The organism is Caecibacteroides pullorum (genome assembly GCF_019239235.1).
Lineage (GTDB): Bacteria > Bacteroidota > Bacteroidia > Bacteroidales > Bacteroidaceae > Bacteroides > Bacteroides pullorum.
On sequence record NZ_JAAZTS010000001.1, the window covers coordinates 57,672 to 115,342 of the forward strand.

Genomic DNA, 57,671 nt, shown 5'->3' on the forward strand with positions numbered 1-57,671 from the left:
CCGATGGAGGTTTCTGGCACAAGAAGGTCTATCCGAACCAAGTGTGGCTCGACGGCGTGTATATGGGGGCTCCCTTCTATGCCGAATATGCCTATCGCAACAATGAAGTGGATGCTTATCAGGACGTGGTCAATCAGTTCTTGATGGCCGCCCGCCATACGTACGACCCTCAGACGGATCTGTTCAAACATGCCTGCGACGTCAGCCGCAAGGAGCGTTGGGCCGACCCTGTGACAGGTCGTTCGTTGCATAGTTGGGGGCGCGCCATGGGATGGTATGCCATGGCTTTTGTCGATGCGCTCGACTTTATTCCTGTCCACGAGGCGGGGCGTGACTCGATGCTTGTGGTGCTCAATCAGTTGGCTTCGCAAATCAAGCGCCTGCAGGATGAAGAAACTGGTTTGTGGTATCAGGTGCTGGACAAGAGTGGCGAGCCGGGCAATTATTTGGAGTCTTCCTGTTCGGCCATGTTTGTCTATTCGCTCTTCAAGGCGGTGCGCAAAGGCTATGTAGACAAGTCATATCTGAAAGTGGCGCTGAAAGGCTATCAAGGCATCTTGGATCATTTCATCGAAGTGGACGAGAGGGGGCTGGTCAGCATCACCAAAGCCTGTGCTGTGGCTGGTTTGGGCGGAAAGAACTACCGTTCGGGCGACTACGACTATTATATCCATGAACAGGTGCGCGACAACGATCCGAAGGCGGTAGGCCCTTTCATCCTTGCCAGCCTTGAATGGGAACATTTGCAGGACGTAAAAGAAATTGTTAACCAAGAATAAAAGAGAGGAAACCAGATGAAAAACTATTTGTATGTCGTGTGGACGATATTGATTCTTGCAGTTGCTTCCATGCAGGTTCAGGCTGCCGGGCAGTGGAAAGATACGCTGGTAGTAGCGCGCGACGGCACGGGTGACTATCGCACCCTGACCGAAGCGATGGAGGGCATCCGCGCCTTTATGGACTACAAGGTAACGGTGCTCATCAAGAACGGCGTGTATAAGGAGAAAGTGATTGTCCCCTCGTGGTTGCAAAATGTGGACTTCGTCGGCGAGAGTGCGGAAGGCACTGTCATCACCTACGACGACCACGCCAACATCAACAAGATGGGCACTTTCCGCACCTATACGCTGAAGGTGGAGGGGAATAACATCACTTTCCGCAACCTGACCATCGAGAACAATGCTGCGCAACTTGGTCAGGCCGTGGCGCTCCATACGGAGGGCGACCGCCTGGTGTTTGTCAATTGTCGCTTTTTAGGCAATCAGGACACGGTCTATACAGGGGTGGCAGGCACGCGCCTCTACTTCCTGAACTGCTATATCGAGGGGACGACTGATTTCATCTTCGGCCCTTCGACGGCTTTGTTCGAAGCTTGTGTTATCCATAGCAAGCGCAACTCTTACATAACGGCTGCTTCTACGCCTGCCAATGTGGTGGTAGGATATGTTTTCCGAGATTGCAAACTGACGGCTTCCGAAGGGGTGGACAAAGTTTATCTGGGTCGTCCCTGGCGTCCCTATGCGGCAACGGTCTTTATCGGATGCGACATGGGGAAGCATATCTGCCCTGCCGGTTGGGACAACTGGCGCAACGCCGAGAACGAAAAGACTGCCCGCTATGCTGAATACGGCAACAAGGGCGAAGGGGCGGAGTTGGCAGGTCGTGCGAAGTGGGCAAGGGCATTGACGTCCGAAGAAGCGGCCCGCTATGCCGACTGGGCGTACATCTTCGGCCTTTGTAGCGATTGGCAACCTGCTGATGCGCCTGTGAAGCCTTGATTTTTCTCCAACTGGGAATTGTTTTTTCTCTAATTAGGGAATAATTTTTTGCTAACTGATTAAAATAATAACATGATGAAAACGAAACTGACCATACTGCTGGGCTTGCTTCTGATGTTTTCGGCCTTTACGTCGGAAAAGCAAGTCATTACCATTTTTACCATCGGCGACTCCACGATGGCTAATAAGCCGCTGGAGGGCGGAAACCCTGAGCGTGGATGGGGGCAGATGCTCTCCCGCTACTTCTCGGAAGAGATTGTGATAGACAACCATGCCGTCAACGGACGCAGCTCGAAGAGCTTTATCGACGAAGGCCGTTGGGACAAGGTGTTGGTGAAACTGAAAAAAGGCGACTACGTGTTCATCCAGTTCGGACACAACGACGAGAAACCCGACGAAAAACGCCATACCGACCCTGGTACGACTTTCGATGCCAACCTGAAACGTTTCGTCGAGGAAGCCCGTGCCAAGGGCGCTATCCCTGTTCTGTTCAACTCCATCGTCCGCCGCAATTTTGGCGAAGCCAATGCCGATGCTGTGGCGAAGGCTGTTGTTCAAGATGATATTCGTGAGGGTATTGATCCCAATGTACCTCAAGCAGAAGTGAAAACAGGTGCCCGACTGATTGATACCCACGGGGCTTATTTGGACTCTCCACGCAACGTGGCTCGTGAGCTGGAGGTGCCTTTTGTAGACCTCAATCGTGTTACTCATGACCTGGTGGAGCAGATGGGGCCCGAAGCTTCCAAACAACTCTTCGTGTGGGTGGCTCCCAACACAGTGCCCGCCCTGCCCAAGGGACGCGAGGACAATACGCACCTGAACGTTCGCGGAGCCGCGACCGTCGCCTGGCTGGCCGTGCAGGAGGTAATCAAGGTAGTGCCCGCGTTGAAACCCTATGTCAGACATTACGACTTCGTGGTGGCCAAAGACGGTTCGGGCGATTTCTTCTCCGTACAGGAGGCCATCAATGCTGTCCCCGACTTTCGCAAGAATGTCCGCACCACCATTCTTGTCAAGCGAGGCGTTTATAAAGAAAAGATTGTGATACCCGCCAGCAAGATAAACCTCTCGCTGACAGGCGAAGACGGCGCCGTCCTTTCCTACGACGACTATGCCGACAAATTGAACCGCTTCGGAGAGAAGACAGGCACGTCGGGCTCCGCTTCCTGCTATATCTATGCTCCCGACTTCTATGCCGAGAACCTTACCTTCGAGAATACCTCAGGTCCTGTAGGGCAGGCCGTCGCCTGCTTCGTCAGTGCCGACCGCGCCTATTTCAAGAACTGTCGCTTCCTGGGTTGGCAAGACACGCTCTACACTTATGGGAAGGGTTGCCGCCAATATTACGAGGATTGCTACATCGAAGGGACGGTAGACTTCATCTTCGGATGGTCTACGGCCGTGTTCAACCGTTGCCACATCCATAGCAAGACGAAAGGCTACGTCACGGCTCCCTCTACCGACCAGGGACAGAAGTATGGCTACGTCTTCTACGATTGCCGCCTGACGGCCGACGAGGGCGTGACCGATGTCTACCTGTCGCGTCCCTGGCGTCCCTATGCACAAGCCGTGTTTGTACGTTGCGACTTGGGCGGCCACATTCTGCCTGCAGGATGGAACAACTGGGGGAAGGTGGAGAACGAAAAGACAGCTTTTTATGCCGAATATCAGAGTCGTGGAGCGGGAGCCAATCCCCAAGCACGCGCTCCCTTCTCGCATCAGTTGCACAGCTTGGAAGGATATGCCATGGAGGACGTTTTGGCAGGTACGGACGGTTGGAATCCGATGAAGAACGGAAACGCCCTGCTGGACATCAAACGCTGACGGCATAAGTCGTTTCGCTTCAGTCGAAAAGAAACTATGTTTTAGCAGGCGGAAAGCACTGCTTTGTGGGTAGGAAAAGGCACTTTTACGATTGTAAGGGTGCCTTTTCCTATGATGAGCCGTTTGCTTGCGAGGCTTAGGGCTTCAGCCAGCGGTCGAAAAACTCCAGCGTTTCTTTCTGCATCTCCTTGTTGAAGAAGTGCTTTTCGTCCCATAGCTTTGTCACGAGGTGGTCGGATGCTCCTTGGCTTTTCCACACGGCTTCCATTTCCTGATAAGCGTCTTTCACGCCCTCTATGGGGAAAAGCTTGTCGTGCGTGCCGTTGAAGAAAAGAGTCGGCTTGGGGCAGGCGATGCTGGCTACGTGTGGATAGTCGAGGTAGCGGCGCAGGGCGGGTATTAGCATGGCGTAGGCCGATCCGCCCTTGTTTTGGTTGTTGGTCAGGGTCATGAGATGTTCGGTGGTGTTCATCCAGCAGATGGAGGCCGATGCTCGGACGACATCGGTCAGGGCAGCCAGCATCCACGAACGGTAGGCCCCCATTGAGAAGCCCAAGCTGCCTACGCGCTCCTTGTCTACAAAGGGCAGGGAGGCCAGGAACTCGGCGCTTCGCATGTCGTCCACGTTGATGAAGGCACCCCACGAAGCACCCATCTGCAGGAAGTTGGACGCCAAAGCCTGCTGGGCATCGTAGCTTGTCCCTTCCTTTCGTCCGCGCTCGCCCCAAAAGAGGGCGTCTACGGCCAGTACCACATAGCCGTGTCGGGCCAGGTAGTCGCCTACGTACTGCCCGTCATAGCATTGGCTGGCCCATTGGTCGGCATCCTCCATGACCTCGGGCGCGACGTGGAAGGGACGTACCATCTTTTCCTTTCCGATGGAGAAATGGGCGCCATGGTCGTGTAGCAGGACGATGGCGGGGAAAGGTCCTTCGCCTTCAGGAACAAGCAGGTAGGCAGGGACGCGGCTCCATTCGGAGAGGTTGAAGCGTATCTTGCGGGCTTCGTAGCCATCGCGTTGTTCGCGGTCGGTCACTTCCATGGCATACGCCTTGGGGGCGGGTTGGAGGTTCTGCATGCATTCGGCCAGCACGTGGCGTGCCTGTGCTTTCCATTTCGCAAAGTCTTTTTCTTCCGCCTTTCCCCATGCCAGGGGGTAGGTGAGCTGTTGTTTCATCTGTTGGTAGAAGACGGGCATGTTGCCGGTCACTTCGTAGGCTGCGCTGTCCGTCTGTGCGGAAGCGATTGAAAGGCTCAGGAGGGAGGCGAACAACAGGGGAAGAAGTTTGTGTTTCATATTTGTGAGAGTTTTTTCGTGTGACAAAAATAAAGTTTTTTTCATGAAATCCTTATATTTGCATCCATATATTCGCGGATACTATGAAGCAAAGGTTATTATATCTGATACTGGCCGTTTTGTCGGCCCCCTTCTTGAAAGCACAGCCGGAGGGCTCTTTTACGCATTATTCGTCGGATGATGGTTTGTCCGAAAACACAGTCATGGACATGTTGCAGGACAGTCGTGGCAACATGTGGTTCTCCACTTGGAATGGCATCAACAAGTTCGACGGCTATACTTTCAAAACGTACAAAGCGCGTCAGGACAATCAGATCGCTTTGACCAGCAATCGGATGGACCACATGGAGCAGGACCGTTATGGCTTTATTTGGGTTCAGACCTATGACGATCGGGCTTTCCGCTTCGATCCTCGTACGGAGGTTTTCGAATCTGTACCGGCCGAAGGTGAGCCTGGCAGTCAGATGGCCGTTTCGTCCATCAAGGTGTTGGCCGACGGTACGGTTTGGTTGTTGAGCGGACGTGAAGGCGCGCTTCGTGTGACAACCGACTCTGTGAACTATCGGCTGACTACCACTTGGTATTCACCGACGTCGGAAGGGTTGCAGCTCTCTCATGTGTTTGATGTTTGTCGTGCAGACAGTTGCGAATGGGTTCTTTCGGATAATGGCTTGGGATGTTTCAGCCCAGGTTCGTCGATACCGACCGTTTATTTTGAAAATGGTGGTAGCAGGCAAAAACAGGGCTTCTATGCCATGGAAGATTGTGGCGACTATCTTCTTTTTGGTTCGGACAATGGTACCGTCTGGGTCTATCAGAAGCATACAAAGACGTTCAAGCCTGTCCAGCTCGATGCTGTTTCACGCATCAGTGGCATTAAATGTCTGAAGAAACTTTCGCAAGTCGTTGTTTCGACTCTTTCCGACGGCTTTTTTGTTTATACCCTGTCTACAGGCGAAGTGAGCCATTATTCGGCGGACAGTTTACCTCCTGAGAAGATAAAGGCAATTTATAGGGATTCGTCCGATGAAATCTGGTTTGAACAGGACGTTGTGGGCGAAGTGGCCCATTTCAATCCTTATACCCGTAAGCTGAAGTGTGAGAAAGTGTATGCCGAACCTACCAATACCGACCGCTCACGTCCGGCTTTCCATATCCATGAAGACATCTTCGGCATGTTGTGGGTGCATCCTTATGGAGGAGGTTTTTCTTATTTCGATCGTAAAAACAACTGCCTGCGTCCGTTTTACAACAGCATGACGGGCGAGAACTGGCGTTTTTCCAACAAGATACATTCTGCCTTCTCCGACCGTCAGGGCAATTTGTGGATGTGTACCCATTCCAAGGGGTTGGAAAAGGTGACGTTTCGTACGGAGCGTTTTCATCTGCTGTTTCTGGTCAATCATTCCTACGAATCTTTGAGTAACGAAGTGCGCGCGCTTTGTGAGGATAAGGACGGCAACATGTGGGTCGGGCTGAAGGACGGCATGCTGCGTGTGTATGACAGAAATAGGAATGAGATAGGCTATCTGACAGAAACTGGCACGGTAGCTAAGAGTGGAAAACCTCTGTTTGGTAATACCTATTACGTCATGCAGGACAGTAAAGACAATCTTTGGATAGCGACGAAGGGAGCAGGAGTGGTGAAAGCTGAACCCATGCCAGGAAAGCTTCGTTACAGACTGACGCGCTATCGTTACAGTGCCGACGATGTCTACAGCCTGTCGGACGACAACGTTTATTGCATCTATGAAGATCGTCAAGGGCGTATCTGGATGGCAACATTTGCCAATGGTGTCAGCTATCTGACTCGCGATGCCGAAGGGAAGGAAATCTTCATCAGCCATCGCAACAATCTGAAAAATTTCCCCATCAAGTACTGTAGCAAAGTACGTTGCATTACGGGTGACTCGAAAGGACATCTTTGGATAGGTACTACCGTAGGCTTGCTAATGGTAAACGATGGTTTTGAGCGTCCTGAAGATGCCCGGTTTTATCATTATCTGCGTGCGCCTGAGAAGGCTAATGCGTTGAGCAATAATGATATCCATTGGATTAAACCTACACGGAAGGGAGAACTGTATGTAGCTACTTTCGGAGGAGGGCTAAATCAATTGGTCGATTTGAACGATGGCGGTCAGGCTCGTTTTAAGGCATATACTGTACGTGACGGACTTCCTTCGGACATTCTGCTTTCCATTCAGGAGGATAAGAAGGGACAGTTGTGGATCAGCACGGAGAACGGTCTGAGTAAATTTACTCCCGATCTGGAGCGTTTTGAAAACTTTCAGAACAAGTATAGCAACTCCAGTATTCGTTTCAGTGAGGCTGCTTCGGCGTATGCATCCGATGGAGATATGCTGTTTGGAACCAATCATGGCATTTTTTATTTCAACCCCGATTCCATCCAGAAGAGTATTTACGTGCCTCCCATTGTCCTGTCACAATTGCTATTGGCCAATGAACGGGTTTCTCCAGGGGAACATTCGTTGTTGAAACGTACGCTCGATGCTGTGGACGAATTGCAGTTATCTCATAGAGAGAATATCTTTACGATCCAATATGCAGCCTTGGACTTTACAGCCCCTTCAGATATCCAATATGCTTACATGCTGGATGGTTTCGAGAAAACGTGGAATTACGTGGGAAAACAACGGACGGCTACTTATACCAACTTGCCCAAAGGGCACTATGTGTTTAAGGTTCGTTCGACCAACGCAGATGGTGTGTGGTCCGACAATATACGTACGTTGGATATCGAGGTACTTCCTTCTTTTTGGGAGACTCCCTTTGCCTATTTCCTGTACGTGTTTTTCCTCCTGTTGATTATGGTGACGGCGGTATATATTCTGTTTACCATCTACCGACTGAAACACAAGGTGGTGATGGAACAACAGCTGACTAATATGAAGCTGCGTTTCTTCACTGATATTTCGCACGAGTTGCGCACTCCCTTGACGTTGATATCCGGACCGCTGGAATATGTATTGGAAAATACCGCTTTGCCTGCTGATGCCAGAGAACAATTGATGGTAGTCGAGCGGAACTCCAATCGTATGTTGCGTCTGATAAATCAAATATTAGACTTCCGTAAGATTCAGAATAAGAAGATGAAGATGCGCGTCCAACATGTAGAAGTTGTAGGTTATACTCGTAAGATCATGGAAAATTTCGAGGCGCTGGCCGAGGAACACCACATCGATTTCTTGTTCGAAACAGAAAAGGAAGCGATTTATCTGTGGGTGGATATCGATAAGTATGAAAAGATTGTCTATAATCTTTTGTCGAATGCCTTTAAATATACTCCTGAGGGAAAAATGATTACGGTGTTTGTGCGTGAGAATGAACAGACAGTGTCTGTTGGCGTTCAGGATCAAGGTATAGGAATTGCAGAAAACAAAAAGAAATCTTTGTTTGTCCGTTTTGAAAATCTGGTGGATACCAATCTGTTTAACCAATCCAGTTCGGGTATTGGCTTGTCCTTGGTACGCGAGCTGGTGGAGATGCACAAAGCAAGCATTTCTGTAGATAGTAAGCTGGGCGAAGGCAGTTGTTTCCGTGTTGATTTCCTGAAAGGAAGGGAGCATTATGACGAAACGGTAGAGATTTTGCAGAGTGATCTGAACGTATCTGGAGTAGATTCTCCATCGGTTACAATGTCAGAATCCCACGCTTCGCATGAAGATGTACATCCTGAAGAGGGAGATCTGTCGTCGGTAAAGAGTCTGATGCTGCTGGTTGAAGACAATGCGGAATTGCGTTTGTTCCTTCGCAGCATTTTTGCATCCGATTATCGGGTTGTGGAAGCTGCGAATGGGGTAGAGGGCTTTGACAAGGCTTTGAATCTGGTGCCGGATATTATCATTAGCGATGTCATGATGCCCGAGAAAGACGGTCTTGAGATGATGAAGGAATTGCGTAGTGAAATGACTACCAGCCATATTCCAATGATCCTGCTTACAGCCAAGACGGCTATAGAAAGTAAATTGGAGGGCTTGGAGTATGGTGCCGATGATTATATTACGAAACCTTTCAGTGCCACTTATCTGAAAGCTCGTGTGAAGAATATCCTGCTTCGCAGGCAGAAACTTCAGGAACTGTATCGCGAACAGTTGATGAATGCCGGAAGCATGATGTCGGTGGAAGAAGTGCACGAAGAGGAGAAGGTTCCTGATATGTCGCCCAACGATCGTAAGTTTATGGATAAGCTGATGGAGCTGATGGAGAAGAACATGGATAACGGTGACTTGATCGTCGACGACTTGGTACAGCACATGGCAGTGAGCCGTTCGGTTTTCTTCAAGAAACTGAAAACGCTTACAGGTCTGGCTCCTGTAGAATTTATCAAGGAAGTGCGTATTAATCGTGCTGTTCAGCTCATAGAAACAGGTGAGTTTTCCATGACTCAGATTGCGTACATGGTTGGCATCAATGATCCCCGTTACTTCAGCAAGTGTTTCAAGCAGAAGATGGGGATGACTCCGACGGAATATAAGGAAGCAAGAAGAAAAAAACAGAATTGATTTCTTGAACCGCACTTTTGCGGGGAGCATGTGCTCAATGGTTCGGTTTTTGTTTTTATTGTGATATAAGAAAAAATTACTATTTGATTCAAGAGCGCATCAAGATGGTAAATGCTTCGATTTAAGAATTTTGTCATTCTGTGAATAATGTAATTTTCTATCTTATTTCTGATAATATGCTGTATATCAATGATAAGACAGGGCTCTTTGGTGAGATTTTTTAAGCTCAACGCTCACGACCGCCACTATGGACCCCTTGTCGAGAGAGAAAAATTTTATAAAAAGTTAAAATGTAAAATATAATAACTGTATTGGGGCTTGTAAATGTTCCACAGATATACAAGGAAAGGTGAGATTATCATATCTCGGCTGTATTCACGCTACGTTGTTTTGTATGAAAATAATAGGATAAAACGCAGAATAAAGCGAATTTGAGCATTCTCACTGACGGTCAGAGGGTTTGGCTTCGGGTGGCACGGAATGACATAAGGGCGGAAAAACGGATTTGGGCGGATTACAGCAATAGATGCAAGGTATTTTCTCTTTTGGTCGGCATGGGCGTCGTGTGCAGCCTCTCCGTCTGGGGAAACATCGAACTCTGGAAGTCCAAACGCCAATATGCGGACGATGCTTTGAAGTTCCGTGTTATCCGTTCATGGGGAGGATGCAACGCAAAGACCATCCTTTGGCTAAACGATGTGTTCGACATCCGGCGTGACGAGGAAACCATTGAATGGCTGCGCCAAGAGGCTGACGGCTATGACAGGGACTTGAAAGCTGTATCCGACAGCCTGATGCAAGATAAAATCAGGCAACAAGGGGAATAATTTGTAATTCTATTTGCATTTACAATTTACGACAGAGGGATATTAAATGTATCCCTTTGCCGTAAATATACAAAGACCGTCACCTTTTATCATTTATTCGGGTTAAAATTCTTATCGTAGTTAATAAGATATTTGGCCATTGCCGGGTCATTGAAGTCCACTTTCAATTTGCCTGTGTCCATCTTGCGTATGGTTTCCATATCTTCTTCTGATAACTTGAAATCATCAATGGCGAGATTGCTTGCCATACGTTCCTTATGAATAGATTTCGGTATGGCTACAATGCCTTCGTTGAGCAAAAACTTCAAGGCTACTTGCGCATTGGTCTTACCATATTTGTCTCCGATGGCTTTCAAGGTCTCGTTGGTAAAAATGCCGTCAGTTCCTTGTGCAAGCGGTCCCCATGCCATTAACTGCGTACCGTAATCCTTAATGAGTTCACGCATTTTTCGCTGTTGGGAGAAAACGTGAGTTTCCAATTGCAGCACGGCTGGTTTCACCTCCATGTTTTCCACCAAATCCACAAAACGGGCATCGTAGAAATTACTCAAACCGATGGCACGAGCTTTGCCCTCTTTGTAGGCCTTTTCCAGTGCACGGTAAGTCCCGTAATAGTCTCCGAAAGGTTGGTGGATAAGCAAGAGGTCAACGTAATCTGTCTTCAATTTGTGGAGCGATTCGTCTATGCTTCGGGCTGCGTTTGCTTCGCCTGCATTGGAAATCCATACCTTGGTTGTAAGGAACAGCTCGTTCCGGGGTACGCCACATTTGCTGATAGCTGCGCCCACACCTTCCTCGTTGTAATAAGCCTGTGCCGTGTCTATCAGGCGATAACCTACGCTGATGGCATCCAACACACAACGTTCGCACTCTTCCGGGCTGACGAGGAATACACCGTAGCCCAACATCGGCATCTCAACGCCGTTGTTCAGTTTAATCGTTTTCATATCAGTCATGTATTTTATAAGTTCCGAATCCTCTTACGGTAGGTAAGTCCATGTCGTCATAAATGGGGCTTTTGCCCGTGTCCAGTCCGGAGATGGCTTTCATATCCTCATCCGTAAGCGTGAAATCAAAGATATTCAAGTTTTCTATCATCCGTTCCTTGCGAACACTTTTCGGGATGATGATGATGCCGCGCTGGTTCAGCCAACGCAGGATGACATTGCCCACTGTCTTGTCGTGATGCTTCGCAATGGTTTGCAGCACGGGGTTGTGGAAGATGTCGTTTTTCCCTTCGGCAAACGGTGCCCATGCCTCGTGTACGATACCTTCCTGGCGCAGGAAAGCATTGGCTTCTTTCTGCTGAAAGAACGGATGGGTCTCTAATTGGTTGACGGCAGGTTTCACCTCGTTGTGCAGGAAGAGGTCTTGTACCCGCTCGCTCCAAAAACTGGTGATGCCGATGGCACGGATGCGCCCCTCCTTGTACAATCTTTCGCAAGCCCGCCAAGCCGCATAGTAATTGCCGTAAGGCTTGTGCAGCAGGTAGAGGTCCAAGTAATCCAGCCCCAAAAGTTTCATCGACTTGTCGAAAGCACGCAGGGTGTCATCGTACTCATAGTCCTGCACCCACAGTTTGGTGGTGATGAACAAGTCCTCGCGTTTCAATCCACTGCGGCGGATGGCATTGCCCACTTGCTCCTCGTTGAAATAAGAGGCAGCCGTGTCTATCATCCGGTAGCCGACTTCCAACGCATCGCTAACCACTTTTTCAGTCTCGTTTACCGGAATCTGGAATACGCCGAAGCCGATGGCCGGCATCGTCACTCCGTTGTTCAATTTTACTTCTTTCATTTCTATTCGTATTTTAATATTCTTTTTCCTGTTTTTAATGACGATACAAAATTAAGATAATCAATTGACAATGCAGTTATACAAAAAGACGGGTTATTTATACCTTTTTTCGGTTATTTACCTTTAGCGATGTTTTGAGCCGCCTGCTTTTAGTGTATACAGATAGCGCATAGACGGGAAAGCCGAAATTCCCAAGGCCAGTATGATACAAACGAGAGCCACGGCCATGCCTATATGACAACGCATTCCTGCATCTACGACACCATTGCTTGCCGCTGTCATCAACGAAAGTCCCAATGCACCTCCTATCTGATGAGAGGCATTGACCAATCCGGATGCCGCACCGGAATCACGCTTGTCAACATCTTCTATCCCCAAATTGGTCAGCGGACTCATAGCCAACCCTTGCCCGATACCAATAAACAGCATAGGAAAAGCTATCCCGTATAGATATGATTTTCCAACAGTCAAGGACAAGAGCAAAAAGAAGCCTAAAAGAACAAGAGACAAACCGACATACAAGATTTTCTTATTGCCATATTTATGCACTAATTTGGGGACTTCCACCGCACCTAAAAATGTGGTGATAGTCATTGGCAGGAACGCCAGTCCGGTCAATAAGGGGGTAAAGTGGAATGCATCCTGCATGAATTCGGATATGAAGAAATTATACCCCATCAAGGCGGCGATGAGCAACGCCCTTGCCACGTATGCGTTCCTTCTTGTACGGCTGTGGAACAAGGACAAAGGCATGATGGGCATAGGGGCTTTTTGTTCGGCATGTACCAACAGGGTAAGAAGTACAATGCCCGACACGAGCCATAAAGCTACAGCTGATGCTCCGTCTATGGCATAGATTACGCAAAACACGCCAGCCACCGACAGTAGTGTGCCGATTATGTCGAAACGATGCTTTGTCAAGTCGGCATTGAGCAGATATTTCACGGAAAGGAAAAGCATGACGCCGACTATCGGCACATTTATCAGGAATCCGTCCCTCCACGTAAGATACGTTGTAACCGCACCTCCAATAATAAGCCCGAAACACAGACCTATTCCCGATATAGAACCGTACCAAGCTACGGCTTTCGTCCGTTTTTCCCCTTCAAAGTAGTCCATTATCAATGCCAATGCCGCAGGTGCCATGACTGCCGCCCCGACACCTTGTACAAACCGTGCGGCAATCATGATTCCTGCCGAAGGAGCCACCCCTGCACCCAGTGACCCGAAGCCAAACAGCATCAATGAAAGATTGAACATCCGTTTCCGTCCGAGCGTATCACCCAACCGTCCTCCCAGCAGCATGAATCCGCCAAATACTAGCACATAGGCGTTTTGCACCCATGACAAGGATACACTTGACAACTGCAAGTCCTCCGCAATTCTCTTCAACCCGGTGATGACAATAGAGCCATCTATTGCTGTGATAAAGTAACTGGATAAGACAAGAAACAGGGCAATGCTTTTCACTGTCCGTTCATTGCATTTCCTGTTTTCCTTGATACATTCAAACATAAAACAACATTCTGTCTTATTGGTTGGCAAGCTCTATCCGGACGCTGAAGCTGCCATGCAGTTTTTCAATTTCAGACAGCCGACAATCCACTTTCCCTAAATTAACTTGTTCTCCGTATGCCTCAGACTCCTCTTCATGCCCGATGAGGATGGTAAACCAATTCCCGTCCGGCACAAAGTTGATGTCTCCGTTCAGCCAGCCATACCGTTTTTCGTCCTCTTTGTAAGGAAGTGCCGGATGCATGGTGCCACAGAGGTCGAACTCATATCGGCTTACATTCACGTGCAGAGGTAATTTGCTTAACAATGCTTTTGCTGCACTCGTATTTCCTATCGTGGCAGGGATGGCGGTTTCTCCAAAATGGAGAGTTACTTTGGTTCCTGTTTCTATAACCCGTGTGGCAAGGTCTTTGTCGCTTTTCTGCATATTGGCATCATCCGATGCCTTTTTCCTTTCTTGTCTCATGCTTTTTTCAATTTTAATGTTTTCATTTGAACTGGCTTTCAATGATTGGCTCTGCATGGAACTGACCAACAAAAGGATGACAGTCAATGCGGATGCTGCCATTGACAGCCTGATAAGTCTTTTCATTGTTTGTTTTCTTTATTCTGTCCTTTCTTTTCGTCTTCCCAATTTTTCCCGAAGTCCACCTGTTCCGTTTCCACATGACCACGATGTCCATATACCGTGCAGGCATTCAAGGCGGTTTCCAACTTACGGAATTCGTCATCGGTCAGTTCCACATTGGCCGCTCCGAGGTTTTCCAAGATACGTTCTTGGTTCTTCGACCCGGGGATGGGCACCACGTTGGGATATTTGTGGAGCATCCATGCTAAAGAGATTTGCGCATTGGTGGCATGTTTCTTTTCCGAGAACTCAGCCAAGATGTCCAGTATGGGTTGGTTGGCTATGATGTTTTCCTTGCTCAGTTGCGGTACGAATTTGCGCACATCGTCCACTTTCTCGAACTCGGTGTCCGCCTTGATTTTGCCTGAAAGGAATCCGCTGGCTATCGGCGAGAACGGGACAACCGCTATGTCATGCTCCAGACAATAGGGGAAAATGTCTTTCTCGCAATCACGTTCTACCATCGAATAAAGGTTCTGCACGGCGGCGACAGGAGTAATGGCGTGTGCCCTGGCTAAAGTGTCCGCTCCCACTTGCGACATTCCCCATTCACGTATCAAGCCTTCCTGAATGAGCTTCCCCATGACTGCGGCCACTTCCTCGAAAGGTACATCCTGATTGACACGATGGAGGTAATACAAATCCACGTAATCCGTGTCTAAGTTTTTCAAGGATGCTTCCAAGTGACGACGCGTTGCTTCGTAGATACTTGTGCCGTCCGCCAGTTCATCGGGATGAAGGAAGAATTTGGTTGCCAATACAATGTCTTTGCGGAAATCTTTGACCGCCTTGCCCACCAGTTGCTCATTATGTCCTGGATAGAACACCACATCACCATATACTTCTGCTGTATCAAAGAACGTACAGCCAAAATCATACGCCTTGCGGATAGCTTCAATACTATACGCTTCTTCGGGCACTTTCCCATACCCGTGTGAGAATCCCATACACCCCATGCCTATTTCAGACACTTCCAAACTTCCGATTTTTCTTTTCTTCATCATATTACGCTATTTTTAATTTACGATGCAAAGTTACTGGACATTATCTAAAACTCTTATAAACAGATGTCGGCTTGTATTATACTTTTTTCTGTTTTTTAGGACATACTCCTTAATCACTCTTCTGATTATTCATTATTTTTGTACCCAAAAATATGAGAATGTATGATAGCACAAGAGATTCTTTTTGCGGATGATTTCAGCTTTATGGCCTCCAAAGAGATAGACCGTTATGTCACCCATGCGCTTTGTCATGAGGGAGAAGCCTCCTTCCACTTGGCAGGACAACCGTTTAGGATGAGAAAGGGCGATTGTATCGTGATTACTCATGGAGAATTGGTTACAGATATGTCTGTTTCTGATGATTTCCGCGTGACGGTGCTTTACCTTTTAGGCGAATATGCCTTAAAGAACATGCCTAAGAATGATTATGATGTGATAGGAAAACTGACCCTGCTCCGCAATCCCGTGCTTCCGCTCACTGAGCATGAACGGGAGGTATTCATGGAAGATGTCAATCTGATAAAGCGTAGATACACGGGAACAGACCATCATTTCCACGATGAATTGGTAGGTTGTCTCACGATGGCTTTCTGTCTGGATATTTATGATTTCCATGCCCGAATCTACGAAAATCCACAGATTAGCAAACAGGGGGCAGCCATTCTGACACGATTTATCGACATGTTGAAATCCGGTGAATATGTACGGCATCGTGAAGTGTCCTACTACGCATCACAGCTCTTCATCACCCCAAAATACCTGTCTGAAATATGCAAGAAAACCAGCGGATTCAGTGCGAACTTCTGGATAAGCCGATTCACCATTACTGGAATTACCCGTCTGCTTGCCGAGAAAGATTTAACATTGAAAACCATTTCGGATAATTTCAACTTTTCTTCCTTGCCTTATTTTTGCAGATATGTGCAGAACCTGTTGGGAGTCACGCCCTCTGAATACAGAGAAGGTCTGACATCACATGGATAATGTTTGGCGACATAATTTGTTATGCGAATTCCACAACTATATAAATTCCTTGTTTGTCTAAAAAGGAAAGCAGTATGCAGTATAACAACAAATTAACAGATTAACTTTATAAGATTTTGTAGATTACAAAAAAATGATTAGCATTTGCATTATGCTAATCACCCCACTTCAAAGCGATGAAGAATACAGAAGTTAGCACGTTACAAATCCATTACCTATTTTTAAAATAGCATCTCACAATTAACTGATAGATAATGATTTGCATTTAGGAAGAATAGTTGTTGCCAAGTCATTACCTCACTCTTTGAGAAAAGCTTATAAATAGCTTGTTTCTAACAGATTCCTATTTGTGTATCGAATTTTTATTGAAAAATCTTGCATCCGATTCTTGCAGAATAGACAGTGGAAATAGCCTAAAACGGCTTGAGAGATTGTTTGGCTCGACAGGGCGTCCAAGGGATAAACGTGAGCGTTGAGCTTAAAATTATCATACACTTGGAGGTCTCTGTTATAGTTCAGATGAGTTCCGTAACTATCTACTTTAGCGCGCTAAACACCCACTTTAGCGGCGTAACTATGGACTTGAGGAAAAGTACGACGATAGTTGGGCTTTACAGGCTATGCAGGTATGCCCATGACGGGTAACTTGCTATTTTTTGGGTTTTGTTTCGAATTCATGTGGTTTGATATACCCCTACTATTAAAACAAAAGTCCTGATAACTAATTGAAGTTATCAGGACTTTGTGTTATGTAGATATCAGATTATCAATACCAGCGTGGGTCACCAACTTGATAATAGATAAGGTCTTCGTTAGATAATGTGAAATCTCCATTAGCGGCGTCTTTATATCCAGGATCAAGGGTTGTGCCTTTTTCATCAAAGAATTTAGCAGTTCCACCATCGTTGGAGATAAAGTTGGTTGTATTGAAATAGTTGTTGTTGCCAAATGTTGGAATGGCTGTATTTCCACTGTCTGAGAATCCTCTTCCGCATGCATTCATATTGGAAAGGATATTGTTAGTAAATGTGATGCTGTTGTTCTTGAAACGTACATAGAAGAAACGTCTGCTGGCATCGTTACTAACTCCGTCAATTGTACAATGGTCAATTGTAATCACAGGGGCTGCACCAGCAAAGCTGCTTGACGCGTCATCGTAGCGGACAAAATCACGCGTTTTACAGCTGTTCCATACCGTTGTGTTGGAGATGTTGAGAGCTGCAATGTAACCTTTTCGGCAGTCAAACATATCCCCGCCATCGCATTCAATATTTGAAATCAAACAATTATTGATTGTTATTTCTGCAATTTGGGCTGCTACGTTGACATAATAGAAGCCTTTACCGTAGTTTTTGATTTCACAATCATCAACGATTAACTTGTCATAATTTGCTGCGGTCTTGAAATCGAACGCTTGGCTTCCGTCTGTATTACTTCCATCGAGTACAACTTGCTTAATGCTCAGTGATGCGCCATCGTTCAGTGTGATGCATCCATTGATGATAGGACGATCGCTGGGACGTACGGCTTTGATTTCTATACTTGTGCTGATATTGAGTTTACCTACACCTCCTTCTTCGCTTGGAATAGTGTAAGTACCCGGATGGAGAGCAAAAGCATCTCCTGCATTGGCAGCAGCGATCATGGCTACTAAGTCATCTTCGGGTTTAACTTCGATGGCACCTCCCAGATCGATTAGTGTTGTAAATGTCTGGCTACCACGTGTCTTATCTCCGTTCATCAGTTTGGCTGTGTATTGCGTTTCAGCTTTTAAACCTGTGATCGTTGCTGTACCTGCCGCTATTTCTTCAGCAGTAACAGCATGTGCTGGTACATCAGCAGGCGTCAGCACAATTTCTGTAGCAGTCTGTCCTGGAGTCCAATGTAATGTGACAGAGTTGAATGTTAAATCCTCTTCTGTGACGGGTGACAGAATTTGTTCTGTATCAGTTTCGAAGAAAACGCCACTCCATTTGGATGCTTTGCTTTCGTCTTCGCATATGGCCTGAATTCGGGCTGAATATTGAGTCTCTCCTTCTAACCCTATGATTTGGTAGGGCATTTGGTCAGCAGTAATACCATTATAGGTATTAGAAGGTGAACCTGTAAAAGTAAGACTGTCATTTGCAAACAATTCGATGTTATAAGCTGTAGCTCCTTTTGTAGGTGTCCAGGTCAATTGTACGTTGGTTCTGTTCGTAACACGTGCTTCTACGTTGATGGGAGCAAAAAGGCGACTATAATCAATGCTTGTGATTTCTTCGCTTTGATCTTCACAAGCTGTAGTCAGGGCTGCCAAAGCTAGCCCTAACACAAAAGTATATTTTTTTAATCTGTTCATAATGGGTCCTGTTATAGAAGATTATACGATTAGTCATTGCTCAACATACCATTGCTGCTGTCAATGAATGTTTGCCAAATGGGCCAAACTTGGTTTTCGTCAGGGTTTTGGGTATAGAGTGCATTGATGAGTGCATCTTCCAGTTTTTCTGTAGAAAGCCAAGTCGTGTTGCTTTCGTAGCCCAGTGCTTCGCCTGCCTCGTCTGTATCACCATGGTTTAGACCATAAATCATCAACGTTTCACCATCTTCTGCAGTTTGGTAGTATAGTTTTTCAGGAAGGTCGTTGTAAGGAGCTTCTCGGCGAGCCAGTTTCATCATTTTGTCTTTGGCTTCGTCTAGTTTGACTTTCAGCAGATTCCAGCGGATTAAGTCTGCTTTTCTGAGCGATTCACCCGCAAATTCAAACGCGCGTTGATCTACGATCGCATTGAAGAATGCATCTTTGCTTGCGGTAGCGCTAGCCATATAAGCTGAGACTTTGGCTGCAGGTAGAGCACGGTCTAGGATTGGTTTCAGGTATTGTGCTGCATTAGCTGGACCTTCAAGCTCATTAATTGCTTCAGCTGCCATCAAATAGACGTCTGCTAGGCGCATATATTGCCAGTTGACACCATCATCGTTTGTTGATGTGACAATACGATTCATCCATTCGTAACGGAGTTTGCCAAAGCACCAGCTTTTTACGCTGCGAAGCTCTTGTTTAGAACGGCCGTTTACTAATTCTTTGGACCAGTCGTATGGAACACAGGTTATGTCACGGCGTATATCTTCAACGTCGTAGTCATAGAACAAATAGGGCAGAGGACCATTGACACCACCTTGAGCTTGCTGTGTATATTGGTCTTTGGCATTATGTTTTACTCCAAATGTGTATAAAACACGTCCACGTCCATCAGAAAACGGTATTTCCCACAAAGATTCTGCTCCGGCTGAAACGATATCTTGGCAGAGTCTCAGGAAGTTGTCTTTAAATGCAAGATTTGCTAAGGAAGGGCAATGATTGATGACGTCCAAGCATTCGTCACGGGCAATGGTGTACATGGAAGTACGTGAAAGTTCTGGGTCATTACTCAGGCGAATACCATCGGTACGCTGGCTATAGCCACCCGCATAAAGAGCTATGCGTGCACGTAATCCCTTTACGAAAGCCTTGTTGACACGTTCTACGGATTGTGTTACACTGCTTCCGTTAGGCCATGTTACTAAGTTGCTTGCTTCTTCAAGGTCGGCTAACAGTTGTTTGTAGATGACGTCTCTGTCTGCTCTGCCCTGATACATGGTTTCTGTGGTTATTGGTTCGAAACGTGCAGGTACGTCTCCCCATCCTTTGACAAGATCCAGGTATAGTACGGCACGAAGAGTTAATGCTTCTCCCAGTAGTTGAGCCATAGTAGCGTTGGTCTCTACATTTCCATAGTTGCGAAGACCGACGATGGCTTGATTGGCACGTTCAATTCCTTCATAGAATTTGGCATATGCATTGTTGGTCGTATTCATCTGTGTATTTGTTGCAGTAGCCGCATATGTACACAGATCATATTTTCCAGCATCCGGCATTTTGGTTGGTTCCATGTTGTTGATCCATTCCACGTCCGAGTTTATGCCATAATAAGGAAGGAAACGTCCGCGGTAAGAGTTGGTTTCACCAAAAGACTGGTGAATGCCCATTACTGCAGCTTCTGCCAATGAGGGAGTGGAAAAAATGACGGAGGAATCCAATGCCGACTGGCTTGGTGCATCCAGGTCACAAGATGACATCAGTCCTGTCAAGGACAATGATAAAAGGGAAATATATACTATCTTTTTCATTATCTTATGCTTTTATACGGTTTAGAAATTCAGGTTTACACCTACTACAAATTGACGACTCTTGGGGTATGCAGAGTAATCAACGCCAGGAGTCAGATTAGTCTTACGTATGGTTGATACTTCTGGGTCATAACCCGTGTAGCTTGTCAGGCAGAAGAGATTGTATCCTGTTACGTAGAAGCGCAGATTTTGTATTTTTACTTTGCTCAGTAATGATTTCGGGAGCGTGTATCCCAAAGTTAATGTGTTCAAACGGAGGAATGAACCGTCTTCTACAGCCCAGTCGCTGAATATCATACGATCGGTTAATGGAGACCACATGGTTGTGTTGGCATTCATGGCTGCCAATTCTTCCAAATCGGTACTGAGTGTACCGTCAGCTCTCAGGTTAGTCCAACGTTTTCCATCTGCCATTTCAGAGGTCATGTTACGATATTGATATTTACCTGTTTGGGTAAACTCGATTTTGTTGGCATTGTAGACATCGTTGCCGAAGCTCCAGTTGAAATTGGCGCTCAGATCAAAACCATAGGCGTATGCGCTAATACCAAAACCACCTGTATGCAACGGGTTGGCATCACCAATAATTTCGCGATCGTCGGTTGTAACTTTGTTATCTTCGCTTCCATCTATATTTTTCAGCTTCATGGAGCCTGGACGGATTTTACCAACAACAGCGGATGCGTCTACTACACCTTCTTTCAGAATCCAGGAATCTGTAGCTGCGTCATAACCTACAAAGTCACTTGCTTCGTAGCGTCCGTCTGAACGGTAACCATACATTTGGCCTACAGAACCACCTTTAGCAATCCAGAAGTCATTTCCGATTTCAGAAGAAGCCCAGTAGGTTTCTGCTCCGAAATCGTTCATCATACCCAGATCTTTAATGGTATTTTTATTGAAGCCGATATTAGCATTGAAGCTTACTCCCCAATCTTTTTTGTTAACAATAGTCCAATTGATGCTTGCTTCGATACCTTTGTTTTCAGTCTTACCCATATTTCTGTATTGTGTATCATATCCGGTTCCACCTACAGGGAATTGGATAAGCAAATCAGTTGTGGTATTCAAATAGGCTTCGATGGTACCATTCAACTTACCACCAAGTACAGTGAAATCCAAACCTAAGTTACGGGTAATGGTTGTTTCCCATTTTAAATCGGGGTTAGCCATTGTCTTGGAAGGTGCCCAATAGTTGGAGAAACCATTGATCCAAGAAGTAGCAGAGTTACTATAAGTTTGTACCATCTGTCCTGAAGGAATGTTATTGTTTCCTGCAGTACCATAGCTAAATCGGAGTTTTAAGTCGTCCAACCATTCTTTAGTACCTTCCATGAAGTTTTCAGAAGATACACGCCATGCGACAGCTGCTGAAGGGAAGTATCCCCACTGGTTGCCAGCTGCAAATTTGGAAGAACCATCGGCACGGAAAGTTGCGCTCAATAGATATTTGCTTTGGTAGTCGTAGTTTATACGTCCGAAGTAGGACAAGAGTTTGTCATCTGGATCATAGAAATTGTCGATAGAGAAGGGGGTTCCCATAGAAGTCAGTTTCCATGCATCAGCGGCTGTAAATGTTTCGGGGAAACCATGTACAATATTGGTAAGTTTGCTGGATTTGGTGATGATCCACTCATGGCCGATCATTGCATTCAAATGGTGGCTGTCTCCTTTGAATAAGTCAGAGAAGTCGTAGCTGATAGTATTGGTGTTGCGGAACTTATGACGATTGGTATTGGCAATTTGAATAGCCGGTAGGTTTTGGTTCTCTGCAGAAGGTACATTCTTTACATAATAGGTGGTAAGTCCATAAAAACGAAGATCGTCATTGCGGTAATCATCATATCCAAGTTCGGTTTTGAACTTGAAATTTTTGAAGATTTCCCATCCGAAGCTGCCTGACATATTCAGTGTCTTGCGCTCTTGGTCGCGATCATTGTCCGAGATAGCAGTCAACGGGTGATAGAGATTACCTAAATCATCGTCTGAACTACCTGCTGAGGAATCCATGTTTTCCAAAGGTATCGGAGTGTAGATGACAGAGTACTTCAGTCGTTTATCTGAGTCATAAGTACTGCTGACATCATTAGCTCCACCACCTCCAATATTGGTTTCTGAGTAACGGATAGAGAAGTCAAGAGTTACGTTCTTAACAGGTTTGGTGTTCAATTTCAAGCTAAAGTTGTCACGTTTGTAGTCAGAACCTTCCATGATGGCTTTGTCGTTCATGTGGCTGTAGCTGAATGCGTATTTTATTTTTTCACTACCGCCGGTTATGCTTAAATTGTGGTTGAAGGTGTTACCTGTTCGTCCGAAAGTTAAATCTTGCCAATCATTATAAGGTATATTCTTATACATGTCCAAGTCTTCGTAAGAGCCAAAGTAGCTTTCATAGTCTTCTACATAGCTGTTTCCTCTCAGCAATGCTTGTTCGTATTGCCATTTTGCATAATCGTAAGGATCGAGTACATCCAGTGTTTTGGCTATTTTTTTCCAGCTGTAATAGGCGTTGTAGCTGACGTTGATTTTTCCTTCTTTACCAGATTTGGTCGTAACAAGAATTACACCATTTGCACCACGAGAACCATAGATGGCTGTAGAAGAAGCATCTTTCAGAACGGTGATGTCCTCGATGTCTGAAGCTGGTATATCGGAAATGGATTCAACAGGGAAACCATCTACAATAAACAGAGGGGTATTGTCTCCTGTAATTGAGCCGCCGCCACGTACGCGGATTTTCATTTCTGCGTCAGGAGAACCTTCAGTCGTGGTGATTTGTACACCAGCCATTTTACCAGTCAGGGCTTCTGTTGCTGATGCCACAGGTACTGCAGCCAATACATCTGAGCTTACGGTGGCTACAGAACCTGTCAAATCTTTACGTTTGACTGAGCCATAACCGATGACCACAACCTCTTCCAAGGCTTGGGCGTCGTCTTCCATAACGATGTCAATGGTTGTTTTACCCTTAACGGACACTTCTTGGGTGGTCATACCCACATAAGAGAATACAATGGTGGCATTCGATGGAACACTCAAGGTGTAGTTTCCGTCAATGTCTGTGATGGTACCATTACTGGTATTCCCTTTCTCAACTACAGAAGCACCGATGACGGTTTCTCCTGTTTTGTCTTTCACGGTACCTTTTACGGTTACGTTTTGCGCCGATACGCTGAGCGATATCAGGGCTACTAATAGGGTTAGTAGCGCGGTGCGCGTGGTTTTCATCTTGTTAGACATTCTTAGCATGTTATTAAATAAAAGAGTTAGTTTCTATTTAGTGTGGTCGAACACACTGTTAATACATCGCTGCAAATGTATAAGATTGTAAACGAGGGTATGTGGAATATTTGTTTTTAGGGTGGGAATTTTTGTTATGTATGTGGACTTTAAGAATATTCTCCCAGAAAACATGTTGGAAAACATGTTTCTGGAAGTGAGAGGGTTGTTATAGCTTTGGCTCAGGCTAAAACGATGTTTTCGATGGCTTCTGTCGTGTCGACAATATGTTTCGGACAGAAGGCCTCCAATTCGGTGCGCGGACGGAACCCCCACGTGACGCCACAGGCGGTGACATGGGCATTGAGGGCCGTCTGCATGTCGACACCCGAATCGCCTACGTAGAGGGTATCGTCGGGAGCGATGGAGGTCTGCTTCAGGATGTCGAAGACGATGGTGGGGTCGGGCTTGGTAGCTATTCCTTCACGCTGGCCATAGACGGCGGCGAAGCGGATGGTGGGGAAGTAGTGGGCAACGAGCTTTTCGGTAGCCGACTGGTATTTGTTGGAGGCCACGGCCAGCTGGACTTGGCGGGATTGGAGGCGGGACAACAGCTCGGGGATGCCTGGGTAAGGACGGCTTTTGTCGGCGTTGTGCTGGTCGTAGTAGGGAACGAAATGGCTACGGACTTTCAAGACGTTTTCTTCCGTCTTTTCTCCTTCGGGCAAGGCACGTTCGAAGAGCTTGTTGATGCCGTTGCCTACCATGAACTTGTAGGCGGCTTCTTCGTGGGTGGGGTAGCCCAGGGTCTCAAGGGCGTGGTTGGTGCTTTGCGCCAGGTCGGCGATGGTGTTCAGCAGGGTGCCGTCGAGGTCGAATATAACCAGTTTTTTCATCTTGTTTCCTCCTTCTGTTTCGTCTTTTTCTGCGCAAAAGTAGTATTTATTTCGATAGGGCGGTCGGGAGCGTGTGGAAAAAGCACTGTTTTACGAGGAAGAAAACGGCCTTTTCCTGTCCGTAAAACATAGTTTTGCGTGAAAAGGCCGATTTCCTTGTGTGGTGGTTAGGAAACCCCGCCTGTCAGGGAGTGATGCGGAACCAGTCGATGTCTGCCCATCCGCCGTCGTTTGTCTTGATGGCGGGGCGGGTGCAGAAGGTGCCTATCTTGGCGCCTATCCATTTGCCTTCCTTGGCTTGGAAGGGGTTGCCCAGCTTCTTGAAGCTCTTCCCGTTGAGGCTATAGCTGAAGTCGCACATCACCACGAGGTCGTGACCACCTTCACTCTCGGCTATCTTTTGGCCGTCGCAACTGAACTTGACACGCAGATAGACGGTCGGGTCGGTCAGGGGGACGGAAGCGTTGACCTGTTCGGGCGTACCTTTTTCTGCTTTGGGGCACTCCACTTGCGAGAGTACCAGACCTTTTTCCGTATTCTCAAGGATGAGGCTAGCGTAGTCGAGACCCATTACGACGAGGCCTGTGCGTTCGCCCTTGTATTTGCTGATGGGCTTGAACGTGAGCTTCATCGTGGCGGTGAAGTTGGGGGCAGGTGTCTTCTGAAGGAGCAGGTTGGCTACGTCCCACAGATTTTTGTAATCCTTTACGACAGGGTAGGAGTAGAGGCGGACGAGGCTTTGGTCGCCGGCATAGTAGGCCCACTTCTCGTTGATGTTGGCGTGCCATTGCCATTGGGGCGAGAGGGTGTAGCCGTCGAACTCGTCGCTCTCCTGTGGGGTGCAGACGGGGTAGGTCTTACCCACATTGGGCTTCTTGTGTGTCAATACAGGTTGGCCACATCCGTCGCCGTCCTTATCCTCTCCGATAACGGGCCATCCGTCCACCCACTTCATGGGTTGGAGGTGAACGAGGCGGCCATAGGCGCCTACGTCCTGAAAGTGGAGGAACCAGTCTTCACCCGTCGGCGTGTCCACCCACGAGCCTTGATGGGGGCCGTTGACGGGCGTGTCGCCTTGTGCCAGCACGGTTCTCCATTCATAGGGGCCGTAGACGTTCTTCGAACGGAGTACGACCTGCCAGCCTGTGGGTACGCCGCCGGCAGGGTGGAAGATGTAGTAATAGTCGCCCTTCTTGTAGAACTTGGGGCCTTCGCACGTCTCGTGCGCCTCATGGCCGTCGAAGACGATGCGCGAGGGGGTGATGGCTTGCGTGGCTTCGGCGTTCAGTTCGCAGATGGCGATGACGCTCTTCAGCTCGGCACGGCTGCCCGCATAGGCATGTACCAGATAGACTTTGCCGTCGTCATCCCACAAGGGGCAGGTGTCGATGATGCCTTTGCCGGCTTTTACGAGTACAGGCTCTGTCCACGGCCCCTTGGGGTCTTTGGCTTTCACCATGAAGGCGCCCTGGTCGGGGTCGCCCCAGAAGATGTAGAATTCGCCGTTGTGGTGGCGGATGGAGGGGGCCCATACGCGGTTGCCATGTTCAGGCCGTTCGGGCGTACTTTCAGGAGTCAGTTTATAGGGGATGGCCGCGCCGATGAGGGTCCAATTCACCAGGTCCTTGGAGTGGAGGATCTGGAGGCCGGGCAGGCAGTTGAAGCTCGACGAGGTCATGTAGAAGTCGTCGCCCACGCGGCAGGCATCGGGGTCGGAGTAGTCGGCATAGAGGACGGGGTTCTTGTAGGTGCCGTCGCCCTGGTCGGCCACCCATACCTTCGATACGTAGTTTTCCGTCTGTTGGGCGGCTAGTGGCAGGCCGACCAACAAGCTGAGTCCTAATAGTGCTTTTGACAAATTCATGATAGACAGGTTTATCGTTTGGGTATTTATACGCACGAAGGCTGTTTTACACTCAACGGATGATGGTGACTTTTATTGGATTCTCCAACTCTTCCTTCCACTCCTGCATGTACTCGAACCAGGCTTCCGAGGTGGGGTAGCCGAAGGTTTCCTTGCGCGAGGTGAACATGGTGTAGTAATAGAAGTTGTCGCTACCAGGTGCAGAGACGGTGTAGAGGAAATTGTCCTTGTCCTTCACTTCCTTGCGGACATATTTTTGTGGAATGTAGGTGGCGATGCCGATGGTCTCCTTGGCATATTTCACCGTGTCGTTGACGGGCCAGTGTTTTCCCCAGCTACCTACCAGTCCTTTGTGGTCAGAGTAGGAGACGGTTTCGTTGCCCATGATGTTTTGCACGCCTGTACAGAAGGTTTCTTCCTCCAGCGGCTCTGCAAAGGTGGTCTCGATGCGCAGGTCGCGATGGCCGGCATAGAGGATGTAGCGGTGGGTCATGGTCAGTTCTTTCCCCTGGTATTCCCATCCTTTGGCTTCCACCTCCGCAACGGTGCGGATAGGACCATAGGCCAGGATGCGCTCCGTGCGGAAGGCGACAGGTGCCACGTGGGTGGCCTTCTGTCCGTCCCAACCCTTAAGGGCGCCGATGCCGCAACTATTTCCCACAAGCAACACATCGTCGCCAAAGCCGCGTGCCAGCTGTTCATCGTTGGGATAGAACTGGCTTTCCTTCAGCTCCATGCCTTTGTTGAACTTGCCGTAGGGGTCAAGAGTCTGTTTTTCATTGAAGTAGACGCGATAGCCTACGAGCTCGGATTCGAACATGGGGCCGTGGCCGTGTACCATGCTATAGAAATCTGTCGTGCCAGGCACGGTGATGGATTGTACGGGTGCGTGGCGGTTGTTCTTGGCGTCGCGTGCCAGCATTTGAGCGAATACGCGGGCGGGGTATTGTTTGGTTGGTTTGGCTGAGGAAAGGGTGAGGGTCAATTCTTTATTCGTGTGGGCAGGCATGTCGATGACAAAGGCCAGTTCGTCTGCCTTCAGGTCGCCGTTGAGGTCGTCCAGCTGGGAGGGGATTTCCTGCTTGTTGTCCATGACCACGGCCGAACGTACCTGGAAGGTGGCTCCCGTCTGGTCGAGGCGGATGACTACGGGCGCATCCTTTTGTGTGCGGTCGCCTGTGTTCTCGAGTTTGATTTTCAGTTGTGTCGTTTCTTGTGCGGTCATCAGCATGCAGCTACCGCAAAGAATGCCCAGCAGGGCAAATAGTTCTTTTTTCATGATGTGTATGTGGCTTTTTAAATTACTTTGTTACAAAAGTAATCAAAAAAATGAAAGTTTGCGATGATTTCTCCAATTCAATCATAAAGAATTTCGCCCCTGCGGCCTGATGTGACAGACCACAGGGGGCGATCTTAATGAAACCTCTATACCTTTAGTTGTGTTGATTTATGCCGGTGGGTTAATGTTATTCGTTATGGTAGGTTTTTCCGTTAACTTTCACATTCTTGGAGTCTTTTACCTGCAACACTTCTCCTTGTGTATTTACTTGCGTGTTGTCAATCGTTACGTTTTCTGCCTGGCTGATGACAATACCCTGCCTGGCGTCGTTGATGACTACGTCCTTGATGTTGACGTTGCGTATCGGCATTTCAGGCAGGCCGTTGAAGAACATGGCCCGACCTATGTTGCTGGCCGTGATGTTCGAGATATGGATATCGCGGAAAGCGGGTGTTTCTTCTGTCACAGGCGGGATGGCGGCTTTCATGCGTCCAGCCAGCTCCTCTTCGGTCTCTTCACCTGCTCCCTTGCCGCCATAGAAGAGGTCGAACAGCAGGGCTTCATGAGGGATATCTATCATGTTGATGCGGTCGATGTAGATGTTTTCTACCACACCACCACGTCCGCGGGTGCTCTTGAAACGCAGGCCTACGTCGGTGCCCAGGAAAGTACAGTCGGCTACGTAGATGTTCTTCACGCCGCCCGACATCTCGCTACCTACCACGAAGCCGCCATGTCCATGCAGGACAACGTTGTTCTTTACGATAACATTCTGGCAGGGCTCTCCGCGTTTGCGCCCGTCCTCGTCTTTGCCGGACTTGATGCAGATGGCGTCATCGCCTGCATCGAACACGTTGTTGATAATCAATGCGTTGTTGCACGATTCCAAATCGAGCGCATCGCCGTTTTGTGAATACCAGGGGTTGAATACCTTGACGTTGTTGATCGTGATATGTTCGCACGACAGGGGGTGCAGGCACCAGCTGGGTGAGTTCTTGAAGGTCACGCCTTCGAGCAGGACGTTCTTGCTTTTTACAATGTTGAGCAGGACGGGGCGAAGCCAGGGGCGGATTTCGTCCCATTCTTCATCGGTTTCGATGCCGACGGGGTTGTTGAATTCCTTGCAGGCTTTGGCGCCCTTGAGTGAACCTTCAGTGGGATACCAGATATCATCTTCCACTACACCGCCCGAGGCAACAAGCGTCTTCCATTGCGAGGATGTCATTTTGCCTTTCTTGACAGGGCGCCAGCTGTCGCCCGAGCCGTCGAACACGCCATGGCCTGTGATGGCGATGTTTTCAGCGTTTCGTGCCGAGATGGGCGACTGGCAACGGCGTGTTTCCAGTCCTTCGAACGAGGTTTTTATGATGGGATAAGCCTGAAAGTCGTCTGTAAACAATACCAGTGCGTTCTTTTCTGTATAAAGATTGACGTTGCTCTGCAGTTCGATGGGCCCCGTCAGCCATAAACCTTCAGGGATGACCACTTTGCCTCCTCCCTTTTCGTGGACGGCTTTGATGGCGTCGTTGATGGCTTGGGTGTTCAACGTCTTGCCATCGGCTTGGGCTCCAAAGTCTTTGATATTGACCGTATAGTCGGGGAAAGACGGTTGGATGACTTGGGGCATACTGAAGGGAAGGTTCTCGTAGATGCTGTTGTCAATGCTGCTTTTGCATTGCGTGGTTTCCGCCTGTTGTGCGCAGGCCACAGGGACAATTGCGCTGGCAAGCACCAATAACTTCTTGACAAATGTGTTCATTCGTGATATCTTTTTAATTTTTACCATTGCAAAAGTACCGTAATGTTCTCTGTCTCGTGTGTATTATTTGTTGGTTTAGGTGTATTTTTTGTCATTCAGCCACTTTCTTTCCTTGTTTTTCAAGAAACTTACGTGGAAACTTCCTATCTTTGCGGCGTGAACTTTATAAAAATAGGTATGAGTTACAATTTATTGAAAGGAAAAAAAGGCATTATTTTCGGTGCTCTGAACGAGCAGTCCATTGCCTGGAAGGTTGCAGAAAAAGCTGTTGAAGAGGGTGCAACCATTACGTTGTCTAACACTCCTGTAGCTGTCCGCATGGGCGAAGTATCTGCCCTGGCCGAGAAGTTGCATTGTGAGGTAATCCCTGCCGACGCTACCAGCGTAGAAGATCTGGAGAACGTGTTCAAGCGCTCCATGGAAGTGCTGGGCGGACCGGTTGACTTTGTACTTCACTCCATCGGAATGTCTCCCAACGTGCGTAAGAAACGTACGTACGACGATTTGGATTACGATATGCTGAGCAAGACACTGGATATTTCTGCCGTGTCTTTCCACAAGATGATACAGGCTGCCAAGAAACTGGGTGCTATTGCCGACTATGGTTCTATCCTGGCTTTGAGTTACGTGGCTGCCCAGCGTACCTTCTATGGTTACAATGATATGGCCGACGCTAAAGCTCTGCTTGAGTCTATCGCACGCAGCTTCGGTTACATCTACGGACGTGAACACCACGTGCGTGTGAACACCATCTCTCAGTCACCTACAATGACTACGGCTGGTTCAGGTGTGAAGGGTATGGACAAATTGTTCGACTTCGCCAACCGTATGTCTCCGCTGGGCAACGCTTCGGCCGACGAATGTGCCGACTATTGCATCGTGATGTTCTCTGACCTCACCCGCAAGGTTACTATGCAGAACCTCTACCACGACGGTGGTTTCTCCAGCGTGGGTATGAGCCTCCGTGCCATGGCTACTTACGAGAAAGGTCTTGACGAGTATAAGGATGCTAACGGAAATATTATCTACGGATAAAATTTTATAATTGAGAATTGAAAATTGAGAATGGAGAATTAAATGGAGGATGAATTTTTCATTTTCAATTTTCAATTCTCCATTTTCAATTCATTTAATGGAAATCGCACTCTATCTGCTGCCCGTTACCTTGGGCGACACTCCCTGGGAGAAGGTCTTGCCTGGATATAACAAGGAAATCATAGTGGGTATCCGCCACTTTATTGTGGAGGACGTCCGTTCGGCCCGTCGTTTTCTGAAGAAAGTAGACAAGGACATTGATATTGATGCCCTGACTTTTTATCCGCTCAACAAGCATACGTCTCCTGCGGATATTTCGGGCTATCTGAAACCGCTTGAGGGCGGTTTATCTATGGGAGTTATTTCCGAAGCAGGTTGTCCTGCTGTGGCCGATCCGGGTGCAGATGTGGTGGCCATTGCACAGCGCAAGGGCTTGAAGGTAGTGCCACTTGTAGGTCCTTCGTCCATCATCCTGTCAGTCATGGGTTCGGGTTTCAACGGGCAAAGCTTTGCCTTCAACGGATACTTGCCTATTGAACCAGCCGAACGCGCCAAGAAGCTGAAGCAACTCGAACAGCGTGTCTACGCCGAGCATCAGACACAATTGTTCATTGAGACACCTTATCGTAACAATAAGATGCTGGACGATATTCTTCAGAATTGCCGTCCTCAAACGAAACTTTGCATTGCCGCCAACATTACATGCGAAGGAGAGTTCATCAAAACACGGAGCGTAAAGGACTGGAAGGGGCATACACCCGATCTGACTAAAATACCTTGCATCTTCCTGCTCTATCAGTGAGCATTGTGTGTGGATAAGTTTCCGCCACATTCATCAATCATTGAAAAAACACGATTGTATTCGTCTTCGAAGCAATGGTAGAAGTAGTTCTGCCCGATGTTTTGTTCGATCTGCTGGATGGTCCATAGTTTCCCGACTTGTCCTTTGTTACGTTTCAGTTGGCTTTCGTGGTCGACGGTTATTGTGAAGACATATACCAGGCGGTTGGTCATTTCGTTTTCCAATTTATATTTGAAATTGAATTTGAGGTCTTGCATGGATATTTCGGGCAGGACTTGACGTACCAACCGATGAATGCCCTGCTTCAGCGTTTCGCCATAGAGCAGATAGCCTTCGACCGGCAGGTCGACTTTGCCTTTTTCAAAAGAAGAGCATTGAAGCCGTGGGCAGAGGTAAAGCATACCGTTCAGCGTGACAGCTACGCGTACAAAGGGTATCATATATTTCTGCTTCTTGCTCAAGGCATCGGAAGCCAATGCTTTGCCCACTACGTTGCCTTCGGCATTGACTATGGGGATGAAGATCGTCCGTTTCATCAGGCGGTTGAAATAGCTGATGCCTATCTGGTTGAATAGAATACTTAGGATGAATACCGCAGGCGGTGCTACGTGATGTAGAATGAAACTTGATTCGCCTTGGAAAAAGGAAGCGCCTGTCAACAGTAGGGCGAGCAAATGAATAGCGCCGAAAAGCAATACGACACGGGCCGATACGATAGTGGCTTCAACGCTTTGAGCCGACGACTGATGCTTCCTTTTAAAAGAACCGTAGTAAGCTTTCAGCGATTTACGGTTCAGGTAGAAGAGCAGAATTAATAGTAGGGTGCCTACTTCGAGGGTGAAGGAGTACCATTGCGGCTGGCAGCTGGCGGCGTAGAAATAATAGGTGAAGGCAAGCAGAACCAGCATAGCGGTAATGCCATATAACAGAATTTGCGGCAAGTGGCTTCCTTTTCGCAAGAATGTATAGGTGGAGAGGACGATACCCAGCAGGGCGCCCGCATAGATGGCCGTACCTAGCGTGGCTAGTTCGGACAGTATCATGGACACCAGGACGGGAATAAACCCCCATGCCATGTTATACTTGAAAGAAAGAATACTTTGTCGGCTCATGGGTGTATCGCTTTTTCCTTTTAAACAAAAAAGAGGCTGAGTTGTTCAGCCTCTTTTCTTTATTTCTTCAGGTAACGGAGTGACTTTTCCGCGTGGTAGGATGATCGTACCAGCGGGCCGCTCTCTACCTGCGTGAAGCCTTTGGCCAACCCCGTTTCTTCGTAGCGTTTGAATTGGTCGGGGGTGATATACTCGGATACGGGGTAGTGACGATGCGAGGGTTGCAGGTACTGGCCGATGGTCATGATCTGGCAACCGGCGGCGCGAAGGTCGTCCATCAGTTCCTCTACCTCGGCGGGTGTTTCGCCCAGGCCTACCATGATGCCCGACTTGGCCGTGATGCCACTGGCGGCTATCTGGCGGATTACCTCGAGGCTCGTGTCGTAGCGGGCGGCGCTGCGCACCAGGGGGCTGATGCGGCGCACGGTCTCCATGTTGTGGCTGATGATGTCGGACCTTGCTTCAATGACCTGCTCCACCAGCTCCCTGCGCCCCTGGAAGTCGGGGATTAGCACTTCGATGGTGGTTTCGGGGTTCAGACGGCGTATCTCGCGGATGGTCTGCGCCCAGTGGGCGGCGCCTAGGTCGGGCAGGTCGTCGCGGTCGACAGAGGTCACCACGGCGTGCGAGAGCTTCATCAGCCGTACTGATTCGGCCACGTGCGTAGGTTCCTGCGGGTCGAGAGGCAGGGGGCGTCCTGTCTGTGTGTTGCAGAATTTACAACTACGGGTACAGATGTTGCCGCCTATCATGAAGGTGGCTGTGCCCCGTCCCCAGCATTCGCCCATGTTGGGGCATCGGCCGCTGCTACAGATGGTGTGCAGGCAGTGCGACTCGACGATGCGTTTCGTCTCGGTGTAGCGTTCGTTGGCGCCGATGCTTATCTTGAGCCATTCAGGCTTGCGTACTCGTTCCATTTCAAAAATTGAAAATTGAGAATGGATAATGGAGAATTAATTCCCCATTAACCATTGATTAAAGAATTCAGTCAAGCGCGTGTACAGGTGCATGCGCGTGTTGCCGCCGAAAATGCTGTGGTTGCGGTTGGTATAGACCTGCATGTCGAACTGCTTGCCCAGCTGAACCAGATGTTCGGCATACTCGGCACAGTTCTGGTAGTGCACGTTGTCGTCGGCCATGCCGTGTACCAGCAGGAGGCGTCCGTTCAGCTTGTCGGCACGGGTGAAGGCCGACGATGCCTTGTAGCCCTCGGCGTTCTCCTGTGGCGTGCGCATGAAGCGTTCGCCATAGACGGTGTCGTAGTAGTTCCAGTCAGTCACAGCTGCTACGGCCACACCTGCCTTGAATACGGGAGTACCCTCGCTCATACTCATGATCGTCATGTAGCCGCCGAAGCTCCAGCCCCAGATGCCGATGCGGTTCTTGTCCACGTAGGGCAGGCTACCCAGGTAAAGGGCCGTCTCCACCTGGTCGCGGGCTTCTTTGACGCCCAGGTTCAGGTAGGTGCATTTCTCGAAGTCGGCACCGCGTCCGCCTGTGCCTCGTCCGTCCACGCAAACTACAACGTAGCCTTGCGAAGCCATGAACGTCTCCCAGCTGATGCCGAAGGCGTCGAGCACCTGTTGCGAGCCGGGGCCGCTATACTGGTATTGCAGGGCGGGATATTTCTTGGAGGGAGAGAAGTCGGTGGGCTTCATCATCCAGCCGTTCAGCTGGGTACCGTCGGTAGTGGTGAAGCTGAAGAATTCCTTCTTCGGCAGGTTGTATTCAGCCAGCTGGGCACGGAGCTTCTGGTTGTCTACGAGGGTGGTGAGCACCTGTCCGCGGTTGTTGTTCAGCGTGATGACCATCGGCGTGTCGAGGCTGGTGTAGCGGTTTAGGTAGTACTTCATGTCCGTGCTGAACTGGGCCGAATTGGTGCCCTGTTGCGTGGAGAGTTTCAGTTTCTTGCCTTTGCGGTCGGTCTTATAGACGGCGGTACGCATGGGGCTCTCCTCGTTGCTGGTGTAGTAGAAGGAGCCTTCCTGCGGGTCGTAACCCAAGAAATCTTTTACCTCGAAGTTGCCCGAAGTGACCTGCTTGGCCAGGCTGCCCGTCATGTTGTACCAGTAGAGGTGGTTGTAGCCGCTGCGTTCGCTGACGAAGCTGAAGTTGTTGTCGTAGAAAACGACCTGATCGAATACGTTCTCTTTGATATACTTGTCGCTCTCGTCGCGGAGTATCAGCTTGCACATCGTGCTGCGCGGATTGGCGAAATAGAGGTCGAGGCGGTTCTGATGGCGGTTCAGTGTCATGATGGCCAGCTTTTCGGGGTCTTTGGTGAAGCGGATGCGGGGAATGTAGCCGTCTTCGTCCATCGGCACGTCGATCTTGCGGATGATGCGGCTCTTGATGTCGAACGTGTGGACGCTGACCTTCGAATTGGCTTCGCCCGTCTTGGGGTACTTGTATTCATAGGCGCCGGGATACTTCTCGTAGGCCTCGATGTGGGGCTTGTCGCCGGCAAAGACGGGGAAGGAGTAAGATTTTACTTCGCTCTCGTCCCAGCGCACAAAGGCCAGCATCTTGCTGTCGGCGCTGAACTCTAGGGCGCGGTTGTAGGAGAACTCCTCTTCGTACACCCAGTCGGGCGTGCCGTAGATGATCTTGTTGCGTTCGCCGTCCTTGGTAACCTGACTTTCGCTGTTGCCGTAGTAACGTTTCACGAGGAAGATGTTGTTGTCGCGTACGAAGGCCACCATCGAGCCGTCCGGCGAGAATACAGGCACCTGTTGCGGTCCGCCGTCGGAGAGTTTCTCCACCACGTTGTTGATTTTCCCCTCGAGGTTGCGCTTCAGGCTGTACAGATAGTGCACGGCCGTGTACGAGCGGCGGTAGATGGGGGTCGTCTCGGTGGCGATGAGCAGCATCGAGCCGTCGGGCGAGAAGCTGTAGCTGTCGAAGCGCTTGAAGGGGCACTCGCGGGCTGTGGCGGCGTCGAACAGCACTTCCACCTGTTTGCCGGTCTTGAAGGAGTATTTGATGATTTGTGTACCTTCGGCGTTCATTTGCGAGTAGTGTTCGCCGTCGCCGGGGATGGGGATGACTCCGTAGATGTTTTCCACGCGGAACGTGCCCGTCACGACATCCTTCAGCGTGAGCGGCTTTCCGCCTTGAGCGTAGGCTGCCAGCGTCAGGAGGCAGCAGAGTAGGGTAATGCTGATTTGCTTCATGTCTCTTTTTGTTTTTTTTGCAAAGATAAGCCACATTCGGCCGAATGCCAAAAAAGTGTCTCCGTTAAGACTTAAAATTCTGTTAACAAAACACGGATTTCGTGTTAATAAAACTAATGCACTGTTTTGCGGGTGGTAAAACGGTACTTTCGTACAGGTAAAGCGATGCTTTCTGATTGGTGATGCGGTGTTTGTTTTCTGTAGGTTGAGAGGATAAATCGATTTCAAAGACGGGGGAAAATGACGTTCCCGATGCGAATTTGCTCCCGATTTGCTGGATACTTCTGATAAAATACCGTAACTTTGTGGCTCGATTTTGAAATGTAACTGATACGAATATGGCAGCAAAACCTTGTATTCCGAAAGGAACCCGCGACTTTTCGCCCATAGAGATGGCGAAGCGCAACTATATATTCAACACCATCCGCGACGTTTACCACCTCTACGGCTTCCAGCAGATAGAGACACCCGCCATGGAGATGCTCTCCACGCTGATGGGCAAGTATGGCGAAGAGGGCGACAAGCTCCTGTTCAAGATACAGAATTCCGGCGACTACTTCTCCGGCCTGACCGACGAGGAACTGCTGAGCCGCAATGCTTCCAAGCTGGCTTGCAAGTTCTGCGAGAAGGGCTTGCGCTACGACTTGACCGTGCCCTTTGCGCGCTACGTGGTGATGCATCGCGACGAGCTGACGTTCCCCTTCAAGCGCTACCAGATACAGCCTGTATGGCGTGCCGACCGTCCGCAGAAGGGACGCTACCGCGAGTTCTACCAGTGCGACGCCGACGTGGTGGGCAGCGACTCCCTGCTCAACGAGGTGGAGCTGATGCAGATTGTGGACACCGTCTTCAGCCGCTTCGGCATCCGTGTGTGCATCAAGATCAACAACCGAAAGATACTGACGGGCATCGCTGAGATTATTGGTGAGGCCGACAAGATAGTGGACATCACCGTAGCCATCGACAAACTGGACAAGATAGGCTTGGACAACGTGAACGCTGAACTGCGCGAAAAGGGCATCGGCGACGAGGCCATCGCCAAGTTGCAACCCATCATCCTGCTCAGCGGTACGAACGAAGAGAAGCTGGCTACGCTGAAAGAGGTGCTGGCCACCAGCGAAACGGGCCTCAAGGGCGTGGCCGAGACGGAATTCATCCTGACCACCCTGAAGGCGCTGGGCCTGAAGAACGAAATCGAACTGGACTTGACGTTGGCTCGCGGTCTGAACTACTACACGGGCGCCATCTTCGAAGTGAAGGCGCTCGACGTACAGATAGGAAGCATCACCGGCGGCGGACGATATGACAACTTGACAGGTGTCTTTGGCATGGCAGGTGTCAGCGGTGTGGGCATCTCGTTTGGTGCCGACCGTATCTTCGATGTACTTAACCAGCTCGACCTCTATCCGAAGGAAGCCGTGGACGGCACGCAGCTGCTCTTCATCAATTTCGGTGAAAAGGAAGCGGCTTTCTCCATGCAAGTCCTGGCGCAAGTCCGTGCGGCAGGCATACGCGCCGAAATTTTCCCCGACGCCAGCAAGATGAAGAAGCAGATGAGTTATGCCAACGCCAAGGGCATTCCTTTCGTGGCACTGGTAGGCGAGAACGAGATGAACGAGGGTAAGGTGACGCTGAAAAACATGGAAAGCGGCGAGCAATGTCTGCTCACCCCTGCCGAACTGGTGGCAGCCATACGCAAATGAGCGGTAAAAAAACAAAATACTATTAAAAAGGAGCGGATTCCGCTCCTTTTTTCGTATATTTGTATCGGGCGTGAAATAAAAATGTAACGTAGTGGCGCTACTTTTGCACCGTTGCATTACATAAAGAAGAAGGAGGTAAAATATGGTTTCCATTCCGTTGAATGAAGAAAACAAACACAATTTGTTGATCGGTGTAATTATGGTTATTTTGGCTGTCCTATTCCTATTATATATGGGCAGCTCGATGGTGAGGTCCACCAAGGCTTTTTGGGAAGAAGGTAACATAGAACGTCTGCTCGAATAAGGGCAGGCGTTTTTTGTTTTCGGACAAATTGGACGTATTGCGACATTTTGGCAGTTTCTTTCTGCCAAAATAAGTTTGGCACGCTTTTCGTATATTCTTTTTCGCTTGCGCCAAGCAGGCAGAAAAAAGAAAATAAAGTATAACATATAAAACGAAAAGTGACTATGAACATTAAACCATTGGCAGACAGAGTTCTGATACTCCCTGCACCCGCAGAAGAAAAGACAATCGGCGGTATCATCATTCCTGATACAGCAAAGGAGAAACCTTTGAAAGGTGAAGTGATAGCAGCCGGAAACGGTACGAAGGACGAAGAAATGGTGCTGAAAGCAGGCGACCACGTACTCTATGGCAAGTATGCCGGCACGGAAATCGAACTCGACGGTACCAAATATCTGATCATGCGTCAGAGCGATGTACTCGCCGTACTGGGATAAAAACTTTCAATTTTCAACTTTCAACTTTTAATTAGACGAAATCATGGCTAAAGAAATTTTGTTCAATATAGATGCCCGCGACCAACTGAAGAAGGGTATCGACACACTGGCTAACGCCGTAAAAGTAACTCTGGGCCCGAAAGGCCGTAACGTTATCATCGAGAAGAAGTTCGGTGCTCCCCACATCACGAAGGACGGTGTGACCGTTGCCAAGGAAGTGGAGCTGGCCGACGCTTATCAGAACACCGGCGCACAGCTGGTTAAGGAAGTCGCTTCGAAGACTGGCGACGACGCAGGTGACGGTACAACAACTGCTACCGTACTGGCCCAGGCTATCGTAGCCGAAGGCTTGAAGAACGTAACGGCCGGTGCCAGCCCGATGGACATCAAGCGCGGTATCGACAAGGCCGTTGTCAAGGTGGTTGAATCCATCAAATCTCAGTCAGAGATGGTTGGTGACAACTACGACAAGATCGAACAGGTAGGTACCGTATCTGCCAACAACGATCCGGTTATCGGTAAGCTTATTGCCGACGCCATGCGTAAGGTTTCCAAGGACGGTGTCATCACCATCGAGGAAGCTAAGGGTACGGATACGACCATCGGCGTGGTAGAAGGTATGCAGTTCGACCGTGGTTATCTGTCAGCCTACTTCGTTACCAATACGGAGAAGATGGAATGTGAGATGGAGAAACCTTACATCCTGATCTACGACAAGAAGATTTCCAACCTGAAAGATTTCTTGCCTATCCTCGAACCCGCCGTACAGACAGGCCGTCCTCTGTTGGTCATCGCAGAAGATGTAGATAGCGAAGCGTTGACCACCTTGGTAGTGAACCGTCTGCGCAGCCAGCTGAAGATCTGTGCTGTGAAGGCTCCGGGCTTTGGTGACCGTCGTAAGGAAATGCTGGAAGATATCGCCGTACTGACCGGTGGTGTAGTGATCAGCGAAGAGAAGGGCTTGAAACTGGAACAGGCTACGATCGAAATGCTGGGTACTGCCGAGAAGGTTACTATTACGAAGGACAATACGACCATCGTAAACGGTGCCGGCGACAAGGAGAACATCAAAGAGCGTTGCGAGCAGATCAAGGCTCAGATTGCCGCTACAAAGAGCGATTACGACCGTGAGAAACTTCAGGAACGTCTGGCCAAGTTGTCAGGTGGTGTAGCTGTGCTCTACGTAGGTGCTGCTTCCGAAGTTGAAATGAAGGAAAAGAAAGACCGTGTAGACGACGCTTTGCGTGCAACGCGTGCCGCTATCGAAGAAGGTATCGTTCCAGGTGGTGGCGTGGCTTACATCCGTGCCCTCGAATCACTCGAAGGTCTGGAAGGCGACAATGCCGACGAAACAACCGGTATCCACATCATCAAGCGTGCCATCGAAGAGCCGCTCCGTCAGATCTGCGCTAACGCAGGCAAGGAAGGCGCCGTGGTTGTTCAGAAGGTTCGTGAAGGCAAGGGTGACTTCGGCTACAACGCACGTACCGACGTGTACGAGAACCTGCATGCAGCAGGCGTGGTAGACCCCGCCAAGGTTACTCGTGTAGCGCTGGAGAACGCCGCTTCTATCGCAGGCATGTTCCTGACAACGGAATGTGTCATCGTTGAGAAGAAGGAAGACAAGCCCGAAATGCCGATGAACCCCGGTATGGGTGGCATGGGCGGCATGATGTAATCGGCCGATTTCCCCTGATACATTAAACATATAAGCAGCCACGGTGTCTTGTCAGAGAGATACCGCGGCTTTTATTATATGAACCATTAACCATTTTAACCATCAATCATTAACTATGGCTTTTATCGATTATTACCAAGTATTGGGTGTGGACAAAAGCGCCTCGCAGGATGACATCAAGAAGGCGTACCGCAAGCTGGCGCGCAAGTTTCATCCTGACCTGAACCCGAACGACCCCACGGCCAAGGAAAAGTTTCAGGCCATCAACGAGGCAAACGAGGTGCTGAGCGACCCCGAGAAGCGTAAGAAGTACGACGAGTATGGCGAACACTGGAAGCATGCCGACGAGTTCGAGGCACAGAAGCAGGCCCGTCAGCAGGCAGGTGGCTTTGGAGGTTTCGGTGCCGGAGCGCAGGGCTTCCACACGGACGGTAACGGTACCTATTGGTATTCGTCCGACGGACAGGAGTTTACGGGCAGCAATGCAGGCGGCTTCTCCGACTTTTTCGAGGAACTCTTCGGCCATCGCGGACGGAGTGGGCGGAGTGCTCAGGGAGGTTTTCGCGGCCAGGACTATCAGGCCGAACTGAACCTGACGCTTCGTGAGGCCGCGCAAACTCATAAACAGGTGCTCAGTGTGGGCGACAAGCAGGTGCGCATCACCATTCCTGCCGGCGTGGCCAACGGGCAGGTCATCAAGCTGAAAGGCTATGGAGCTCCGGGTGTGAACGGAGGTCCTGCGGGCGATCTCTACATCACGTTTGTCATTGCCGACGATCCCGTGTTCAAGCGGTTGGGCGACGACCTGTATGTCGATGTCAATACCGATCTCTATACGGCCCTGCTGGGTGGCGAACAGTTGGTGAATACTCTGGACGGACAGGTGAAACTGAAAGTAAAGCCAGGCACGCAAAACGACACCAAGGTGCGCCTCAAAGGCAAGGGATTTCCTGTCTATAAGCAGGAAGGCGTGCAGGGCGACCTGATTGTGACCTACCACGTCCAGTTGCCTACCAACTTGACGGAGGAACAGAAAGACATGTTCCGTAAAATTCAGCGTATGAACTAACTAAAAAAAACAAACCGTTATGCAGAATGAATTGATTGTTGTCAGCGATTATTGCGACAAATGTCATATAGAGCCGTCGTTCATCGACCTCCTGCAGGAAAATGGACTGGTCGACATCTTGTTCGATGAAGGCCGTCCCTGCCTCACTTTCTCCCAGTTGCCCGACGTGGAGCGTTACAGCCGTATGTACTACGACCTCTCTATCAATATGGAGGGTATTGATGCCATCCATCACCTGCTGGAGCGTATGGACGAGATGCAACGCGAGATACGCGACCTGCGTACCCGTTTGCGGATGTATGGAGATGTGTTTTGAGGTTTCCCGCAATGGCCTGAACGAAGCGGAAAAGATTGTTTGGCTTATCGATAAATTTGACTATCTTTGTAGCCAATAATGAAAACTTCTAAATAATGTAATCATGATGAAAAAAACAATCCTCGTTGCCGCATTGGCATTGCTGGCCTTCGACATGTCGGCCAAGAAGAAGACTGAGCCCAAAGAAGAAGGCTTCGTTTTCACTACCGTAAAGGAAAACCCCATCACCAGCATCAAGAACCAAAATCGTTCGAGCACGTGCTGGAGCTTCTCCAGCCTCGGCTTCTTGGAGAGTGAATTGCTGCGCTTGGGTAAAGGTACTTACGACCTGTCCGAAATGTTCGTTGTACATCACACCATGGTAGACCGTGCCGTTAACTACGTGCGCTATCACGGTGATGCTCCCTTCTCGCCGGGCGGAAGCTTCTATGACATCATGTATTGTATGAAGAATTATGGCCTTGTGCCGCAGGAAGCCATGCCGGGTATCATGTACGGCGATTCACTGCCTGTACACAACGAACTGGATGCCGTTGCCGGCGCCTATGTAAAAGCCATCGGCAAGGGCAACTTCAGCAAGCTGACCCCCGTATGGAAGAACGGTATCAGTGCTATCTACGACACTTATCTGGGCAAATGTCCCGAGAAGTTCACTTATATGGGTACGGAGTACACACCGAAGAGCTTTGCCGCCAGTCTGGGCATCAATCCTGATGACTACGTGTCACTGACTTCGTACACACATCACCCGTTCTACACCCAGTTTGCCATCGAGATTCAGGACAACTGGCGCAACGGCTTGTCCTACAACCTGCCTATCGACGAACTGATGGCCGTTATGGACAATGCCATTCGCACAGGTTATACTTTTGCATGGGGTAGCGATGTGAGCGAACAGGGATTTACCCGTGATGGTATCGCTGTTATGCCCGATGCAGCTCGTGGTGCCGAACTGACTGGCTCTGACATGGCTCGCTGGACAGGTATGACTGCTACGGACAAGCGTAAGGAATTGACTTCTCGTCCTTTGCCTGAAGTAGAAGTAACGCAGGAAATGCGTCAAGTTGCTTTCGATAACTGGGAAACGACTGATGATCATGGTATGGTTATCTATGGTATTGCCAAAGATCAGACCGGTAAAGAATATTTCATGGTTAAGAACTCTTGGGGATTGAGCGGCAAATACAAAGGTATTTGGTATGCTTCCAAAGCTTTCGTTGCTTATAAGACGATGAACATCCTGGTACATAAAGATGCCGTACCTGCTGAGATCAAGGCCAAGCTGGGTATTAAATAAGAGAATAGAAACAAATCCTAATGTGAAGGGTATCCAATGTTTTTTGGATGCCCTTTATTTTTTTCGATGTTTTTCACTACATTTGTCTGTTACAAAATGTATTTATGGAAGAAGCACTCATTAAAAAGCATCTGAAACAAGGGGACGAAAGGGCATTCAAATACCTTTACGAGCAACATTATGCACTTCTTTGCCGTTTTGCTGCTCAGCTGACCAATGATATTTCCCTTGCCGAAGAGATGGTAGACGATGTGATCTTCTATTTGTGGGAACACCATACAGAGATTGAAATTTCAGGCCCACTACGCAATTATCTGCTTCGTGCCGTTCGCAACCGTTGCTTGAACGAATTGAATTCACAGACCTATCGGATGGAGCAAAACTGTTCTTCCTATCTGCTTCTTGAGAATGTTCAACTGATAGAAAACTTGTTTCCTTCCGAAGATCATCCGTTGGAAAATATGCTCACTCAGGAATTGGAGGACTTGTTGCGTCAGAGCATAGAGGAACTGCCGGATGCTTGCCGGACAGTTTTCAAAAAAAGTCGGTTCGAAGAGAAAAAATATGAAGAAATTGCTTCCGAACTTAATATCTCGATAAATACAGTCAAGTATCACATAAAGAATGCTTTAGATATCCTTCAGAAAAAGATGGCTCCCTATTTGGAAGTGCTTTTCCTCTATTTTTTCATCAAAATCTGAAAAAAAACAGCATTTTACACTACCCTTGATGCCTTGAATTTTGTCTTTACTATATAACCGTCGAAAAAGATGCCAAACAAAGAGTCATATATCGAAATGGATCGCCTGATAGATCAGTACATATCAGGACATGCTGACAGAGATTGCATTGAACAACTGAAACAATGGAGTCTCGAATCGGATGCACACCGTATTTATATACGTGACCGGATCGAATTATGGTATACTACATCCACTTTGTATGGGCAAAACCAACCCGATGCAGAACTGGCTTTTTTAAGATTCAAGAATCGAATCAAAAAACAGACTGCAGAGATTCATCCTCACAAACAACAATCGTTTGCTCGATATTTTTGGCGTATTGCTGCTGCTGTATTGGTGTTGGTGTTGCCTTTGGCCGGTTATTGGGGAGGGAAGCAAAACATGGAGAATGCCTTTGCCGATATCGTGATCGAAGCTCCTGTCGGAGCCCGTACCTGTATGTACTTGCCCGATGGTACCCAAGTATGGTTGAACGCTTGTTCACGTTTGACCTATTCCCAGGGATTCGGAATCAACGATCGTAATTTGAAACTGGAGGGTGAAGGCTATTTTGAGGTATCGCACAACGAACAGCTTCCTTTCATTATTCATACGCAGGAAGTTGATGTGACCGTGTTGGGAACTCAATTCAACTTCAAGAACTATGCAGACGATTCGGAAGCCAGTGTTTCGCTTTTGTCGGGTAAAGTGAAGTTGAGTAATCATCTCAGACAAGAGGAGACGTTATATCTGCAACCCAATGAAAAGATGACGTTGAACAAATTGACTGGAGAAATGAAGACTACTCGTACTCAGGTGCAGAATTCCAAGATATGGACCCATGATGAGCTGTTTTTCGATGAAGAGTTGTTGGAGGACATCGCTAAAAAGCTGATGCGCAATTACGATGTAAAGATAGAGGTGGCCGATTCACTCAAAAATACTCGTTTTTATGGTAGTTTCAAGATGTCGGGAAGCACCATTGAACAGGTATTGGAGACCATTTCTTCGACCAACCGTATGAAATATAAGCAAGAAAAAGGAATATATATTCTATACTAACTTAATGTAGAACCTTAAAAGAGAACAAAACCATGAAACATTCCCTTTCCGGATAAATCCGAGCGACAGAAAGGCTTGCATAAAAAAGGAGGATGCGGTCACATCCCCCCTTGAATACTCTGCCAAGCCACAGCAATGCCTCATTCGCGTTTGGAGAGCATGCAAAAATACACAAAACTCTTCAAATCTAGCGACCTGAATCTAGTAATAATCATTAAATCAAAGAGAAATTATGAATTATATCCAAAAGGCTATTTTAATAGCCGGAGCAGCCTTTTGCTTTAATCTGACGATGTCTGCTCAAGATATTACATTGAAAAACAAGAATATAACCGTCAAAGAGGCGATGGAAGAATTGAAAAAGACGTCTGGATATTCGTTTGTCTTTTCGTCAAAAGATGTGAACACGGGAAAGAGAATTTCCATATCCGCTAATAAAGCCTCTATCGAAGAAGTTGTCAATCAAATATTGAAGGGACAGACTGATTTGACGTATGAAATACGCGACAAAAAGATTATTGTGCGCAAAGCCGTATCCAATGCAGCTCCTGCTCAGGCTGGTAAAGTAAAAGGTACTATTACCGATGCGACAGGTATGCCGGTCATTGGCGCCGCTGTCAAGGAAAAAGGTACCAGCAACGGAGTTGTGTCAGATATCGATGGCAACTTTGCTCTGGAAGTAGGTGCCAATGCAACTCTTGAAATCTCCTATATAGGTTATAAGACTCTTGAAGTAAAAGCCTCTCAGCAACCGATGAACATTACGATGGTAGAAGACGCTGAGATGCTGGACGAGGTGGTAGTCGTAGGTTATGGTTCCCAGCGTAAGTCCGACTTGACGGGTGGTATTGCTTCTGTTAATGCCGAACAGTTGGAGATGGTAACCAGCAACAACCTGTTGGACAAACTGGCGGGACAAGTACCGGGTTTAAGTATTACCACAACTAATGCTCGTCCGGGAGAAGAACAATCATTGCGTATACGTGGTATTAACTCCTTGACAGCCAGCAATACTCCGTTGATTGTGTTGGATGGTATTCCTTATAATGGTTCGTTGGGCGATATCGACCCCGAAATCATTGAAAGTCTTTCAGTTCTGAAGGATGCTTCTTCAGCTGCTATTTATGGTTCGCGTGGTTCGAATGGCGTTATCCTGATTCAGACAAAGAAAGGTAAACAAGGTAAGCCGCAAGTGACGTATAAAGGACAGATAGGTCTGGAGCAGACTCAAAGTCGGTTGAACTTGATGGACGGACCCGAATATCTGCAAATGCGACAGGAATACAATCGCGAGAAATTGGGGTGGGAAGGTGACCAACTGGCTCCTGAGAACATTTTGCACCCTATAGAACTCGAAGCTTACAATGCAGGTATTAGTACGGACTGGCAGGACTTAGTGTTCCGCAATGCTTTGACCAATCGCCACACAGTGAGTGTAACCGGTGGAACAGAGGCTACCCAATATTCAGCCACCATTTCCAATCTGAAGCAAGAGGGCGTAATGAAGAATACAGGTATTCGTCGTACCAATCTGTCGTTGAATGTGGTGCAGAATTTCAATGCTTGGTTAAAAATAGGTATCGGTACGCAGTTTGTCGGCAAAGACGTGGACAAGAACCAACCCAATCTGGAAGCTGCTCTGAAAATGAGCCCCTATGGAAAATTCTTGGACGAGTCCGGCAACTATGTCGATTATCCGATGCAGGAAACGCTGTTCTCCAATCCGCTGGCCAACATCAATGCTACGACCGATAATAACTACCGCAACCTGTTTCTGTCGGCATTTGCGGAAATCAAGTTGCCGGTCAAGGGATTAAGTTATCGTACGAATTTCGGTTATAACTATCGTAATTCTTTCGAAGGATCTTACTACGGCCGTAACACGCTGAGCGGAAAGAATTCGGAAGGTAGCGCTTCTATCTACAACAGGCAATACGTCGATTATACTTGGGAAAACCTGGTGAATTACAGCAACCAGTTCGGTAAGCATAAACTGGATTTGACGGGACTGTTCAGTATGCAACAAACTTCAGATCAGAATGCTAATCAGAGTGCCGACTGTTTCGTGAACGATGATTCTGAATATCACAACATGAACGCCGGTGAGAAAAATATCAAAATAACTTCAGGCCTGACGGAAACCGCCACCTTGTCTTACATGCTTCGTGCCAACTACAACTTCGACAACCGCTACATGTTGACCTTGACAGGACGTGCAGACGGCTACTCGGCTTTCGGTGCTAACAACAAGTACGCCTTCTTCCCCTCGGCTGCTGTAGCCTGGAACATCAGTTCGGAAGATTTTATGGAAAAGGCACGCGACAAGGGAGTAGATATGTTGAAGCTACGTTTATCATACGGTAGTAATGGTAACCAAGCCATCAGCGCTTACCAAACGTTGGACCGCTTGAGTACTTCCAAATATATTTGGGGTGACGGAACTACCGGTGTAAATGGTAGTTATATGGGATTTGGCAGCGTAGGTAACCCCAATTTGAAATGGGAGACTACCCATAGCTTCAATCTCGGTATCGACTTCAGTTTCTTTGGTGAACGCCTGAGTGGTAGCATCGAAACCTACGTAGCCAATACCAAAGACCTATTGATGAGCCGTAAGGTGCCGGTGATGAATGGTTTCAGCAGCATCATGGACAACATCGGCCAAACACGTAACAAGGGTGTGGAAATCAACTTGAACTCCGTAAACATCCAGACTCCGGATTTCACTTGGAATACTAACTTGAACTTCTTCTTGAATCGAGATAAAATTGTTGATTTACGTGGAGACGGCAAGGATGACATCGATAACAAATGGTTCATCGGTGAGCCGCTAAGAGTTTTCTATGACTATAATGTAGTGGGAGTTTGGCAATATGACGATCCCGGATATAAAGCGGAGAAAATTGTAGGAAGTGATGGTAAGGTGACCATTAAAGAAGGTTTCTACAATGAGGAAGGTAAAGAAATACAAGCCGGTGCGAAGCCTGGTTCGGCCAAGCTGGAAGATGTGAATGGAGACGGCCGTATTACTGCTGCTGACAAGAAGATCATCGGTTCCAAGACTCCAAGCTTCCTGATGTCCATGGGCAACCAGTTCCATTACAAGAACTTCTCCCTGTCGTTCTTGCTGAACGGTGTATTCGGTCAATGGAAAGAACGTCATGACCTGAATCTGGAACGTTGGGATATGCGTTTCAATTATATCAGCGGTATGGAATACTGGACACCGGAAAACCACAGCAACAAGGTGACTTCGCTGATTTATACGCCTTATGATAAACACTCGTTCTACTCCAAAGTGAGCTATGTGACGGTGAAGAACATCACCTTTGGTTATGACCTGGAGAAGAAATGGGTGAAAGCCATGGGTGTCCAAGGAGTGAACATCAACGTGAGTGTCAACAACCTTTGTTCGTTCAGCAACATGGACAATACGACCAACCTTGATGCCGACAACATGTACTACGGCTACCCTACTAACCGCTCTTACATGTTCGGACTTAACGTAACATTCTAAACAAAACTTAACAAGATATGAAAATGAAAAAGATAGGATATATAGCCATTGCTTCCCTGCTCGCATTGAGCAGTTGTTCAGATTTTCTGGACGAAAACCTGAAGGGTTCGCTCGCTCCAAGCAACACGTATACCAGTACCCATGGTTTTGAAGTGGGTGTCACCGGCCTGTATGAATATTGCCGTTCGGAATGGAACTGCTGGGGCGGTGAAGGTAATTCTTACAGCCACGGAGGTGCCACGCCTTACGAAGTACTCCAGATAGGTACCGACCTGGCCAACACCGGGCACAATGACGGTACGTTGCAAGTGTTCGATAATCTGTCGTACACACCACAGACTTCTTTTATCAAGTCATGGTGGGAGTTTGGCTACGGATTGGCCTCCAATGCCAACCTGATATTGGAATATTCAGAACATCCTGATGTGGCATGGGACAAACCAACAGACAAAATAGGTTTCCAGGCCGAAGCCCGTTTCTTCCGTGCATATGCCTACCGTTATTTGGTTTATCTGTATGGCGACGTGCCGTATGTGGACAAGGTGGAACGCGATTTCCGCATCGACTTCACCCGTACGCCAAAGGATGAGGTATTGGGTCACATGATTGATGACCTGAAATTTGCCGCAGAAAACCTTCCTAAAGATCCGGATGCCGTACTGCCGGGACGCCTGACCAAATGGGCAGCCCTGCATCTGTTGAGTGAAGTCTATCTGATGGCCGGCATGAATGCCGAAGCCGAAGATGCAGCCGAACAGGTCATCAATTCCGGCTACTTCCACCTGATGAAGGAGCGTTTCGGTACACAAACCAAAGAACCGGGCGATGTGTTCTCTGATCTTTTTAAGGAAAACAATCAGAATCGTACGTCGGACAACATGGAGTCCATCTGGGTGATGCAGCTCGAATACAATGTCATTGGCGGCGGTGATGAGAGTGAAGACTGGACCAAGCGTGCCTGGGTGCCCAAATACTGGGATATCGCCGGCTTCCAGATTGCCGATTCTTTAGGCGGACGCGGATTGGCCCAGCTCATGGGACTGCCCTGGTGGATTGGCAACGACAGCCATTTCTTTGAGGATACAGATATCCGTAACTCTGAATACAACATCAAGCGTCATTGGTATTACAATAACCCTGATGTAACGGATACTTACGGCAAGCCCTGTGAAATGACCGATGATCTTTGGCAGGCTGGCAAGCTTTGTCCGGCCATTACGAAGTTCTTCTATGGCGTCATCGGACGTGGTGGCGACGAAGGCTATGGTGGCAATACGAAAGACCGCATGAAGTTCCGTCTGGCCGAGACCTACCTGCTGCTGGCCGAAGCCCGAATGAACCAGGGTGATACGCAGGGGGCTGCCGACGCCATCAACGAAGTGCGCCGCCGTGCCGGAGCCAGCGAAATCACTGCAGCCGATGTGACAAAAGACTTCCTGGCAGACGAGCGTATCCGTGAGTTGGCCGGTGAGGAGCTGCGCCGCTTCACTCTCTCGCGTCTGGGTATTCTGAAGGAACGTTCCGTGAAGTACAATGACCGGGTTGCTCCCCGCTGGGACGACAAGTTCCTCTTGTGGCCCATTCCGCAGAGTGTTATCGACTCCAATACAGGAGCCGAATTCCCGCAGAATCCGGGCTGGGAACAATAAGTAAACGTATTTTCATTACTAAAAAGTTTTGTAACAATGAAAAAGATATTCAACTTTGTGCTGCTTTTTGTAGCCTGCCTGTTCGTAAATACAGCTTGTCAAGATGATGAAGAAAGATTATATACCGTTGATTATGAGCGAGGAGTATTTGATTTGAATTCTGTTAGTTCGCTGAAAATGATTGAATACAACAATGCGAACGATTCTATTACGGAGCATACACTTATGTTTCGCACAGGGAACGTCAAATCATTGGCACCTCGTCCTCAGTCCACGCAGTTGGAAATTATAATTGACGATACGTTGAGGGTGCAAGAAAAATTCTTCTTGAAAGAAGATGGACGTACACTAATTTTGATAAATAATCAAACCGCTGTTGAGGATATACATGCAAAGAATTGAATAGTTTTGAAAATTAAAAAACATTTATGAAGTAGTAAAATTAAAATATGATACCAGTCAGGGTATTAAATCTCCCTATCCTGACTGGTGTATATTCTTCATAAAATAACCGAATTTATCTATTAACCAAGAAAAACGAATCATACCATGGCAACAACCGACATCAAATATACCCTGAATGCACAACTGGCAGATAATACTTTGACCGTAGACGACAAAGACGACAAGATTCTGACCCTCGTCAGTGCCGGAACGGCAGACAAGCAACGCCTTATCAGCGAAATCATGGAAATCAATCCTGGATTGGAGCGTGAAACCGTCGAGGCCGTCATCAACCTGGAACAGCGCGTTCTGAAGAAATTGCTCCTGACGGGCTATCGCGTGAACACGGGCCTGTTCAGCGCCGTGGCACAGTTCACCGGAACGGTGGAAAACAACGTCTTCGACCCAGCCCGCAACAGTATCCGTATCGCTATGACGCAGGGCAAGGAGTTGCGTGAAGCCATCGAAGCCACTACGGTGAATATCGTGGGCGAAAAGGGAAGTGCCATGTATGTGGCAGGAGGTACCGATACGGCTACCAGTCTGTCAGGCTTCACCGCTACAGCCGGCCGTAACTTTACGCTGACGGGACAGCGCATCAAGCTGGCGGGCGACGATCCTTCGGTAGGCATTACCTTGACCGACGCCGAGGGCGAAGTGACCCGCATCACCGATGACATGATAGCCCTGAACCAGCCTTCGAAACTCATCTTCCTTATCCCTGCCGGACTGGCAGACGGCGAATATAAGCTGACCGTAACCACACAGTACAGCAGCGGACAGCTGCTGAAGACACCGCGGAGCGTCACCAAAACGCTCTACATCGGTCAGGCGCCAGCCAGAGGAGGAGAACCCGGCGGCGGAGATGAAGAAGAAGGTGGAAGCCCGCTGTAACTTTACCGAATGATAGGGACTTTATCTGCCGGTGGATAAGCCTCTAATCCGGGAGCAGATAAGCCCTTTATCTACCGGTGGATAAACTCTTTATCCGGGAGCAGATAAGCTCCTTATCTACCGGTGGATAAACTCTTTATTTGGAAGTAGATAAACTCTTCATAAAATAGACAAGATTAAGAAGCTTGTTTTCAATCGAGGTATTGCTTTGGGGTAAAGATTGATTCTCAGGATAACATTTTCCAGATAGACATTTCCAACATTTTAATCATGAATAGACTACTACTCTTTATATTCAGTCTCTGCATCGGTTTCGGCCTGTCGGAGGCTGCCATCCCTCAATTGTCTCCCCATCCCCAGAAAGTGAAGGAAAACGGAAAAGCCTTTCCCGTTTGAGCAAAACGACCGGTCTACAGCAGCTGGGGCGGCAAGCTTGGGAACGGCAGTCATACAACCCTTGATTAAGCACATTATGGAAACCAAATTTTAAACAACCAAACTTATGAAAAAAGGATTATTATACCCCTTATTGTCCGCGGCTTTATGGATGACGGCAAGTGGACTTAATGCCCAGACGCAGGAAGTGGATCTTTCCGGCACATGGGGCTTCCAGACCGATTTTATGGATTTCCGTCGCGGCTCGCTCGATGTACGCTACATGCATCGCCTGCAAGATACTATCGTCCTACCTGCCATTACGGATGATTACCAGATAGGATGGAAATCACCTTACTGTCACATTGACCGCTTAACGCGTAAGTATGAATACATGGGGCCCGCCTGGTACCAGCGTGAAATTGCTTTCCCAAAAGAATGGGCGGGCAAGCGTATTTTCATGTACTTCGAGCGTACTCACTGGCTTAGCTCTATCTTCGTGGATACGAAGGAGGTTAGCAAGTTGGATTACATAAGTGTCCCTCATTGCCATGAGTTGACAGACTTCGTGAAGCCCGGAAAAACGCATCTCATCACTTTGTGTATTGACAATCGGTATCAGTATGATACGCACAAGTGGAATCACGCACACACAGAGTTCACCCAAATCAACTGGAACGGTATCTTGGGTGAAATGAAGCTTATTGCCGTTGATCCCGTTTATGTCGATGATATGCAACTCTATCCTGATGTGACGGAAAAGACTGTCACTGCTCGCTTGCAAATACGCAACTACACCGGTAAGCCTTTTGAAGGCACCGCGCGTTTCCATATAACGGGTGATGACGGATACAATCTGACCCGCGAACTGCCCGTGAACGGCAAGGACAGTCTTGTCAGCTTTGAAGGTAAAATTGCCTTGGGTAAGGACATTCAGTTGTGGGACGAGTTTCATCCCAATCTATACCGTGTGGAGTGTAAACTCCTGACCAGTGTTGGAGAAACCAATTATGAGCATGAGAAGGAGGTTACCTTCGGTATGCGTGAAGTGGCACAGGGCAAGAACCATGTTCTTGTCAATGGCCATCCCATACACTTACGTGGTACGGTGGAGAATGCAGTCTTTCCTAAGACTGGCTATGCTCCGGTGGACGACGCGTCGTGGGAACGTATTTTCCGTATCCTCAAAGATTATGGTATGAATCACATGCGTTTCCACTCCTGGTGTCCTCCTGCGGCCGCCTTCCGCATGGCGGACAAGCTGGGTGTATACCTACAGGTGGAACTGCCCATGTGGGGGAAAGACGGAGAACCGGGCGAACCTGCCCGTTGGGACTTCTTCCGTCGTGAACAGAAGGCTATCCTGAAAGAATATGGCAATCATCCTTCTTTCATACTCTATTGTAATGGTAATGAGATAAGTGGTGATTTTGACTTTATCGAAGAGTTGACCCGCTACGGTCGGGAGCATGACAGTCGTCATCTCTTCAGCGGATCCACTGCTCGCAAGCGTGTGGCTTCCGACCAGTTCTATACCACTCATCAGACTACAAGTGGTGGCGCTACCGTCTATGAAGGCCGTCCCTATACCGACTGGGACATCTGCAAGGGAACAAACATTGACGTACCTGTCATTTCGCATGAAACCGGCCAGCGTTGTGTTTATCCGGACTACAGCATCATCGCTAAGTTTGATGGCCCCGTTGAAGCGCGCAACTTGGAAAAGTTCCGTAGTCAGTTGGAAGCTAATGGTATGGGTGATCAGGCTGATGATTTCTTTCGTGCTTCGGGTGCGCAGACTGTCTTCGAGTACAAGGATGTCATTGAAGCACAGCTTCGCACTTCTACTTCAGCCGGCTTTCAGTTGCTCTCTATCAACGACTTGCCTGAACAAGGTTATGCGCCGGTGGGCATTCTTGATCCCTTTTGGGATTCAAAAGGATTGATTACCCCTGAAGAGTTCCGCCACTTTTGTTCGCCCACCGTACCTCTACTTCGTTTTGAGAAACGTGTTTGGAATGGTGGAGAGACTTTTGAAGCCGTAGCAGAAGTCTATAACTTTAGCGATCGCTCTTTGAAGAACTCCAAAGTGTCTTGGCAACTGCTGGATGAACAGGGTAAGACACTGCGGCAAGGCAAGCTGAAGACGCAAACCTTTTTGTGTGATACTGTAATACGAGCAGGTTCGTTCAGCTGTATACTACCTGAAGGATCAGAACCGCAGAAGCTGACTGTACAATTGCTCGTAGGTAAGGATTATGTTAACAGTTGGGACATTTGGGTTTATCCCAAAACTGGGCAGCTGATGCAATCCACCGCTGATGTACTCTACACCACAACTTTCGATGCTGTGGCCAAGCAGCAGCTACAGGCTGGGAAGAAAGTTGTCTTATTGCCTAATCCGAAACAAGTGAAAGGGCGTCGTTCTTCGTTCCACAATCACTTCTGGAACCCTATTATGTTCAAGTGGGCACCCATGACGTTAGGGTGGCTTATCCATGATGACAGTCCCGTGTTCGACCATTTTGTCACCGAGAATCATCCCGATTGGCAGTGGTGGGACATACTGAACTATGCCAAGGTTATCGAACTGCAAGAGACTCCGCAAGCTTTGCGTCCTTTTATCCAAACTATCGACTCCTATGATAGCAACCGCAAATTGGGTATCGGTTTTGAGGCACGGGTAGGCGGAGGTAAGCTGTTAGTGCTGGCGCTGGACACGCAAAAAGACATGGACAAACGTCCTGCTACCTGTCAGTTGCTGGAAAGCATTGACCGCTATGTGAAAAGTGAGAAGTTCAATCCGCAGGTGGAATTGGACACCGCTTTCATCGATTCATTCCTTACCACTAAACAAACCTTCAAGAAATGATGAAGAAACAATTATTGACAGCCATTTTGATGCTTGCCGGGCTTGTTCCTGCAAGCAAGGTGACAGCACAGGAAATTCTTTTCAAAGAGGCTGCTTCGCTGGAACAAATGAGCGAGGAAAGCCAGGAATGGGAGGAACTGCCTTCTATGAACGACTTGGGCATGGATGCAGGTGGATATGCTCTCTATGAAACTCAAGTGACCGTCAGCGGAGGTAAGGCCACGCTGGAAATAGAAAATGTGCGCGACTATGCGGTAGTTTGCCTGGATGGGGAAACTGTGGGTGAATTGGATAATGATTCCCGTAGCCTGACATTCCAGGCAACAGACGGAACGCATACGATGCAACTCTATGCTGAAAACATCGGCCGTATCACTTACGGCCCCGAAATATTGGACAATTCGAAAGGCTTGTTCGGCACAGCCACGCTGGATGCTGAACCGTTGACAGGTTGGATAGTCACTCCGTTGGCTATTCATGCCTGTGACGGGGTGGACCAGCTGAACTTTGGACCGATGGAGGAACCTCATCGTCCTTGCTTCTACCGAGGAACATTCACTGCCCCGACTGGTGGAGAATGGCATTTGGACATCAGAGGGTGGGGCATGGGTGAAGTATGGCTCAATGGCGAATATTTGGGCACATACTGGGAACAGAATGCCCAACAGTCATTGCCCGTTCCCGCTTCGATGCTGAAAAATGGTGAAAATACGCTAATAGTATTTGATTTGAAGAATAACGGAAAGCGTACCATGAAGCTGACTGACAAACCTATATTCAACTAATCCGACAAATAAATTTCTATGAAAAAAAAATACCTGTTTATTTTACTTCTCGTCGCAGTGCTATTTTGTCCTGTAGCGCAGGCACGTAAAATTACCTGTTTCAACGAAGGATGGCAGTTTATTAAAGGCCCCTTTGCAAACAATATCGTGTCCGCCCAAAACCAATGGAAGCGGAAATGGAATCCTGTTACCCTGCCTCACACTTGGAATGCTCGTGACATGCAGGAAATCGAACGGAACTTCTACGAAGGCGAAGCCTACTATCGAAAAGAATACTTCTGTCCTGCCGAACTGAAAGGAAAACGTCTCTATTTGAAATTTGAAGGTGTAGGAAGTTGTGCTGAAGTTTACGTGAATGGTAAGTTGGTAGGTAGCCACAAAGGTGCTTATGGGGCTTTCGTTTGTGAAATGGGCAATGCCTTGAAATATGGTGAAAATAACCAGATTGTGGTCAAGGTGAGCAATGCATCCCGTCCGGATGTTATCCCCGTCAATCATAGCTTATTCGGTGTTTATGGAGGTATTTATCGTCCTGTTTGGTTGATTGTTACTGAACCTTGTAGTATTACTTTGTCTGACTATGCTTCGTCTGGCGTCTATATCACTCAAAATAATGTTTCTTCTAAAAGTGCAGATGTGAAGATAAAAGTGAAACTGGACAATGGTACTTGGCAACCCTCACAAGTGAAACTTGAGAACGCTATTTATACTCGGGAGGGGAAAAAAGTTTGTTCGGATGTACAGGACATTCGTCTTTCGCCTCAAGGTATCAAAGACTACGTGTCAGAGTTTACTGTGAAGAAACCTCATCTGTGGCAAGGACGTAAAGATCCCTATCTTTACAAGGTAGTGACTCGTTTGATACAGGATGACAGGGTCGTCGACGAAATGGTACAACCACTCGGTTTGCGGCACTATGAAATCGTGGCTGGAAAAGGCTTTTTCCTGAACGGTGAAAAATATCCCATGTATGGTGTGACTCGTCATCAAGATTGGTGGGGGTTGGGTAGTGCTCTCAGTAATAAGGAGCATGACACCGATCTTGCCATGATTATGGACATTGGTGCTACTACCGTGCGTTTTGCCCATTATCAGCAGTCGGATTATATCTACTCGAAATGTGACAGCTTAGGACTTATTATTTGGGCAGAAATTCCTTTTGTAAATCGTGTGACTGGGCAAGAAAGGGAAAATGCGCATTCTCAGTTGCGCGAACTGATTCGTCAGAGCTTCAATCATCCATCTATCTATGCATGGGGACTGCACAACGAAGTGTATGAACCGCATGAATATACGGCAATGTTGACGAGGGAACTGCACGAACTGGCCAAGACAGAAGATCCCGACCGTTATACTGCTGCTGTCAACGGTTATGGCCATGCGGAACATCCTGTGAACTTTAATTCCGATATTCAGGGGATGAATCGTTATTTCGGTTGGTATGAAAAGAAAATACAAGATATCAAACCTTGGGTGGAGGAACTGGAAAAGAAATATCCTGAGCAGATACTGATGCTGACTGAATATGGGGCTGGTGGGGTCGTGACACATCAAACCGAGCAATTGGCCGAGTCTGGAAATCCTTGGGGACAGTTTTATCCTGAAACTTTTGAAACAAAGCTACATGAATACCAGTGGAGTGTAATAGCTGAGCATCCCTACATCATCGCTTCCTATTTTTGGAATATGTTCGATTTTGCTGTTCCTACAAGAGTCGGTGGATGTATCCCTGCGCGTAATATGAAAGGTTTAGTGACTTTCGATCGAAAAATAAAGAAAGATGCTTATTATTTTTACAAAGCTAACTGGAGTCGAGATCCTGTGGTCTATCTGACTGAACGTCGTTATATAAACCGCGAACGAAAAAATACACATGTGACTGTATATTCCAACGTAGGAATTCCCAAAGTCTATTTGAATGGTAAGGAACTGACCACCATGCATCAGGGATACACTCAAATACATTACGTGTTTGATGCTACGTTGGACATGGGAAAGAATGTGGTGGAAGCCATAGTAACAGCTCCCGATGGGAAAGTGTACCGTGATCGTATAGAATGGAACTATGGCGGAGAAAGTGACCGAAAAATGAATGTATATGAAAACCCAAATGAACATTTTGGCCTTTAATAAGTGTGTAACTGAATTTTTAGTTATAGATAAAAAGAAAATAGAAACAGTAAATTATATGAGAAGAGTAATATATAATTATCTACTTTTAACTATTATTGCTTTTTTAGGTGGAGCATGTAATGAAGAAAAAGGAATTTTCCAAATTAGAGACCATGCTTTTTATCTGAACGGGAAATCTGTCCAACTCATTTGTGGCGAAATGCACTATCCGCGTATTCCGCAAGAATATTGGCGCGACCGCATTAGGCGTGCCAAAGCGATGGGTATAAATACAATTTCTACTTATGTGTTTTGGAATATACATGAACGTCAGCCTGGAGTATTCGATTTCGAGGGACAAGCTGATTTGGGTAAATTTGTAAAAATTGCCCAAGAAGAAGGTCTGTATGTTATATTACGTCCGGGACCCTATGTTTGTGCTGAATGGGACTTTGGCGGTTATCCGGCATGGCTTCAACAGAATGAAGACATGGTATATAGAAGCCGGGATCCAAAGTTTCTGAATGCTTGCGAACGGTATATTAACAGATTGGGAAAAGAAGTAGGTGATCTTACTATTTCTAATGGAGGCCCTATATTGATGGTGCAGGTGGAAAATGAATATGGATCTTATGGTAATGATAAGGAGTATTTAAGTAAATTGCGGGATATGTTGCGGAATGCTGGATTTAATGTCCCGCTCATAACTTGTGATGGTGGTGGACAGATAGCCGCCGGTTCTATAGAAGGCGTTTGGCCTACAATCAATGGTTCTACAGGCGAGGATATTATACAGACTTTGGATAATTATGTTCCCGGTGGTCCTTATTTCGTGGCAGAATTTTATCCAGCTTGGTTTGATGTTTGGGGACAACCTCATTCTGTTCGTAATTATGAAAAACCGGCCAAGCAGCTGGATTGGATGTTGCAACATGGTATATCGGTCAGTATGTATATGTTCCAT

At 48.0% G+C, this 57,671-nt stretch carries 40 protein-coding genes and 1 pseudogene (2 of these 41 cut by a window edge); 25 read left to right on the plus strand and 16 right to left on the minus strand.

Annotation, left to right across the window (positions count from 1 at the left end):
- The 3 genes from HF894_RS00210 to HF894_RS00220 form a co-directional block, all read left to right on the plus strand.
- Positions 1 to 779, plus strand: partial view of a glycoside hydrolase family 88/105 protein gene (locus tag HF894_RS00210; RefSeq protein WP_246593098.1) — the 3' portion only. Its footprint begins 406 nt before the window's first position; 779 of the gene's 1,185 nt are visible here — the last part of the coding sequence; the start codon falls outside the window, past its left edge; it ends in the stop codon at positions 777 to 779.
- Positions 780 to 848: 69 nt separating this feature from the next.
- Positions 849 to 1,778 carry a pectinesterase family protein gene (locus tag HF894_RS00215; protein ID WP_394369808.1) on the plus strand — a complete coding sequence of 310 codons (930 nt, stop codon included), beginning with the start codon at positions 849 to 851 and terminating at the stop codon, positions 1,776 to 1,778.
- Between the two features lie 75 nt (positions 1,779 to 1,853).
- Positions 1,854 to 3,605, plus strand: coding sequence for a pectinesterase family protein (locus tag HF894_RS00220; RefSeq protein WP_204970883.1), 1,752 nt, complete (start codon positions 1,854 to 1,856; stop codon positions 3,603 to 3,605).
- Positions 3,606 to 3,741: 136 nt separating this feature from the next.
- Here HF894_RS00220 and HF894_RS00225 read toward each other — a convergent pair whose 3' ends face one another.
- Positions 3,742 to 4,902: a dienelactone hydrolase family protein gene (locus HF894_RS00225; RefSeq protein WP_204970689.1), complete on the minus strand. Its 1,161-nt coding sequence runs from the start codon at positions 4,900 to 4,902 to the stop codon at positions 3,742 to 3,744.
- A gap of 83 nt (positions 4,903 to 4,985) precedes the next feature.
- Here HF894_RS00225 and HF894_RS00230 point away from each other — a divergent pair, with 83 nt between their 5' ends.
- Together HF894_RS00230 and HF894_RS00235 are read left to right on the plus strand one after the other, a co-directional pair.
- Positions 4,986 to 9,425, plus strand: a complete 4,440-nt coding sequence (locus HF894_RS00230; protein ID WP_204970690.1) for a hybrid sensor histidine kinase/response regulator transcription factor — start codon at positions 4,986 to 4,988, stop codon at positions 9,423 to 9,425.
- Positions 9,426 to 9,955: 530 nt separating this feature from the next.
- Positions 9,956 to 10,252: pseudogene (locus tag HF894_RS00235) on the plus strand (hypothetical protein); the annotation flags it as partial.
- 89 nt (positions 10,253 to 10,341) lie between these two features.
- On the opposite strand, the gene HF894_RS00240 reads toward HF894_RS00235, so the two are convergent.
- From HF894_RS00240 to HF894_RS00260, 5 genes are all read right to left on the minus strand, one after another.
- On the minus strand, positions 10,342 to 11,199 hold the full coding sequence (locus tag HF894_RS00240) for an aldo/keto reductase (protein WP_204969565.1): 858 nt from the start codon (positions 11,197 to 11,199) through the stop codon (positions 10,342 to 10,344).
- A gap of 1 nt (position 11,200) precedes the next feature.
- A complete protein-coding gene (locus HF894_RS00245; protein WP_204474328.1) occupies positions 11,201 to 12,049 on the minus strand; it encodes an aldo/keto reductase in 849 nt (282 codons plus the stop codon).
- A 123-nt stretch (positions 12,050 to 12,172) separates the two neighbouring features.
- On the minus strand, positions 12,173 to 13,564 hold the full coding sequence (locus HF894_RS00250; RefSeq protein WP_204970691.1) for an MFS transporter: 1,392 nt from the start codon (positions 13,562 to 13,564) through the stop codon (positions 12,173 to 12,175).
- Between the two features lie 16 nt (positions 13,565 to 13,580).
- Positions 13,581 to 14,156: a cyclophilin-like fold protein gene (locus HF894_RS00255; protein ID WP_204474332.1), complete on the minus strand. Its 576-nt coding sequence runs from the start codon at positions 14,154 to 14,156 to the stop codon at positions 13,581 to 13,583.
- Entirely contained in the window at positions 14,153 to 15,193 is a 1,041-nt protein-coding gene (locus HF894_RS00260; protein WP_204970884.1) for an aldo/keto reductase, read from the minus strand. Before HF894_RS00260 ends, HF894_RS00255 begins: the two co-directional genes overlap by 4 nt.
- A 165-nt stretch (positions 15,194 to 15,358) precedes the next feature.
- Here HF894_RS00260 and HF894_RS00265 point away from each other — a divergent pair, with 165 nt between their 5' ends.
- The gene (locus tag HF894_RS00265; RefSeq protein WP_022053127.1) at positions 15,359 to 16,180 is read left to right on the plus strand and encodes a helix-turn-helix domain-containing protein; all 822 of its coding nucleotides are present in this window, start codon (positions 15,359 to 15,361) and stop codon (positions 16,178 to 16,180) included.
- 766 nt (positions 16,181 to 16,946) lie between these two features.
- Here the strand turns inward: HF894_RS00265 and HF894_RS00270 are convergent.
- From HF894_RS00270 to HF894_RS00300, 7 genes are all read right to left on the minus strand, one after another.
- The gene (locus HF894_RS00270) at positions 16,947 to 18,521 is read right to left on the minus strand and encodes a fibronectin type III domain-containing protein (RefSeq protein WP_204970692.1); all 1,575 of its coding nucleotides are present in this window, start codon (positions 18,519 to 18,521) and stop codon (positions 16,947 to 16,949) included.
- Positions 18,522 to 18,550: 29 nt separating this feature from the next.
- Complete coding sequence (locus HF894_RS00275) at positions 18,551 to 20,332, minus strand: RagB/SusD family nutrient uptake outer membrane protein (protein WP_204970693.1); 1,782 nt, start codon at positions 20,330 to 20,332, stop codon at positions 18,551 to 18,553.
- Positions 20,333 to 20,353: 21 nt separating this feature from the next.
- Complete coding sequence (locus tag HF894_RS00280; RefSeq protein ID WP_204969562.1) at positions 20,354 to 23,572, minus strand: SusC/RagA family TonB-linked outer membrane protein; 3,219 nt, start codon at positions 23,570 to 23,572, stop codon at positions 20,354 to 20,356.
- Positions 23,573 to 23,793: 221 nt separating this feature from the next.
- Positions 23,794 to 24,447, minus strand: coding sequence for an HAD family hydrolase (locus HF894_RS00285; protein WP_204970694.1), 654 nt, complete (start codon positions 24,445 to 24,447; stop codon positions 23,794 to 23,796).
- 184 nt (positions 24,448 to 24,631) lie between these two features.
- A complete protein-coding gene (locus HF894_RS00290) occupies positions 24,632 to 26,311 on the minus strand; it encodes a glycoside hydrolase family 43 protein (protein ID WP_204970695.1) in 1,680 nt (559 codons plus the stop codon).
- A 52-nt stretch (positions 26,312 to 26,363) separates the two neighbouring features.
- Positions 26,364 to 27,590: a DUF4861 domain-containing protein gene (locus HF894_RS00295; RefSeq protein ID WP_204970696.1), complete on the minus strand. Its 1,227-nt coding sequence runs from the start codon at positions 27,588 to 27,590 to the stop codon at positions 26,364 to 26,366.
- A 187-nt stretch (positions 27,591 to 27,777) separates the two neighbouring features.
- Positions 27,778 to 29,349 (minus strand): glycoside hydrolase family 28 protein, encoded by a 1,572-nt coding sequence (locus HF894_RS00300; RefSeq protein WP_204970697.1) that lies wholly within the window; start codon positions 29,347 to 29,349, stop codon positions 27,778 to 27,780.
- Between the two features lie 177 nt (positions 29,350 to 29,526).
- On the opposite strand from HF894_RS00300, the gene HF894_RS00305 reads away from it, so the two are divergent.
- Positions 29,527 to 30,384 (plus strand): enoyl-ACP reductase FabI, encoded by an 858-nt coding sequence (locus HF894_RS00305; protein WP_075317679.1) that lies wholly within the window; start codon positions 29,527 to 29,529, stop codon positions 30,382 to 30,384.
- Between the two features lie 97 nt (positions 30,385 to 30,481).
- Positions 30,482 to 31,186 carry an SAM-dependent methyltransferase gene (locus tag HF894_RS00310; protein WP_204969557.1) on the plus strand — a complete coding sequence of 235 codons (705 nt, stop codon included), beginning with the start codon at positions 30,482 to 30,484 and terminating at the stop codon, positions 31,184 to 31,186.
- Here HF894_RS00310 and HF894_RS00315 read toward each other — a convergent pair.
- From HF894_RS00315 to HF894_RS00325, 3 genes are read right to left on the minus strand one after another with little or no spacing between them, the layout of a single operon-like run.
- On the minus strand, positions 31,180 to 32,298 hold the full coding sequence (locus tag HF894_RS00315; RefSeq protein WP_204970698.1) for a hypothetical protein: 1,119 nt from the start codon (positions 32,296 to 32,298) through the stop codon (positions 31,180 to 31,182). The two genes, HF894_RS00310 and HF894_RS00315, sit on opposite strands and share 7 nt — an antisense overlap.
- 59 nt (positions 32,299 to 32,357) lie before the next feature.
- Entirely contained in the window at positions 32,358 to 33,215 is an 858-nt protein-coding gene (lipA, locus tag HF894_RS00320) for a lipoyl synthase (protein WP_204970699.1), read from the minus strand.
- Positions 33,216 to 33,251: 36 nt separating this feature from the next.
- Positions 33,252 to 35,471: a S9 family peptidase gene (locus HF894_RS00325; RefSeq protein ID WP_204970700.1), complete on the minus strand. Its 2,220-nt coding sequence runs from the start codon at positions 35,469 to 35,471 to the stop codon at positions 33,252 to 33,254.
- Positions 35,472 to 35,809: 338 nt separating this feature from the next.
- On the opposite strand from HF894_RS00325, the gene hisS reads away from it, so the two are divergent.
- The 17 genes from hisS to HF894_RS00405 form a co-directional block, all read left to right on the plus strand.
- Positions 35,810 to 37,174: a histidine--tRNA ligase gene (gene hisS, locus HF894_RS00330; protein WP_204970701.1), complete on the plus strand. Its 1,365-nt coding sequence runs from the start codon at positions 35,810 to 35,812 to the stop codon at positions 37,172 to 37,174.
- A gap of 468 nt (positions 37,175 to 37,642) precedes the next feature.
- Positions 37,643 to 37,915, plus strand: coding sequence for a co-chaperone GroES (locus HF894_RS00335; protein WP_021847043.1), 273 nt, complete (start codon positions 37,643 to 37,645; stop codon positions 37,913 to 37,915).
- Positions 37,916 to 37,958: 43 nt separating this feature from the next.
- A complete protein-coding gene (groL, locus tag HF894_RS00340; RefSeq protein WP_204970702.1) occupies positions 37,959 to 39,593 on the plus strand; it encodes a chaperonin GroEL in 1,635 nt (544 codons plus the stop codon).
- 115 nt (positions 39,594 to 39,708) lie between these two features.
- Entirely contained in the window at positions 39,709 to 40,662 is a 954-nt protein-coding gene (locus HF894_RS00345; protein WP_204970703.1) for a DnaJ C-terminal domain-containing protein, read from the plus strand.
- A gap of 19 nt (positions 40,663 to 40,681) precedes the next feature.
- On the plus strand, positions 40,682 to 40,978 hold the full coding sequence (locus HF894_RS00350) for a chaperone modulator CbpM (protein WP_021847046.1): 297 nt from the start codon (positions 40,682 to 40,684) through the stop codon (positions 40,976 to 40,978).
- Between the two features lie 106 nt (positions 40,979 to 41,084).
- On the plus strand, positions 41,085 to 42,275 hold the full coding sequence (locus tag HF894_RS00355) for a C1 family peptidase (protein ID WP_075319037.1): 1,191 nt from the start codon (positions 41,085 to 41,087) through the stop codon (positions 42,273 to 42,275).
- 104 nt (positions 42,276 to 42,379) lie between these two features.
- Positions 42,380 to 42,976: an RNA polymerase sigma-70 factor gene (locus HF894_RS00360; protein ID WP_204970704.1), complete on the plus strand. Its 597-nt coding sequence runs from the start codon at positions 42,380 to 42,382 to the stop codon at positions 42,974 to 42,976.
- A gap of 69 nt (positions 42,977 to 43,045) precedes the next feature.
- On the plus strand, positions 43,046 to 44,059 hold the full coding sequence (locus HF894_RS00365; protein WP_204970705.1) for a FecR family protein: 1,014 nt from the start codon (positions 43,046 to 43,048) through the stop codon (positions 44,057 to 44,059).
- Positions 44,060 to 44,291: 232 nt separating this feature from the next.
- Positions 44,292 to 47,576: a TonB-dependent receptor gene (locus HF894_RS00370; protein WP_204970706.1), complete on the plus strand. Its 3,285-nt coding sequence runs from the start codon at positions 44,292 to 44,294 to the stop codon at positions 47,574 to 47,576.
- A gap of 23 nt (positions 47,577 to 47,599) precedes the next feature.
- Positions 47,600 to 49,225 (plus strand): RagB/SusD family nutrient uptake outer membrane protein, encoded by a 1,626-nt coding sequence (locus HF894_RS00375; RefSeq protein ID WP_204968622.1) that lies wholly within the window; start codon positions 47,600 to 47,602, stop codon positions 49,223 to 49,225.
- Between the two features lie 36 nt (positions 49,226 to 49,261).
- Positions 49,262 to 49,627 carry a hypothetical protein gene (locus tag HF894_RS00380; RefSeq protein WP_204968623.1) on the plus strand — a complete coding sequence of 122 codons (366 nt, stop codon included), beginning with the start codon at positions 49,262 to 49,264 and terminating at the stop codon, positions 49,625 to 49,627.
- A 147-nt stretch (positions 49,628 to 49,774) separates the two neighbouring features.
- Positions 49,775 to 50,563: a DUF4469 domain-containing protein gene (locus HF894_RS00385; protein WP_204970707.1), complete on the plus strand. Its 789-nt coding sequence runs from the start codon at positions 49,775 to 49,777 to the stop codon at positions 50,561 to 50,563.
- 270 nt (positions 50,564 to 50,833) lie between these two features.
- Positions 50,834 to 50,959 carry a hypothetical protein gene (locus HF894_RS15250; protein WP_262899881.1) on the plus strand — a complete coding sequence of 42 codons (126 nt, stop codon included), beginning with the start codon at positions 50,834 to 50,836 and terminating at the stop codon, positions 50,957 to 50,959.
- 106 nt (positions 50,960 to 51,065) lie between these two features.
- Complete coding sequence (locus HF894_RS00390) at positions 51,066 to 53,810, plus strand: sugar-binding domain-containing protein (protein WP_204970708.1); 2,745 nt, start codon at positions 51,066 to 51,068, stop codon at positions 53,808 to 53,810.
- On the plus strand, positions 53,807 to 54,595 hold the full coding sequence (locus HF894_RS00395; RefSeq protein ID WP_204970709.1) for a beta galactosidase jelly roll domain-containing protein: 789 nt from the start codon (positions 53,807 to 53,809) through the stop codon (positions 54,593 to 54,595). Before HF894_RS00390 ends, HF894_RS00395 begins: the two co-directional genes overlap by 4 nt.
- A gap of 18 nt (positions 54,596 to 54,613) precedes the next feature.
- Entirely contained in the window at positions 54,614 to 56,725 is a 2,112-nt protein-coding gene (locus tag HF894_RS00400; protein WP_204970710.1) for a glycoside hydrolase family 2 protein, read from the plus strand.
- Positions 56,694 to 57,671 carry the beginning of a beta-galactosidase gene (locus HF894_RS00405; protein WP_246593085.1) on the plus strand. Its footprint extends 1,440 nt past the window's final position, so only the first 978 of its 2,418 coding nucleotides appear in the window; its start codon is at positions 56,694 to 56,696; its stop codon lies off the right edge, out of view. The genes HF894_RS00400 and HF894_RS00405 overlap by 32 nt, the downstream gene beginning before the upstream one ends.

What these genes read in the sequence shown, in the direction of transcription:
- HF894_RS00215 (WP_394369808.1), top strand. Translation starts at nt 849, where the DNA reads ATGCAGGTTCAGGCTGCCGGGCAGTGGAAAGATACGCTGGTAGTAGCG.
- HF894_RS00220 (WP_204970883.1), top strand. Translation starts at nt 1,854, where the DNA reads ATGAAAACGAAACTGACCATACTGCTGGGCTTGCTTCTGATGTTTTCG.
- HF894_RS00225 (WP_204970689.1), bottom strand. Translation starts at nt 4,902, where the DNA reads ATGAAACACAAACTTCTTCCCCTGTTGTTCGCCTCCCTCCTGAGCCTT.
- HF894_RS00230 (WP_204970690.1), top strand. Translation starts at nt 4,986, where the DNA reads ATGAAGCAAAGGTTATTATATCTGATACTGGCCGTTTTGTCGGCCCCC.
- HF894_RS00240 (WP_204969565.1), bottom strand. Translation starts at nt 11,199, where the DNA reads ATGAAAACGATTAAACTGAACAACGGCGTTGAGATGCCGATGTTGGGC.
- HF894_RS00245 (WP_204474328.1), bottom strand. Translation starts at nt 12,049, where the DNA reads ATGAAAGAAGTAAAATTGAACAACGGAGTGACGATGCCGGCCATCGGC.
- HF894_RS00250 (WP_204970691.1), bottom strand. Translation starts at nt 13,564, where the DNA reads ATGTTTGAATGTATCAAGGAAAACAGGAAATGCAATGAACGGACAGTG.
- HF894_RS00255 (WP_204474332.1), bottom strand. Translation starts at nt 14,156, where the DNA reads ATGAAAAGACTTATCAGGCTGTCAATGGCAGCATCCGCATTGACTGTC.
- HF894_RS00260 (WP_204970884.1), bottom strand. Translation starts at nt 15,193, where the DNA reads ATGAAGAAAAGAAAAATCGGAAGTTTGGAAGTGTCTGAAATAGGCATG.
- HF894_RS00265 (WP_022053127.1), top strand. Translation starts at nt 15,359, where the DNA reads ATGATAGCACAAGAGATTCTTTTTGCGGATGATTTCAGCTTTATGGCC.
- HF894_RS00270 (WP_204970692.1), bottom strand. Translation starts at nt 18,521, where the DNA reads ATGAACAGATTAAAAAAATATACTTTTGTGTTAGGGCTAGCTTTGGCA.
- HF894_RS00275 (WP_204970693.1), bottom strand. Translation starts at nt 20,332, where the DNA reads ATGAAAAAGATAGTATATATTTCCCTTTTATCATTGTCCTTGACAGGA.
- HF894_RS00280 (WP_204969562.1), bottom strand. Translation starts at nt 23,572, where the DNA reads ATGTCTAACAAGATGAAAACCACGCGCACCGCGCTACTAACCCTATTA.
- HF894_RS00285 (WP_204970694.1), bottom strand. Translation starts at nt 24,447, where the DNA reads ATGAAAAAACTGGTTATATTCGACCTCGACGGCACCCTGCTGAACACC.
- HF894_RS00290 (WP_204970695.1), bottom strand. Translation starts at nt 26,311, where the DNA reads ATGAATTTGTCAAAAGCACTATTAGGACTCAGCTTGTTGGTCGGCCTG.
- HF894_RS00295 (WP_204970696.1), bottom strand. Translation starts at nt 27,590, where the DNA reads ATGAAAAAAGAACTATTTGCCCTGCTGGGCATTCTTTGCGGTAGCTGC.
- HF894_RS00300 (WP_204970697.1), bottom strand. Translation starts at nt 29,349, where the DNA reads ATGAACACATTTGTCAAGAAGTTATTGGTGCTTGCCAGCGCAATTGTC.
- HF894_RS00305 (WP_075317679.1), top strand. Translation starts at nt 29,527, where the DNA reads ATGAGTTACAATTTATTGAAAGGAAAAAAAGGCATTATTTTCGGTGCT.
- HF894_RS00310 (WP_204969557.1), top strand. Translation starts at nt 30,482, where the DNA reads ATGGAAATCGCACTCTATCTGCTGCCCGTTACCTTGGGCGACACTCCC.
- HF894_RS00315 (WP_204970698.1), bottom strand. Translation starts at nt 32,298, where the DNA reads ATGAGCCGACAAAGTATTCTTTCTTTCAAGTATAACATGGCATGGGGG.
- lipA (WP_204970699.1), bottom strand. Translation starts at nt 33,215, where the DNA reads ATGGAACGAGTACGCAAGCCTGAATGGCTCAAGATAAGCATCGGCGCC.
- HF894_RS00325 (WP_204970700.1), bottom strand. Translation starts at nt 35,471, where the DNA reads ATGAAGCAAATCAGCATTACCCTACTCTGCTGCCTCCTGACGCTGGCA.
- hisS (WP_204970701.1), top strand. Translation starts at nt 35,810, where the DNA reads ATGGCAGCAAAACCTTGTATTCCGAAAGGAACCCGCGACTTTTCGCCC.
- HF894_RS00335 (WP_021847043.1), top strand. Translation starts at nt 37,643, where the DNA reads ATGAACATTAAACCATTGGCAGACAGAGTTCTGATACTCCCTGCACCC.
- groL (WP_204970702.1), top strand. Translation starts at nt 37,959, where the DNA reads ATGGCTAAAGAAATTTTGTTCAATATAGATGCCCGCGACCAACTGAAG.
- HF894_RS00345 (WP_204970703.1), top strand. Translation starts at nt 39,709, where the DNA reads ATGGCTTTTATCGATTATTACCAAGTATTGGGTGTGGACAAAAGCGCC.
- HF894_RS00350 (WP_021847046.1), top strand. Translation starts at nt 40,682, where the DNA reads ATGCAGAATGAATTGATTGTTGTCAGCGATTATTGCGACAAATGTCAT.
- HF894_RS00355 (WP_075319037.1), top strand. Translation starts at nt 41,085, where the DNA reads ATGAAAAAAACAATCCTCGTTGCCGCATTGGCATTGCTGGCCTTCGAC.
- HF894_RS00360 (WP_204970704.1), top strand. Translation starts at nt 42,380, where the DNA reads ATGGAAGAAGCACTCATTAAAAAGCATCTGAAACAAGGGGACGAAAGG.
- HF894_RS00365 (WP_204970705.1), top strand. Translation starts at nt 43,046, where the DNA reads ATGCCAAACAAAGAGTCATATATCGAAATGGATCGCCTGATAGATCAG.
- HF894_RS00370 (WP_204970706.1), top strand. Translation starts at nt 44,292, where the DNA reads ATGAATTATATCCAAAAGGCTATTTTAATAGCCGGAGCAGCCTTTTGC.
- HF894_RS00375 (WP_204968622.1), top strand. Translation starts at nt 47,600, where the DNA reads ATGAAAAAGATAGGATATATAGCCATTGCTTCCCTGCTCGCATTGAGC.
- HF894_RS00380 (WP_204968623.1), top strand. Translation starts at nt 49,262, where the DNA reads ATGAAAAAGATATTCAACTTTGTGCTGCTTTTTGTAGCCTGCCTGTTC.
- HF894_RS00385 (WP_204970707.1), top strand. Translation starts at nt 49,775, where the DNA reads ATGGCAACAACCGACATCAAATATACCCTGAATGCACAACTGGCAGAT.
- HF894_RS15250 (WP_262899881.1), top strand. Translation starts at nt 50,834, where the DNA reads ATGAATAGACTACTACTCTTTATATTCAGTCTCTGCATCGGTTTCGGC.
- HF894_RS00390 (WP_204970708.1), top strand. Translation starts at nt 51,066, where the DNA reads ATGAAAAAAGGATTATTATACCCCTTATTGTCCGCGGCTTTATGGATG.
- HF894_RS00395 (WP_204970709.1), top strand. Translation starts at nt 53,807, where the DNA reads ATGATGAAGAAACAATTATTGACAGCCATTTTGATGCTTGCCGGGCTT.
- HF894_RS00400 (WP_204970710.1), top strand. Translation starts at nt 54,614, where the DNA reads ATGAAAAAAAAATACCTGTTTATTTTACTTCTCGTCGCAGTGCTATTT.